Origin of the sequence: Desulfobacter hydrogenophilus, assembly GCF_004319545.1 — a bacterium.
Taxonomy (GTDB): Bacteria; Desulfobacterota; Desulfobacteria; order Desulfobacterales; family Desulfobacteraceae; genus Desulfobacter; species Desulfobacter hydrogenophilus.
On sequence record NZ_CP036313.1, the window covers coordinates 5,005,172 to 5,062,842 of the forward strand.

Below are 57,671 nucleotides of genomic sequence, written 5' to 3' on the forward strand. Positions count from 1 at the left end.
CCCTCTGCCCCCCCAAAAAGCACCCCAAAAGCACAAGCACCGAATCTGCCGGTCTATAAGGCGCCGGGCACCAGAGGTATTTCAGAGCAGGATCTTTCCCAATAAACTGCTTTATAAAAAAGATGAGCCTTTCCCCACCCTCCAGTGCACGGATCCGGGAAGAACACCTTCTTATTAATCATTGTCTGGACTTTTCTGCGGCGTATATGGGTGTCAAATATATTAGCCAGCATGCGGCTGACTATCCGTTCACTGTTACCCAACACACCCTGGATGCGCTGTTCTCTGTATTTGAAACCGCAAGGTTTAAAAAGGCCAAACAAGCCTTTTTTTTATATCATGAGGCCGCTTGCACCTTGGTGGACATGGGCAGGGAAATGGAGAACGATATTATCCGAACCATTGTGCCAAAACTGATGTCGCTTCTGATGAAAAGTTCAGGAAACCGGCTTCGTGCCCTAAGCCAGGCGCTTGGCCGGTTGGCAGACAATAGCCCGGCACAGCATAGTCTTTCTGTTCCCAACAACGTCATGCCGTTGAACATTGATCTTTCCCACCTTGCCGAAAAATTTACAGCCACAGGGGAAAGTTTGTCGGCCGATGCGCAATGGACCTGGAAGGGCAGAAGCCTGATTGTCCGGGCAGGAATAAAAATTCTGGGCGTAATCAAATTTGCCACAACCCAAGATAACATCACTGAAATACACCGGGAAGCGGTCTGGATGGAGTGGTTCTCCAAGAATTTTATAGAATCTGTAAACCATGTTCCAAAACCGATCTGTATCCAAGGCAGATACCTATTCAGCATCACGGATGAACTGCCCAAGGGTGGTCCCGAAACACTATACAGGTCTGTCTGCATCGTCTTCATCCCCTACCCGGGTTATTATGAATACCCCAATTTAAAAGGCGCGGATTGGAAACAAATTCAATCATCGTTTTTCAAATCGGCCCTTGCCTTGGGCAGACTGTCATCCCAGGGGGTTTTCCATACGGCGTTGATCCCTTTATTCCATAACCGGGTTCAGCAGGGCAGAAGAAACGACAATGGCAGATACTTGTGGGAACATGCCGGGCGTCTGGATCAGTGGTTGAACTCCAGCCGGTTCCCCAATTTTGCGGCATCCGGTTTGCGGGATTTTGAACACATTGCCTGCCAGGCAAAACCGTTAGACCTTGAACATTATACCGGAGAATACCTGCTCAGTTTTATTCTGGTGGCAGGTTCCTGCTTCAGGAACAAGGCACCGCACAGAAGGGGAACAGACAACACGCGCCCCTATGTGAACACCCGGGATCTTTTTTGTCCGGATCTGTTTGAATCGCTTTTGACAGGGGTGTGTGAACATTATTTCAAAGGCTTAACCCAATCTGAAACCTTTGATCCAACCCCATTTAATATCCCTGCGCTGGTTGAAATCCTCATTGAAAAAATGGGTTTTGATGAGCATATGCAAGAGACGTTAAGGGTACAGGATCAGTTAGCAATGGACGATGAGCAGTTTGAAAAATTCCTGACGGACCGAGGGCTTTCCAGTATACCGGCCAAAGGGAAAGAAGAGATTATACTTTTTACCGGTCCCCATCTTGGCGAATTCAATCAGTCCATCTCCATACCGGAACTCATTGCATTCCTTTTCAAATTTTCCGCAATCTGCGTATCGACCTATTTTTTAAAAAAAGGCTCATCTCACATATAATTTATCCCCGGGATGAATGACATGTCTCTTTGACAGCTTATTAAGTTTCTGCAATTTGTACAGGGATATATGATATTTTCGTGCAATGGCCGAAAGGCTTTCCCCGGATTTTACCACATGGTACTTCTTAGAAGATAACTGCTTTTTAACCAAAGTCTTGTAAAGGGGGGCAAACTTTCTCTGAAAATCCTTATGCTTTCCCTCGGGCACAAGGAGCGTGGTTGTGCCTTGCCCCAGAAAATATCCCCGGAGCTGGGGGTTATAATCCTTGACGGTTTTGAATGGAATTTCACAGGCCTTGGCAATCATGGATAAAGGCACAACATTTTCTGGAGAAAGTTTGATTTCAGAAAACGTAAAGACCGGATAAAGATCCTGGGGCTCAAGATGAAACCCATACTTTTCCGGATAGGACATAATCAACTTAACTGCAACCATTTTCAGGATATATCGCTGGGTCTCCAGGGGCAGATAAAGGGAAAAAAAATCCCGGGTATCCTGACGTTCCATGGCATTGCTCAGACCATACTCCCCCATGTTATATGCGGACATGGCCAGCAGATATGAGCCGAACCGAGAATAAAGATCGTTAAGATATCGACAGGCCGCCTGGGTGGCGCGAAACATATTCCGGCGTTCATCGACGTTTGAATCAATGCGCAATCCATATCTTTTACCTGTGCTTTTAATAAACTGCCAGTATCCAACCGCGCCTTTAGGGGATTCCCCATGGGACAAGAGCGCACTTTCCACAATGGGTAGATATTTCAAGTCCAGGGGAAGTTTTTCCTGCTTTAAAACGCTTTCGATGTGGGGAAACCACCGATGTGCCCTTTTGAGCCACAGCATCACCTGGGGGCGGTTCCATACAGCCAGCATCATCTCTTTTTCAAGCCGCTCCCTGACTTCGGGGTCTGTGAAAGGTATTTTTTCCCCACAAAGACGAATATCACCGGAAAAACGAACGGCTTCCACCAAGGTGGGAATGTGGGTCTTTACACTGGGTCGTTCGGATTTAGATGGTTCTGACTTTTCTTCTGCCGCCAGTGTTAAACTTGCGGCAAACATTACCAGACAAACTGTGAAAACAAGAGATCGTTTCATAATATCCGTGTGTTGTGTGGGGGTTAACGCCTTAGGGCCGCAGATTAAATAAATAATTATTATTGCATGTCATACTTTAAAAATCAAGAAGGGGAAATTGTATATTAGCATGTTAATACGGCAGCTTCAGAACAATGAAGTCGATGTTTTTTCAATGGATGTACCGGGTATTTTCAAATGCCAAGTAATATGCCATAATAGTCGATCTTAATTTTTAATGGGCCTTGAAGAAATGAGTTTAAAACGGTTAATATATTGATTTCATTTATAAAAGATTTGGCCCTTGAAGCAGGTATAATCTGCCTTGAAGGCCAAAAAAATTTAACATGTCATGACCTTGAATTCAAATCAGCAAAAGATATTGTCACCGACATAGACAAAAAAGTTGAAGCGTTTCTGGTTAAAGCCATCCTTACCCGGTATCCTGACCATGGTGTGCTCGGAGAAGAGTACGGGGCTGTCCAGTCAGAAAGCGGATTCAGGTGGATCATTGATCCCATAGACGGCACCACGTCTTTTGTTCATCGGCTGCCCTTTTACAGCATCAGCATTGCCCTTGAAAAAGAAGGAAAACTTGTGCTCGGTGTGGTCTATGCCCCGGCTATGGATCAGCTGTTTTATGCTGAAAAGGGCAAAGGCGCATTTATCGGTGACACCGCAATCCAAGTTTCTGAAACCAGGGGGCTTGACAATGCGGTCATGGCAACGGGCTTTGCGTGTCTGAGGGCCGGTATGAAAAACAACAATCTACCGATTTTTAACGAAATCGTACCAAAACTTCGGGACATCCGGCGCTTCGGATCTGCGGCGTTGGATCTTTGTTATACGGCCTTGGGCAGTCTGGACGGATTCTGGGAAATGAATCTCAATATTTATGATATTGCAGCAGGGACAGTTATTTTAAAGGAAGCAGGTGGTGTGGTCACCGATTTTACAGGCGGCGGACAATATCCGGAAAAAGGGTTTGCTGCGGCAAACAAGGGGTTGCACAATAAACTAATCCGTATTCTGACAAAATTTTGCCCATCAGCGTAAACTAAATATTTTATATACCCATGAAATTACTTTTTTCTTTTATATTCATTCTAAGCCTGACAGCTGGCGGCGCCTTCGGGTATTACAGTCATTACGACTGGATTGGGTATACCATTGCCTTGGCTGTCAGCGGGTTTATCGGTTCCAGTATCATTGCGATACTCTTTTCATATTTGTATCTTTTTCAAAAAGACAGCGTTGAACACGAACCCATGCCGCCGGAAAAAACAATCAATCACCAACAGGAAATTAAAAAAATAAAAAGATGAATATCCAGTGGTTTCCCGGCCATATGCTGGAGACAAAAAACCAGCTTAAAAGTGCCATTGCCAGGGTGGATGCCCTGCTTGAGGTGGTGGATGCAAGGTTACCTTTATCCAGTTCAAACCCCTTTTTAGAGCGAATTGCCACAGGCAAAAACCGAATAAAAATACTGAATAAGGCCGATATTGCCGACCCGGAGGCGACACAAGCCTGGCTTGAATATTTCAACCGGGACATGAAACTTCCGGCAGCAGCAATCTGTGGAACCTGTCTGCAAGACGCATCACGTGCCCTACAATCAATGGTGTCAATGGTAGACAGAAACAAAGCAAGGAAAACAAAAATCATGGTGGTGGGTATTCCCAACACCGGAAAATCAACAATTTTGAATACCCTGGCCGGTCGGAAGGTGGCAAAGACCGGTAATGTACCAGCCGTTACCCGGCACCAGCAGCGCACCAGCCTGAAAGACAATATTGATATTTACGATACCCCGGGTATCCTGTGGCCGGTGATTGAACCCAGGCAGCGCGGGCTTGCCTTAGCTGCCTCCGGGGCCATCAGTGATACAGCCGTTGATTACCATGAAATTGCCCATTTTGCCGCTCAACTTTTAATAGAAAGATACCCGGCCTGCCTTGTTGAGCGTTACCCCTTTTTAAAACCGTTTCCCGGGGAGCCCCAGGCCCTTATCGAATCGGTGGGGAAAGCCAGGGGATGCCTTAAAAAAGGCGGGTATGTTGATTTTCAAAAAGCATCACAACTTATTATCAGAGATCTTAGATCCGGCAGGCTTGGCCGGATCAGTTTTGAAACACCAAAGGATATAAACATAGACTATGACACTGATCAATAAACTTTGCCCCGGGCTTCGGGCTTTACTGGTTGTCGCAGCGGTTTTTTATTGTGCACCAATTTGTCATGCACAAATTACCGAACTGACGTTTCAAAAGGAACAATCCCAAAGGTGTATTGCCATTGTCAATGCCCTTGAACGGGATCATTTCACCGGAAAAAAACTGGATAGAAATATGTCCGTTCTGGTGTTTGACCGTTATATAAAATCCCTGGATCCCGGCAGGCATCTTCTGACCCAGGTAGATCTTGATGAATTTGCACCGTTAAAACAGCTGATGTATAAATACCTGAAAACGGGAAACCTTGGACCGGCATTTGAAATTTTCAACCTTTATCAGTTCCGCAGCGAACAGCGCCTTGAATATATTCTTAAACTAGCCAAATCCTGGCAAACCCAAATTGATTTTACCAAAAACGAAACTCTTGTCATTGATTATGAGCATAAACCCTTTATCCGAGACACGTCAGGCCTTAAACCCCTGTGGAAAAAAGAGCTGAAAAACCATATCATCAATTTGAAAATAGACAAGACGTCGGATGAAGAAATTTCCGAAACCTTGGAAAAAATTTACACCAACCGATTGTCCCACCTGTCCCAGACACAACCCCGGGATGTCTTCCAGATTTTTATGAATGCCGTCACCATGTCCTTTGATCCCCATTCCCAATATTTTGCCCCGCGCCTGTCCGAGGATTTTGATATTCAAATGAAACTGAGTTTAGAGGGTATTGGGGCGGTGCTGCAAAACGAATATGAATACACAAAGGTGGTCCGGCTTATTCCCAAAGGTCCGGCAGACAAATCCCAAAAACTTGCACCCGGGGACAAAATCATCGGCGTGGGCCAAGGTCGTGATGGAGAGATCAAGGACACCATTGGGCAGCGCATTGATGATGTGGTCAACCAAATTCGGGGGCCCAAGGATACCTTTGTGCGGTTAAAAATTATTCCTGCAAGAAAATCCAGTGTAACCGCCACCATCAGCATCAAACGCGACAAGGTAAAACTTGAGGAACAGTCCGCCCAGAAAAAGGTGGTGAATTTAACCTCAAACGGCCGGACCTATAAATTGGGCATCATTGAAATTCCCAATTTTTACATCGATTTTGATGCCTATCACAGAGGTGACCCGGATTACAAAAGCACGACGGCAGACGTGACAAAACTACTCAAGCAGTTAAAAAAAGAGAAAATTGACGGATTGATTGTTGATTTAAGGGACAATGGGGGTGGGTCACTCAAAGAAGCCAATGATCTGACAGGACTGTTCCTTAAATATGGCCCCACGGTACAGGTCAAAACAAAATTCAGGGTATCGCGCATATATGATGAAGATCCCAAAATTGTCTACACCGGGCCTCTTATGGTGCTCATCAACAGAATGAGCGCATCGGCCAGTGAAATTTTTGCAGGTGCCATCAAAGATTATCACCGGGGTCTTATTGTGGGCACCCAGAGTTTTGGCAAAGGCACGGTTCAGGAGCTCAAGCCCTTGGGGGATGGACGACTGAAGATGACCTCGGCTAAATTTTACCGGGTCTCTGGTCAAAGCACCCAACACAAAGGCGTTGAACCTGACATCTGGTTTCCCCAGATCTACAGGACCAAAGATACCGGTGAAAGCGCCCTTGACGGTGCCCTGCTCTGGGACCACATTGATGCCACCCGTTATTCAGCATATATATCTTTGCAGCCCATGATCAAACCGTTAGACGATGCCTATAAAAAAAGGGCTGACAAGTCTTTTGGCATTAAATATCTCACCCAGCGCATTCAATTGGCAGAATCATTGAGTGAACAAAAAAAACTCTCCCTGAATCTGGCGGAACGCCTCAAAACAGATACCGTTTTTAACCAAAAAGAGCTGGCCCTGGAAAACAATTACCGGAAACAGAAAGGGGAAAACCCTCTGACAACCCTGGATGACATTGACCCGGAAAAAGAAGAAATCAAAACAATCCTGACAGACCAGGCCAAATACATTGCTGCTGATTTTATTACGTTAAGCCATAAAACCGGATATAACTGGCAGTAGCATTCAGTTTTATCCCTAGGGCAATCTATATGGATAGAATCCAGTCAATTATTTTTTTGCCCAAACAAATATGAATGCATGGCCATGAACAAAAAACGCATACTACGCATTGCTTTTATTTTTGCGGCAACCGTGGCCGCATACGCAGTAGCTCTGTGCCTTGCCATTACCCCACTGATCAACTCTGAGAAGGTCAAAGCGCATCTGACCCGGGGTCTTCAAGACAAAACCGGTATTGAGGTTCGATTCAATCAGTTAGGATTTATCCTCACCCCCCTGCCAGCTCTGAGCATCACAGGTATATCGGCACAAATTGACCCAAGAAACCAACTTACAATCGACAAAGCGCTGGTGGAACTGAACCCCGCCCAGTTGCTCAAATTCAAGACGGCCGTTAGGCGCATTACCCTTCACTCCCCTGAACTAATGCTGAAAAAGGCGGTTGCCGAAAATAATAAATCCATAATGCCACCAGATTTTGCCGCAGCAGTACAAAACGGATTTGACAGATTGCTTGATCTACCCTTCGCAGATACGGATCACCTGGATATAATTGTTACCAATGCCCGGTCAAATTATTTTAACACCATGGACTGCTGGGTTCGCATGACAGGCCGAACACGCGCTGTGAATATCAAAGCGCAGATATCAGGGATTGGGCTGGAAATACATGATATTCCAAAACTTGACTCGGCACTCAAAGACCGAATAACTGGTCTTGATATCTCACACCTGTCAGTGGACTGCCGTCATGATGAAAACACCTTTCTTGCAGGCAATCTTAAAATCACATCCCTTCAGGTCAATCTTGACGCACCCAAGGACCACTGCATTGACGCAAGGGAATTTGACCTTAAATTTGACCTGTCAAAAGACAGGGCGACCGCACACCTATCGCCTTTGGAACTTGTTTATCCCAAAGGGCGTGTTGGAATAGATTTATCGCTTTTCCCCCGACAAGAAATATCAAGCATTGAGTTTACCGGGGAACAGATAAATATCGGCCAGGCAAGACAGGTGTGTCTGCCACTTTTAAATGGACTTGAAACATCTCAAATCCTGTTTGACATACTCAGGGCAGGAACCGCCCAAAAGATTACAGTCGGGTTTAAAAGCAATGACATAAATCATCTGTTCGACGCAGAAAACCTTTTTATAAAAGGCTGTGCAGAATCTACCACAGTTAAAATCCCCGATGTTCCTGTCATTGTTGAGAATGCTTCGGGTTGTGCAGAGATGAAAAACGGGGTATTGAGCATTCACCCTGAAGGTGGCCATGTGGGAAAAACAGTTATCACAGGTGGTGACCTTGATATTAATCTAATTCATGAACATACAGTCCCATTCTCAGGTAAATTCCCCCTGAAAGTCGATTTAGAAGATCTTCCGGCAATCCTGATCTCCCTGTTACCGGATACGGAACTTGCCCTGGAAATGTCAAAAATATCCAACCTGACCGGTCGAACGGATGCGATTCTTGAGCTGAATAACACCCAATCTCCCAAAGATATGGATGTCAAGGTCACAGCAACAAACATCCAGGCAAGCGGAAACTACCAACGCATGTCCCTGCCCATCCATATCGACGGTGGCTCTTTTCTTTTGGACAAACGTAAAGTTGTGCTGAAAAATATGTCAGGTGCCATAGGAAACAGCAGGGTATCAAACCTTAATGCCGGTATCGATACCAGGGATTCCGTTCCCCTGCATATAAAAAATATGGCCGCAAATATTATTCTGGAACAGGCAGCCTTCCTGGTTGATCTTTTCCCCGGCGCCAGGGAAAGGCTTGGCCCGGTTAAAAACTTTTCAGGAATCATGGTTATTAAAGACCTCAGGCTTGAAGGTCCCATGTTTTCGCCAAACCTGTGGCAGGTTCACATGACAGGTCAGGTAAACAAAGGGGCTGTTGTATTTCAAAACAAGACCAAAGGGATATCCAATCTACTCTGCACATTCAACGCAACCCCTTCATCAATAAATCTGTCTGAAATTGCCTGTACCATTAAACAAACTGCCTGGCTTGAAAAAAACATTTCCCCGAAATATACCCAAAGTATTGTCCTGCCCCTGACATTGACCCGGGGAGAGTTTGTGAAACAAACAGACACCTGTTTGTTTCAGGGACAGGTGCTCACGATATCAGGTACAAAGGTATCCTTCATGGCAGACGGTCCTGCCATGGACAAAATGATACCTTCAAAAGTGCAGATAGTCGATGGGGAACGAACCCATGCTGATGTGACTTTTTACAAAAAACCAGATATGCCGAAAATAAATTTTTCCGGGAAACTGGATAAAGCAACCCTGGAAAACATGCTTTATCCGGATTCATATCTTTACCGGAAACTTCGAGAGGTGACTGGCGAGAAGGCGTTAACTGTTTCAACGGATAAAAAAACAAACGACATCACCATAACTGCCGACGCGATCAATCTTGATCCCCTTTTGTCCCCGCAGAAAACATCTGCCCCCACCCGTCCCCTGCTAAAACAGAAACAGATTTTTCTCAATATCAACACACTAGGCTATGCCCAGCATGTATACCAAAAAGTTCAGGCCCAAATAACAGTTGATCACCCGGTCACTGATATAAATATTACCCATGCACTTTTTTGCAATCTTGACTTTTCAGGCCGAATAACCCTTAATCATGATAAGAAGAAGCCAGGGGTTTTAACCCACATTTTATTCAATACGGATCAGGCAAAAGAGGTGTCGCTTTCAATCGGTTGCCTGACAGGCAGTCAAAGTGTTATTGAAGGCAGGTATACACTAGGGGGGGAACTTTCCGGCGCTGCCCAGACCCTGTCCCAGGTAACGTCGAAACAAAACGGTCTTCTTAATTTCAAAGCCCAGTCCGGCCGTATATTTAAAGCCACGCTGCTTTCCAGGCTTTTATCAGTACTCAATATTTTAGGAGAGACCGACCTTCAACAGCAGGGATTTGGATTTAAGACATTTACGGCCAATGCAGAGGTAAAAGAGAGTGTGGTGCATATAAAAAAGTCCTTTATTGACGCAGACAATATGGCCATCATAGCCGAAGGATGGGCAGATCCGCTCAATGATGCCCTGGATATCACCTTTTTGGTGGCACCGTTTAAAACCATTGATACCATCATTAAATATATTCCGGTTGTAAATACGATTCTCAAAGGCCGTCTCGTCTCTTTTCCAGCCAGGGCCTATGGAAAACTATCAGATCCCACTGTGATTCCCCTCCATCCCTCTGCCGTGGGAAAGGGATTGCTCAATCTGCTGGGGGATCTGGTCACAACACCTGGGCGCCTGATTGAAGGGATGAAAGAAAATGAGAAATAATCCTGACATGTTTTCACAAAAATTTAACTTGCCCTATTCCGCTTTAACCATGGGTGGAAGGGTCAAAATGGACTGGCTGTTAAATATATTCCAGGATGCAGCCTCAGCCCAATGTCACGCCCAGGGGATTTCCGGGTATGACATGGCCAAAAAGGATCTTAAGTGGGTGGTGGCCCAATACCGGATACAAATTCACAAATCCATTGACTGGATGACGCCCCTGGTCGTTCAGACATGGCGGGGACCCTGGAAAAACCTCTACGAAATCAGAGAGTTCAGACTGGTGGTAGAACAGAAACACACGCGGGAAAAGCCAACACCCCTGGTAACCGCCTCAAGTATCTGGGTATTAATAAAGGCCGCAAACAACAAGCCGGTGAGGCTGGCCCCGAATATGCCGGCGTCTTTAATGACGTGCCCTGTGCAAGAACCTGCCAAACGAATCAAACCGAGTGCAGATCTTACCCATGTTGACCATGAATGCAGCTTTCCCGTTCACTTCCTTGATCTGGATCTTAACGAGCATGTGAATAACCCAGTGTATGTCAGATGGGCAGTGGAATCCTTACCAGACCCGCTAAATTTTGAATATACCCCGATGACCTGTGACGTAATTTATCAAAAAGAGGCCCTGCCCGGAGACACCGTGCAAAGCCGGATGTCAATTCACTTTGAAAATGACCTGCTGTTCACAGACCATGCTATTGTCCGGCACGCGTCAAAGGAAAATCTGGCCCGCCTGATGATCTCCTGGAAAAAAACAGCTCCCCAAAGCCTGTGTTATAAGGCAATCACGGGAAGACCTGATCTATCAACACCCAGGCGCACTCCTAACAAAACAGGATAGTAAGTTAACAACTTATTGGGACTTTTACATAAAAATTGACTGTTGAAAAAGCATACCGGAAGGCCTTGGGGTATCTGTCAAAAAGCCCGAAAACCATCCGCAGGATGAAAGAATATCTAACTGATAAAGGATATAACGCCAACATTATCGAGCAGGTTATTGTGCAGTTATCAAATTTTAATTACCTGGATGACAGAGCCTTTGCACGCCAGTTCATTGAAAGCCGAATCCGTTACAAACCCAAATCTATATTTGCCCTTGGATTTGAACTACGCAAAAAAGGCATTGACCCGGCACTTGCCAAAGAACTGTTGGCTGCATACAAAGACGAGGATCTGGCATTGAAAGCCATTGAGAATAGAAAGCAGTCCTGGGAGCGACTGAATGAAACTGAATGCAGAAAAAAGATGATGAACTATTTGCGTTACAGAGGCTTTGATTACAGCGTGTGTCAGGCTGTATGGCAGATATTTAAAAAAGAAACTTAAAGAAGTACTACCCATAGCTAAATATTTTTTTTCTCAATTTAACACTTTATTTACACAATTATTGTTAAATAAAGTTCACAATATTGGAAGAAATTTATATTTTTTGAATAAAAACAAGTTTGGAATTTCCTGATTTATTCGCGATTATCGCCGCTTAGGACTTAATACATAGGATGGGGCTACATACACCAATTATGGCACAGATATTGCATATTATTGCCTGGAGACAGAATAAGCAAAGGGGATTTTTAACACAAAAGATTAAGGATTTAGGCATGGTTGGGAGAAAAAGAACCATCGATCGTCGAAAAAACAAACGATACAAAGCGGCGGAAGGTGCCTATGCAGCCATCAGCCCTAATTCGAACAAGATTGGTCAAATCATCGACATCAGTATGGGCGGACTGTGTTTCAAATATATAAACCCTGAAAACAAATCAAAAGAACCTGTAAATCTCCCCATTCGCTTATTTTTTTTAGTGTTTTGTTAATTTTTACACACAATATATTGTGTTATAATACTCTTGCTCAGAAAAATTATGTCATATTTGGAATGCAAAATCATAATTTTTATATGCAAAAAACAAACCATATAAGAATTAAAAACTAAAATTATTCAGGATTGTCTTTTTTTAGGCAAATAATGACTCCCCATGATTATAAATTGGCTTTTCTGATTTCAAAATAAGCGAATGGGGAGGTAAATAGAAACCAAGAGTCTATTTTCTTAAGCAGTATGGGATATTATGTCGGCGATCTTCCCTTTCAGACCGTTGCCGACTATGAAATAACGGATGCACCGTCATTCAGTTCAATGAAAGTCAGAAAGCGCCATGTCAAATTTACTGATCTTACATTTAAACAGCTTTTTGATCTGGACTATTATCTAAAAAACAACGTATCAGAACCGATAAAACCGCTTCAAAGTCAAAAAAAATCCTGAATCGCCATTTATCGGCACCATGACAGCAGACTGATATCTATCTGAATATCAGTTAATAATATCTGTATTTATCCGTATCTCAGCGTTCTCTTTCCGGGCCGCCAGCCATTGAGAATAATAATCCTGTTGTTTTCGGGTTTCAAGTTGCAGTTTAACTTTGTCAAGATTATCGGCAATGGACGCTGCATCAGGTGCCTGTTTTTCCTTCAGGCCGATAAGGTAGAATTTTCCGGAAACTTCAAGAACTTGTTTATAGACAGAATTTTTTTCATCAAGGGTAAAAGCGGCTTGTGCAATGACCTCTGACCCCGTAATACCTGGAACAGCTTCGTTGCGGGTGAACATCTTACTGAATTCAACCTTAAGGTGGTTGTCACGGGCAAGTTTTACAAGACTTTCAGCACCATTGCCTGCTTTTTCAAGCATTAACTCAGCCGCTTTCTTCGCGGCCTGTTTTTGCAGGCCAGTCGTTAATGTAACAGCAATTTCATTTTTAACATCTTCGTATGCAAGCAGCATTGGGTCTATCTTCTCGAGCACATGCATCAGGTAATAATTATTTCCGATTTTTTTTACTTCACTGATCTCATTATCAACCAGGGAAAAGGCTGTGTTAGCGAACTCACCGGGATCTGAAATGCCCAGACCCTTAAGCTCCGCTCCCAAGGCAGTAAAAGCCGGCGTGTTTACAGACGGTTTCGCTGCAACCAAGGCAACCTGTTCAAAGGAATCACCGTCAAGCACCGCATCATAAGCATCCTCAGCCTTATTATATGCCAAATCCTGAAGCCGGCTTGAAGCCAGTTCCTTTTGAATCTGTACTTTAGCGATTTCAAAAGGCATCACGGTTTCAGGCGTTCTATCCGTCACCTTAATAATATGCCACCCGAAACGGGTCCTGACAGGCTGTGAGATATCGCCTGATTTCATGGAAAATGCAGCATCAGCAAAGGGTTTAACCATACTCGTTTTGTCGAACCGGCCCAGGTACCCACCGCCGGCCGCAGACGGTCCCTGGGAATAGGTTTTGGCAAGCGCTGAAAAATCTTCTGCGTTGACGGCTTTCTTATAAATGTTTAAAGCCTCTTCTTTGGCCTTGGCCACAACCTGCTCATCCGCGCTTTCATCCACTCTTATAAGGATATGACTGGCTTCAACCTGTTCCGGCGTGGTAAAACGTGGAGCGTTCTGATCATAAAAATCCCGAATCGAAGTCTCATCAATCTTAACCTGGTCCTCAAAATCCTCCGGCGCAAATACGAGGAATGCCACTTTGCGTTTGGGCTCAGACATATACAGCTCATGATGATCGTCATACTGGGCACGAATCTGATCTTCATCGGCAAAGACATCAGAAAATGTTTCCGGGTCAATCAGAACAGAGACAATACCGGCTTTTGTGTTGTTAAATGAATACCACGCTTGGGCCTCTTGATTTCCTACGGTTATACCATTGATAACCATGCGCTGGAGCTTGGTATTCCTGATGGTGTTGCGCTGCATCGCTTCAAAGGTTTCAGGTGTCATGGCGTTCTGTCCAAGCACCCGCTTGTACAAATCCATATTAAAGACACCGTCTTTCTGGAATGCCTTGGCTGACAGCAGATCTTGTTTAAGCTCCTCGTCTGAAACAACAATTTTTAATTTTTGGGCCTCAATTTCCAGAATTTTTTGATCAATCAGACTGTTCACTGCATACTGCTTAACATTCATCGACTTTATCAATTCGTCATCTAAGGAGGTCCCGAACTGCTGCTGAAGGCGTTGAATCATGCGCTGATAGGCATCTCGGTATTCCGCAAATGTGATGGCCTGGTCATTCACCGTGGCTACCTGATTGTGCTTGCCAGCGTTCATACTGCCAACGCCTAAAAATACAAATACAATAACAATGATGCCCAAAAAAAACTTTATGATCCAATTCCCCGTATTTTCCCGAAGGTAACGCAGCATTCGTGTATAACTCCTTGACCGTGTTTTTGTTAACTTAATATAGTGGCTATGGGATGGCCTTAATCTATTCGTGATTTTCTATAAAAAAGTATGTGTAACATACACAAATATTTCAATTTTTGTTGTGGGCTGAACCACGGTAAAAAACCGGATCAGGCCGTGGCTGTTTTATATGAAAAAATAAAATAATATCGCTTCACACCGCCTTGTGTCAATAACTATTCTAAACCTGCAATTTTAATCCATTTTGAAAAAAATATTTTTTTTTATGTTGACACGTCATGCTGTTTCTATTATACATCTACCCACTCTTTTGTGGGGCTGTAGCTCAGCTGGGAGAGCGCATGGCTGGCAGCCATGAGGTCAGGGGTTCGATCCCCCTCAGCTCCACCAATAGAAAAACAAGCCGCTGTTTGACAGTGGCTTTTTTTATTTATCCATTCTCCAATCTTTATTTCTTTACTTTTTTTTGATAGTTAGCGGCCCTATTGTAATGGGTCATCACACTGGTATTATTCATGATCGATATAGATCAGTTGGACAGCAAAACGGGCTGCCTTAAAAAAGGCAACCCGTTTTAAAAAGGAGGGAGATTTTTCGCCGGTTATAATTTATCAATAACGGTTTACACCGCATTCGCCGCAACAGCAAATCATCCAGCGCTGAGTAGTAAATTAACACCTGAACATAACCTGAACATGACACCAACATTATCAAACGGCAATTTTTCAGGTTCAAAAAGCCAAAACCATCATCATCAATCGAATTTGAGGCCAAGCGCCTTCAGGTCGCTGTCGATCTCACGACGGTTAAACACCTTGCCGGGCCGCCATTTCCCGTCGTTTTCAAGTGTGGGGATCACCCAATCATCACCGCCGTTAACTTCTATCACCTGCTGCACCACGTCATCGGGTGCTGATTCGATGTCAACATACTTAAAATCAATGTGCTTTTCTTCCAGATAGGATACGGTCTGTGTGCAATGGGGACACCATGCGGCCCCGTAAACGGTTAACATAAAAATTCTCCTCTAAATAGCTGAAACGGTACACACCGATTCATAGCGTGCACCGTATTCAAAATAATATTTGCTGTTAAATTTCTCTATTTTTCAAACCGGACCACAAATATCTGGGAGTTCCCCCGTCTAAAAAGCATGTGGGCGGTCTGTCCTTTCTCTATTTTACCCATTGTTCGGGTATAGTCACTTAAGCGGGTAATTTTTTTATGATTTATTTCCACCAGCAGATCCCCTGTTCTCACGCCGGACATTGCTGCCTGGGAGCCCGGATCAATCTGGGTCACCACAAGTCCTTTGATGGATGAGGGGTAGCCAAGCTGCCCGGCTAAATCCTCATTCAAAGATTTAAACATAAAGCCCAAGTCGTCAAAACTATTGAGTTCTTCTCCGAACTGAGAATCTTCTGAGTTATCCGGGCGTTCACCAAGTTTAACCGTAAACGTTTTATTTTTTCCTTGGCGAATCACCCCAATATCTACCTTGGAACCCACCCTTAAGTTGGCAATGGTCAAGGTCAGGTCCCTGGATGAGCTTATTTTCACACCCTCAACACTGACAATCACATCACCCTGGCGGATGCCGGCCTCGTATGCAGGATTATCCTCATATGCTTTTGCCACGTAAACACCTTCATCCGGATCCAGCGTATAGTATTCACTCATCTCCTTGCTTACATCCTGGATGGACACACCTAACCATCCTCTGGATACACGCTTGGAATCCTTAAGCTGATCGATAACACTGGTGGCCAGATCCGAAGGGATGGCAAAACCAATGCCCTGACCGGACTTAATAATAGCGGTATTGATGCCGACCACTTCACCGTCCATATTAAGCAAGGGGCCGCCGGAGTTACCCGGGTTAATGGACGCATCGGTCTGGATAAAATCATCATAGGGGCCCGAGCCGATGATCCTGCCCTTGGCAGAAACGATACCGGCGGTCACTGTCTGCTCAAGACCAAAGGGAGAGCCAATGGCCACGACCCAGGAACCAACCTGGGCATTCTTGGAGGAGCCGAATTTCAACGGTTTAAGATCTTTGGCATCAATCTTTATCAATGCAAGGTCTGTTACGGAATCTGCCCCGATGATCCGGGCATCATATTCCTTGTCATTATGAAGGATAACCTTAATCTGGTCCGCATCTTTAATCACATGGTTATTGGTTACAATGTATCCAGTTTTATCAATGATAAATCCTGATCCAAGGCTGCTTTCGGTACGATTTCTCGGCATCTGCCTAAAGGGACTGAAAAAGTCCTCTATCCCCGGCTGGTTGCCGAACGGGGATCCAAAAAAATGCCGAAAAACCCGGCCACCGCCCTTGATTGTCTTCACGGTCTGGATATTGACCACACCAGACTTTGCCTGTTGCGCCAGTTCTGAAAAATTTGCCGGCACCATCCGGCTCCATGCACCAGACAGCGCAGGAAAGGCCAAAAGGCCAAAAAGCATCAGACATATAGTGAAAATTGTAATTTTTTTATCCACCGATCTCATTTTTTTACCTCCTTTAAAAACTATATTAATATATTTCAAACGCATACGTTGTGAACATGGACAAAATATAAAACACAAAGATAATTTTTAAATGATCTGAAAATTACGATGCGGTAATACTACGATAAAAACACTGCCCCCATCTTCACCGGGTTGCACTGAGATTGTGCCTGCATGCTGCTCTATAATGGTTTTGGCAAGACTTAAACCAAGCCCTGTACCCGGCGTTGTCCGGGAAGATTCTTCCCGGAAAAACCGCTCAAAAATCTTTTGACAGTTTTGTGGATCAATGCCGGGCCCGGAATCTTTAACCTGAATTTCCACCAGTTCTTTGCCGCAAGCCCGCAACGTTAAATGGACAAGGCCTTTTTCAGGGGTATATTTGATGGCATTGTCAATCAGATTGGCAAAGGCACGCTGGAGCATGCCGGCATCCCCCTGTACCCACAACGCCTTGTCCACCTGCTGGGTAAAGGTAATCTGCTTATCTTCGGCCAGGGGCACAAACAGATCCCAGGCGTCAATGATCATGGCACTTAAATCCACAGGTGCGCACTCAAATTCAGCCTCCCCGGCCTCGGCCCGGGAGATGACCAGCATAGTGTTGATCATATCCAGCAAATGATCGGATTCCTCAATGGTGTTAGCCGCCATGGTCCGATAGGATTCGATATCCCCTGGGCTTTCCTGGATCAAGGCCAGTTCCGCAAATCCCCGGATACGGGTCAACGGACTTTTAAGATCATGGGCAATATTATCAGACATCTCCCGCATACTTTTCACCAGGGCTGAAATCCGATCCAGCATCCGGTTAAATGTCACAGCCAAAAGATCAAGCTCATCACGGCTGCCGGATTCCGGAACTCGTTCGTTCAGATTGGATCCGGTTATAGTGCTCGCTGTAGCCCTGATGGCCGCAACACCGTAAAGGGCCTCACGGGATAAAAACATGCCTGAAACAGCTGAAAATAAAATCACAAAACCCATGGAAATGGAAAATATTTTCTTAAAGCCCAACAAAAACCGGGAATACGCATTCATGGCAAGGCCGGTATGCAAAATAACATTGGAGGCCACAAAGGTATACATCATTCTGGCGGTCTGTTTCTGGCCTGCAATGTGAACCGTATTAAAGACAGTGACCCGGGACTTCATAAGTCGGTCCATCATTCCCTTGTTTATACGGACATCTTTCCAATAGGACATAGATGATGAGGCAAAAACCTCACCTGTGGGATAAAGCAGTCTGAAAAAAATCTGCTTTTCCCCGGCAGCCTGGGCCTCAATGACGGCCAGATTCTGGGCGCCCACAATCCCCCCCCGGCTGATGACCGTGCGAAAATATCCTGCCTTGTCCATAAGTTCCTGATCCACCTGATTCATAATCGTCTGGGTAGCAAGGAAATAAAACAGGCCGAAAGCCACACAGGATGAGATGGAAAAAATACCTGCATACCATACGGTCAGCCGAAAGGCGATACTCCTGAAAAAAACGGTACGGAAAAACTCAGGCATCGTCTGCCTTTAATACATAACCTGCGCCCCGGACCGTGTGAATAAGCTTACTTGAATAGCCCTTGTCAATCTTATCACGCAACCGGCAGATACGGGCTTCCACCACATTGGTCATGGGGTCGAAATTATAATTCCAGACATGTTCCATGATCATGGTCTTTGAAACCACTCGTTCCCGGTTGCGGAGCAGATATTCCAACAGGGAAAATTCCAGGGGCTGCAACTCAATAAAATCATCGCCTCTTTTGACCTGACGTTTAACGATATCCACACTTAAATCCGCATAGGACAGGGACACAGGCTCAATGCTGTTCCCGGCCCGCCGGATAAGGGCCTGGACCCGGGCCAGCAGTTCTGAAAAAGAAAAGGGTTTGGTCAGGTAGTCATCCGCTCCGGCCTCAAGGCCTTTGACCCTGTCCCCCACTCTGCCCCGGGCGCTAAGTACAATAATTGGGGTATTTTTACCACTGGCCCGCAATTTTTCTATCAGGGCAAATCCATCCATGCCCGGCAGCATGATGTCAATGATCAGGGTATCAAAGTCCGCACCTAAAGCCATATCAAGGCCGTCCGGGCCTGTACCAGCCACATCCACGGCAAACCCAGATGACTTTAACCCCTTTTCAACGAACTTGGCTATTTTTTCATCATCTTCAACCAAAAGAAGTCTCATGATATTGTCATCCTATTCTCCAATAATCTTTACCAGAACCCGTTTTTTTCTGCGACCGTCAAACTCACCGTAAAAAATCTGCTCCCAGGTGCCGAAATCAAGCTGTCCGTCGGTAACGGCCACCACCACTTCCCGGCCCATGATCTGGCGTTTCATATGCGCATCAGCATTGTCTTCACCCACATTATGCCGATACTGTTCCACTGGTGCGTGGGGTGCAAGTTTCTCAAGCCAGACATCATAATCATGGTGAAGCCCTGACTCATCATCATTTATAAATACGGAGGCGGTAATATGCATGGCATTGCACAAAAGCAGTCCGTTTTTAATACCGCTTTGGGCAAGGCAGGCTTCAATGTCAGGGGTAATATTAATAAATGCCCTGCGGCCGGGCACCTCAAACCAGAGCTCTTTTCTGTAATGCTTCATGAATTTATCCTTGGTACGTTAGTTTATTGTGTTCGTTTGAAAGATGGGTTAAAATCCATAATAGACAGCCTGTCAATGGAAATATTATTATACCCAGTTGAAATTAATCAATACCAGGGCTATTTTTTCACTGCTTTTTGATAACATGATTTTGTTGAGTTACTCAGAAACGTAAAAAATACGTTCTCCGATTTCCCTTGCCCCTTATCGCAGTTATTGGTAGGAAAAATTCATGTCGATAAAACAAAATATTATCAAGCTGGCCGCAAAAGCCACCGGTATCACTGAAAAGGATCTTGCAACTTTTTTCACCGAAGGCCGAGAGCAGGTGTACCTGCCCAATGAATGGATATTCCACGAATCAACGCCCCGAAGATGGGCCGGTATTATTCTTGAGGGGGGCGTTGAACTGGTGCGTGGACTGCATGGATCGTCACGCAAAGTTGGGTCCATGCTTGCAGGGTCCATGATCAGCGAAAGTGCTTTTCTGGGGGATGATTCACACGTCAATGGTGCGTTTACCCGAAACGGTGTGAAAATCTGGCAGGTATCACAGAAAACGATTGATGTATTTAGAGAAACTGAGCCTGATTTTTTTTACAGGATCGTTTCCCGGATTGCCGTCAGCATTAATCGACGAATGCGCATACTTAACGATAAAATTTTTGAAAACAAGAAAAGCGATGATGTAGTCACAAGCGGATTTCGCCTGGAACATGACTCCCTGGGAACACGTGACATTTCCAATGATGTATATTACGGCGTTCAGACCCAACGTGCCATGGAAAACTTTGCCATATCCGGCGTGCATATCAATAATTTTGAACACATGATCGAAGCGCTGGCCATGGTCAAAAAGGCTGCGGCCATGGCCAATCATGAATTGGGCAGGATTGACCAGGCCAAGATGGAAGCCATAGCCCAGGCCTGTGATGAAATTCTGTACGGCAAACTGCACGACCAGTTCACCGTTGACATGTTTCAGGGCGGTGCCGGAACCTCAACCAATATGAACGCCAACGAGGTAATTGCCAATCGCGGTCTGGAAGTCATGGGTTATAATAAAGGTGAGTATCAATATCTGCACCCCAATGATCATGTTAACTGCTCCCAATCCACCAATGACACCTATCCCACGGCAATAAAACTGGCAGTACTACTCTCTAAAAAAAATCTGGTGCGGGCAATGGAAGAACTGCGCAATTGCCTGGAAAGAAAAGCTGAAGAATTTAAAGACGTGCTGAAGATGGGACGCACCGAAAATCAGGACGCCGTCCCCATGACCCTGGGTCAGGAATTCAGCGCTTATGCGGTCATGATTGACAGCGCCATCAATTCCATCATCCAGGCAGCCGAAGCCTTTCGGGATGTGAATATGGGGGCAACAGCCATTGGTACCGGCATAAACAGTCCGCCAGGGTATGCCTCCCTGGTAGTAAAAAAGCTTACCCAAGTGAGTGGCTTTCAGTTGCGACGGGCCAAGAACCTGGTAGAGGCTACCCAGAATGCCGGTATTTTTGTCCACATGTCCGCCAATCTCAAACTTGCGGCCGTACAGATTTCAAAAATATGTAATGATCTTCGCTGGCTGTCTTCCGGCCCCCGCTGCGGTCTAAATGAAATTAATCTGCCCCCCATGCAGCCTGGCTCTTCCATTATGCCGGGCAAGGTGAATCCGGTTATCCCGGAATTGATGAACCAAATCTGTTATCAGGTCATGGGATACGATACGGTTGTATCCATGGCAGCAGAATCCAGTGAATTAGAGCTGTGTATGGGGGAGCCTATCATTGCGTTTGATCTGCTGCACGGCATGATGATCCTTAAAAATGGCTGCATCACACTGGTTGCACGTTGCATTAGCGGCATTGAAGCGAACCGGGATATGTGCCAAAGATATGTGCAGACCAGCATCGGACTGGTAACCGCATTGGTTCCGGTAATTGGTTATGAACAGTCCGCGTCCATTGCTAAGGAAGCGCTCAAAACGGGGGAAAGTGTATATAATCTGGTTCTGGAAAAAGGAGTGCTTACCAGAGCACAACTGGATGAAATGCTGCGCCCGGAAAATATGACCGACCCCAGGGAAATTTAAACGCCTGCAGCATAAATATTTGATAGCACCGGATAAAAGCCATCTTTTCACTCTTGACCAAAATAAGTCGAGACTTATATTGTATATAGCGACATAGAAGTCGTTTGATAAAATAAAGTGATTTTTGAATTTATATATTATGAGGTGATAAAATGACCTAAAATATAATTCGGGATTATGTGGAAAGCGATCAGAAAAAAGTTGAAGGGCATACGGTAGCCTCAAGATATACTTACCAATGAAGTTTTCATAAAACGGGGGTATAGAAATGAGCGTAAAAATTTCAAATTCAAAATTTGTATATAATGGTAAAGGTTATTTTCGTGGAGGTAGCGAAGATGTTAACTTTCTTTCTTTTGGAAAGAAGAAAACACCAATCAACAGACCTAACTATTTGAATGTTGCAGGAACTGTAAGGCCCCAAAATATTGAAAAAGTTAAAATCAAAATTACGGGACCTTATGACATACAATGGGAGAAATACTCTGATACTGAGGTGAATGTAGGGATAAAGTACCTGACTCTTGCTGGTGGAACATTTGGCTTTAGCCGTGAAGCAGCAAAAAAAGCTGATCTTAAATTAATGAAGATAACTATTGGAGAAAACCAACTCGAAAAGCTTCTCAATGAATATGCAAACAAAGCACGACGATCAATAGAAGAAGAAGGGAATGATGGACGAATTGCTAGCTCCGTATGGGTAGTAATGGAGGCGCAATTAGCCGAAATTATTTCTAACAGTAACTCGGTATCTGCCAGTGTACCTATCGCTAGTTCTGGATTTTCTATAGAGCTTGGGACGTCGGGATCTTCAACAACCAAATCTAAAATTAATGTTCCTGAAGGTACATCCTTTGCTTACATGCTACATAAGGTCAAGAAGTGGCGAAAAGAGAAAGGTGAGAAGTATGTCAAGGAGTTGGAAGACGACATGCAGGGGCTAAATTAACCTTGTACTCAATGATCAAGTTTTTTATAATATTTTGATATCATTAAACTTGATCATTGAGTTGTATCTTATTCAAACAGAACGGTGCTCAAACAAAAACAAGGGGGTAGGGGTTATTTCCGGACACTTCCCCTTTATTCTTTTAAGCGCCTCCCCCACACACAGGTGCAAACAACTTAATTACAGGTCGAATAGGCTTGTGCTGATATAACGTTCTCCCGTATCACATACTATAAAAACAATATTTTTTCCCGGATGCTTCAAACCTGTCTGAAAGGCCGCATGAAAGTTAGCACCAGATGAGATGCCGCAAAGAATTGCAGATGATTTGGCAAGGGCTCTGGCACCATTCACGGCATCTTCTCCTTTGACCGGAAAAACTTGGTCGACCAGTTCACGATTCAGGTTAGCCGGGACAAAACCTGCACCAATCCCCTGGATAACATGGGGACCGGCTTTCCCGCCGGAGAGTACAGGCGAATCAGCCGGTTCCACGGCAATGGACATAAAATCCGGATGTTTGCCCTTAATATATTCAGTTACCCCGGTTATAGTGCCACCAGTACCGACACCTGCCACAAAAATATCAACCCGACCCTGTAGCGCCTCCCAAATCTCAGGACCGGTGGTGGCCCTATGGGTAGCCGGATTGGCGGGATTTGAAAACTGGTCAGGCATGAAGGCATTCTCGTGGGTTGCCACCATCTCGGTCGCTTTGTCCACGGCGCCCTGCATGCCAAGATGCCCCGGAGTCAAAACCAGTTGTGCCCCTAAATGATGCAAAAGTTTTTGGCGTTCCAGGCTCATGGTTTCCGGCATGGTCAAAACAATCTTCAGGCCCTTTATACGTGACACAAACGCCAGAGCAATTCCGGTATTCCCTGAGGTAGGTTCCACGATCAATGTATCCGGTCCGATCTGTCCGCTTTTCAAACCTGCCTCAATCATAGCAAGACCGATCCGGTCTTTGACGCTGCCCAATGGATTGAAATACTCCAGTTTAGCATAAAGATGTGCCCCACACTCCCGGGAAAAGGTTTCCAGATAAACCAAGGGAGTATTACCGCAAGTCTGGGTAATATCGTTAATTGTTTTCAAAGCCCGTCTCCTTTGTTTGTTTTTTTAATAATCAGTCGGGGTTCTTCAATAAAAATTTTGGTGTCTACCGGAATAGAGCGTGTGAGCCATACGTTTCCGCCCACAACAGACCGTGCACCGATAACGGTATCCCCCCCGAGAACGGTGGCCCCTGAGTAGATAATCACATCATCTTCGATAGTGGGGTGCCGCTTGGTCCAGCGCAGCTTTTCTCCCGCCCCCCTGGGCAGGGACAACGCACCGATGGTGACATTCTGGTAGATGCGCACATTTTCACCGATCACGGATGTTTCTCCGATGACGACACCCGTTCCGTGGTCAATGACAAAACGCTCGCCAATGGTTGCACCCGGGTGAATATCAATACCGGTCAGACTGTGGGCCAGTTCCGACATAATCCTGGGAAGCTGCGGAATATCAAGCTGATGAAGGATCTTGGCGATCCGGTGAACCGTGATGGCATACAGCCCCGGATAGGAAAAAATAATTTCATCGTGGCTTTTAGCGGCCGGATCTCCGTCATAGGCAGCCCTGACATCGGCAGCCAATTTTTTTCGCAGAATAGGAATCTGTTCGATCACTGTGAACGCAGCCTCATTCCCCCGGCGTTCACATTTCGAACAGACCCTGTCAAATCTTAAACAGTCATGGCGCAATACATGAATGATCTGCCTGGAAAGGATATCGTAGAGCCGTGTGATTTCACGGCCCATGTGGTAGGTCTGGTTGACACTATCCATTTTTTCATTTGAAAAATATCCGGGGAACAGAATATTTCTTAATTTTTCAATCATATCCCTGACCGAGGTGGAAAAATGGATGGGTTCATTACCAATGTGGGCAAAGCACTCAGGGTCATCCAAGGTATGTATAATTCGATCAATAACCCCGGGAAGGGCAGCTCGTTGCTCATCCCGGGCCTGAGAGCCCACATAGCGACACAGCTCTTCTTTTTTATTTAACATACTCATTTTTCTTAACACCCCTGCATATCATCAAACATTTCCAAAAATACATCACAACGTCGGCACACTTCCATTTTTTTCTCCCAGGAATCATAAATGTTGCCCCCGCATTGGGTACCGTTAACAAACCAGCACAAATCCCCGGATTGGAATTCATAGGCCGGACAACGGATCTTCTGCTCTTCCGGGCATTTCAAAAGGTCCCAGCACTTTTTTCTCTTGCCGGTCCGCTGCAGGGTACGGGAGAGCAAAAAATAGACCTGTCGCTCCACATAGCCGGGAATTTTACGCCACCCCTGCTCATAGCTGTGTATTGCTTTAACAGATACCCCTAAAAGCTGGGCCATCTCTTTCTGGGTACGGTCTAAACGAGATCTGAGTCTTTTAAATTCATTGCTGACCATCGGTTTTTTCCATAAAATAATTGAATATCTTCAGTATAATATACCACAATGTGGTAACTGTCAAATATTCAAAAAATAGTTCATTTTTAAAACTGATGATCCCGTAGAAGGTCCAATCGATGCTTAAATAAAAAGCTTCGCCTACAAGGCATGGCGTTTGGTCAGGTGCCATAACGCGGTAGGTGAAAGACTTTTTACACCGCCATCAAGACTGCATATTTACAATCGCCCGCCCCTTGCTGCCTCGTGTGAGCATTTTGCCAATCCGCTGGTCCAGCTCATCGAGCGTAATCTCTTCCACAACCGTTTCAATTTGGGTAACCTGCCATTCCCTTGAAAGCTTGTCCCAGGCCTTTTGCCGAACCGCCATGGGGCAATTCTGGGAATCAATCCCCACCAAAGTGACACCACGGAGGATAAAGGGAAACACATTGATGGGCAGATCCGGAGACGCAATGTTTCCGCAGGTGGTCACCACGCCGTTGGCATTCATGGATTTGATGGTCGTGGTCAAGAGATCACCACCCACAACATCAACGCTTCCGGCCCACCTTGCAGCAAGCATTGGTCGGCCACTGGTATCCACGGCATCCTCAATGGAGATGATACGCTGGGCACCAATGGATTTGAGGTAATCGGACTGATCTGTTGCGCCGTTAACGGCAACCACAGTATAGCCCTGTTTGGCCAGAATCGGCACGGCAATGCTGCCGACACCGCCGGTCGCCCCAGATACCAGAATGTCACCGTGCTCCGGCAGCACACCATGGTTAACCAGTTGCAGTATGGACAAGGCAGCTGTAAATCCGGCCGTGCCGTAGCACATGGCCTGCCGCAAACTCAGGCCATCGGGTAAGGGGACCACCCAGCCGGCAGGAACACGAATATACTGGCCAAACCCACCGGCCGTATTCATCCCAAGATCATAACTGGTGACAATGACCTCATCACCGACTTGAAAGGTGGAATCCGTACTTTTTTCCACCACGCCTGCGGCATCAATTCCGGGTGTATGGGGATATTTTCTGGTAACGCCCCTGTTTCCGCTGGCCGAAAGTGCATCTTTATAGTTCAGTGAAGAATAATACACTCTAACAAGCACATCCCCTTCAGGCAAATCTTTTATTTGCCGCTGAACGATTGCACGGCGATATTGTTTATTCCCTGCTTCCGAAACCACCATGGCCTTAAATGATTTTTCCATCGTCATAAATCTCCTTTAATAAAGACATCGCCCACGGCGACATTCTATGATATACACACATCATCAATATATGCGGTAAGAGCCCCCATGGCCTGATTCAAATTAGACTTGGACTTATCCGCAGTATACATGACACAGGCGCCTAACAATCCGGAAAACACAACCTCAACCACCCCATCAATATCCACGCTGTCCTTCAGCATTCCGGCCAACCGTTCCTGTTCAAAAAAACGCCTGAGCATGAATTTAAACCTGGCAAAACCGTCACTCACCTCGGCGGCCAGATGAGGGCACTGGTCACTAAGTTCCACGGTTAGATTGATAAAAATGCATCCGCCCGGAAAATTAGTGCTGTCAGCCAGGTAATGGTCTTTATAGTTCACCAGAATATGTTTAATTTTATCCACAGGCCGCTCAATGGTTTCCACACCGGCCAGATTCCGTTCCCGCCAAATTTTACGAGCCTGGCGAAGCACCTCTAAGAACAATTGCTCTTTATTTTTAAAATGGTTGTAAAGGCCTCCCTTGGATGTACCCACTGCATCTATAATATCTGCCGTTGATGTAGCCATGAACCCTTTGGTTGAAAACTGACGTAATGCCTCAAATATAATTTTTTCTTTAAGCTTCATTTTATTTCCTTAACAAAAACATAAGGGAGACCGGTCGGTCTGTTTAAAGCATAACATAAACCAAAGTCCTGTATTTTTCAAGAAAGAAATATATAGATAAAGGTCGTCTTGACAAACATGCTTGGACAAATTATTCGTATGTGCAAGATACATGGGGAAGAACGTACATGGGAAAATTTTAGGATATTTTTGGGGTGCTTGTCAGCTATTACTGATTTTTAAATATTTTAAAATTTTGAGCCTTGACATAACCGCCATACTTTCCCTTTAAATACGCGCTGTAAATGAGAAGGTGAAAAGGCCATATTGCAAAATGTCCAAGAAACTTGAAAACCCGGATAACCCGGCGAAGAATTTCAAAATTGTGGTGGCCTATGACGGCACCAACTTTTTCGGGTGGCAGCGCCAAAAAGATAAACCCACCATCCAGGGTGAGCTTGAACGTATATTATCCATGATTCTAAACCAGGACATTAAAATTCATGGTTCCGGACGTACGGATGCAGGCGTTCATGCCCGGGCCCAGGTCGCACATTTCCATGCAAAAACCCGTCTTACCCCTGATATCATTCAAAAAGGGGTGAACAGCCTTGGGTCCGCTCCCATTGTGATTCATGACTGCCGGATTGCAGACCCTAATTTTCATGCCCAGTACCATGTTCGTTCCAAAGAGTACCGGTATTACATACTAAACAGGGAAATCCCCACGGCCATTGGCCGGAATTATTTATGGCATGTAAAGCCATTTTTGGATATTGACGTCATGAATCAGTGTTGTGAATACCTTGTAGGCGAACATGATTTTAAAGCCTTTGAGAACACGGGCAGTCCAAGGTCTTCCACCGTAAGAACAATTTTCAGTGCAAGCTGGACAAAAAAGCCGTGCGATCGGCTGGAATTTTGTATCTGTGCCACAGGCTTTTTAAAGAACATGGTCCGGAATATCGTAGGAACCCTAAAAGATGTCGGTACAGGACGGATTAATCCGGAAATGTTCAATAAAATACTCTATTCGTGTGAACGCCCCCTTGCCGGGGCAACCGCTCCTTCAAAGGGGCTGTTTCTGTACCAGGTCAATTATTAAGGGAGTTATTTTTCTAACTCCCGGATTCTGGCCACATGAAGATTATAATAGGCAATGATATCACGGCGGTAAAGCATACCGATAAATTTACCCGGATCATCTTCATCGACCACAGGCAGCGCATCAATGTTTTTCTTTGTAAGTTTAAGCAGTACCGTGTTTAAATCTTCGGACAAGGTGGTTGTAATCATGTTGGATACCATAATATCCTTCATGACAACCAGTTGTCCAAGGTCACTTGAGAAAAGGACCTCCCGGACATCTGTGGAGGAAAAAATACCGCATAAGTCCCCCTGGCCATTCATGACGGGAAAATATCTTTGTTTGGTGGTCTGAAATATCTTTTTAAATTGATTGAAGCTCATGTCCTGGTTCAGGCATCTGACGTCCTTGATCAAAATTTTAAGTTTTTCCACCTTTATGGTTTGAAGAATATCTATCATAAATTCTCCGGCATGCAACGGCGAATCAACTCGCGATTTTACCTGGTTTTCATAAATCGACCATTTTGTGGACAAAAGATAACACACCGAACAGACCAGAAGGCTTGGCAGTAGAAGATGATAGGAGTTGGTCATCTCGCTGACAAATATAATGGTGGATATGGGGGTATTGGAGACAGCCGTGAAAAATCCGGCCATACCAACAATCACGAAGGCGCCTGGCTGGGTGACAACCGTGGGCATAAACATGTGAAAAAACTGCCCCACTGCCCCGCCCATAGCGCCGCCGATGACAACCGAAGGCCCGAACACGCCGCCGGACCCGCCGGAGCCAATGGAAAATGACGTGGTAAAAATTTTTCCCAGGGCAAGGCCCAAAAGAACGGGAATGGCCAACTGATTAAAAATGGCCTGCTGGGCCATGCCGTATCCAAACGCCAGAGTATAGGGCATAAAAAAACCGATGACGCCGGTCAAAAGTCCGCCAATCGCAGGTTTAATATGGTTTGGGATTTTCAGTTTCCTAAACAGATTTGTCGTCCCGTAAAACACTTTAATATATAAAACGCCGGTGAAGACCAGAACCACGGCAAGAACAAGATAGGGACCAAGTTGCAGGGGATTATCAAATTTAAATGCCGGGGAATCAAAAAGCGATCCCCATCCAAAAAACAGACAAAAGGTGCAATAGGCCACCACAGAGGAGATACCTGCCGGAATAATGACCGAAGACTCAAATTCAGGATCACGGTAGAGCACTTCTGCGGCAAAGAGTGCGCCGGCCAGGGGCGCTCTGAAAATACTGCCCACACCGGCGCCAATGCCGGCGGCCATCATGATGCACCGCTCCCGTTCAGACAGGTTGAACCGGGTGGCCAGAAAAGAACCGAAGCCGCCTCCAATCTGGGCAATGGGCCCTTCCCTGCCTCCTGAACCGCCAGTGGTCAGCGTAATGGTGGAGGCAATGGTTTTGATAATTGGAATCCGTGACCGGATAATACCGCCCTTGTGATGGAAGGCGTCTATTGCGGCATCCGTGCCATGCCCCTCTGCCTCCGGGGCAAAGGTATAAACAAGCCATCCGGAAACAAGGCCACCCAATGCCGGTAAAAATAATAACACCCATCTGTTGAACGGTGTATTGGTGTGGGGCAGCAGCAGATGTTCGCCTGCAGGTCCTTGGGGCCTGTATCCGGCCATCATATCCATGAAATAATGCATGCCAAGGCCGCACAGGTAATGAAACAGAACCGCCCCAAGGCCCGACATGACGCCTATCAGAACAAAATAGAACACCCATTTGCCGGCATATTTGAGATCAACATTACTTTTTCTGCTTGAATTCATTTTTGTGCCCTGCATCGCTTGTCCCGGCAAAATCGTCACCTGCTGAAAATTAGGTCAGATAAGATTTTTACCACCGGGATTATCCGGATATTTTAAGTTTCCGGTTCAGGTTAACGCCAATATTACCTCCATATTTTTAAACAGGCTCTTAATCCAGTTCCGTTGTGATATCCCATAAAAAATTTATTTTCTTAAATCCTTAATCCCTGAAAGGATAATGTCAAATAAAGTTCTCACATCTTTTTCTTCCAGGCATGAAAAAGCTACCCGAAGATTGTCTTCTCCAATGGAAATTAAACCGGTACCATAATTGTCAAGCAAATGAAGTCTTAACGCTTCCGCATTAACACCCTTAACACGGATGCACAAAAAATATCCTGAATTAAATGGATAGGCGTCAAAGCCATCCGCATATTTGGGATCCTTAAGCACCTCTTTGATGGCCATGGCCCGGGATTTAAGCAGGTTAAACTTCTCCTTTTTACAGGATTCATAGTCTTTATCTTCCATGGATTTGACAAGAATGGTCTGACTTAAATGGGAACAGTTTGAAATACTACCCCGGATGCATCCGGCGGTCTTTTTTTCCAAGGCCTCATACACCCCTTCAAGGTTGGTATCTGCGGCAACCCCATACGTGGTGAAACCGGTTCTGAATCCCATGACATAATCTTCCTTGGTGGGCCCGTCGAGTTTAACGGCCAACAATCGGCTCGTTTTACCGGCAATTTTGGCAAACAAAGACTGTTTGGCTGTTTCCTCTTCGAAAAACAGTCCAAAATAAGCATCATCACAAGCGGCCACGATATTTGTACCCTTTTGTGCCACATCAATAAGAATGTCTACAACACGCGCCGCCTCTTCTTTGTTCAGGGTATACCCGGTTGGGTTGTGTGGAAAATTAAGCATGGTAACGACCTTGTCATTTTGTGCGGCCTGTTCCCTGATCACACGCTCAAAATCATCCAGGTTAAAATGGGTCATGGCGTCGTCATAGGATTTGTATGTAACAAACCGGGCACTGTTGCGGACACAGAAAATCATATTGTAGTTGCCCCACATCATATCCGGCATGACAATAACATCATTGGCATTTACCCACATGTCCGACAAGATGGAAACCCCATGGGTAATGCCGGATGTAACCACAGGCAGACTGATGTCAGTTCCCTCAAGTGAGGGATTTTTAACATACAGTTCTTTGCGCCATTTTTTGCGCAGCTCGGGCAACCCAAATGAAGACGCATAAGGTAGGTAATCATTCGGTTCAATCTGTGTAATATATTTTGTCACGGAAGAAAGACTTAAAACGCAACTGCCCTGCTTTGCGATACCGATGGTGGCGTTGATCTTGTCCGCCTTTACCTTTGCTTCAGCGCTCTGGGTTAAAATACCTTTCGGGTAAAACAGTTTTTTTCCCATGTCAGAGAGCATTTCATATACATGAGGAGCGGCCTGTTCAATGGTGTTATTCAATTCCTGGGCATTAGGATTCATGATTTAACCTGTAAATTTTTAGTATTATCCAATTCAATAAAATAAGGGCCATGGAAACAATAAAATCCACCATATGGTTTGTCTCTTTAACCGTCTTCTTTGTTGCATCAAAAGGCACAGATTTGAATATGCTCCCAATGATACGCCTTGAATACGGGTAAAAAGCATTCACCCTATTTGTGGATTTTAAAATTTCCATGGCCCTAAATTTACGCACCTGAAAAAAAGAAAACCCTGCAGCCAGACCTAAGGAAGTCCAAGGAAAACTGCAGAGTTTTTACGTGCATTGAATCGGTTGCGTTATCTTCGTTTGGATGCCTTGATGGGGTTAAGTTTCTGTTTTTGGGTTTCGGTGGCGGTTTTAATATGGGTGGCCATATTGCAGTTGCCGTTTTTCCACTTTAAAGACGGATCAGGTGCAGCAGTGCAGTAAACGCCGCTGGCAAATTCTGCACATCTTTGACATCCTTTGCATTCATCAATGATGGGCAGGCAACTGCCTTCGTTATAGCTGCAGCCCTGAGCAGTCATGAACACACAATCCTGGCCTTCTCTAACAGTTGTACAAATCATAATCGTCTTCCTGTTTCATTGTTATATTATTTAGTCATTAGGTATTTAATTTCAAAATAAAATAAAACCGGTTTTGATACAAACCGGGGATAAATAAACCGTAACCAACTATCATGATGCTCCTTTAATTGTCAACTAATTATTTTTAAACAAATATTTGTTCTATGGTATATTTAAGCTCTATCTCTTGTAGGCAAATCTTTTCTGATGTATAACGATGAAATCGTGAAATCCCATAACCTTAACCATATCCAGCCAAAGAAAACAAATGATCATAGACGATGCTGTTCAAGTTCTAAAAATGGAAGCCCAGTCCCTTCTGGACCTGATTGAAAAATTAAATTTGGATTTTCAAACCCTTGTCAATGCAATATTTAGTGCCAAAGGACGAGTCATTATTTCAGGAATCGGAAAATCGGGTTTAATTGGAAGAAAAATTGCCGCCACATTAAGCAGTACAGGTACCAATGCCATGTTTCTGCATCCGGTTGAAGCAGTTCACGGGGACCTTGGCATGGTCAGCCGAAATGATATATTCATTGCCATTTCAAATTCCGGTGAAACCGGAGAACTCAACCAGCTTTTACCCGTGATCCGGGAGGTGGGTTGCAAGATAGCAGGTTTTACTGGAAAGCCTAAATCCACCATGGCAGGGTTCTGCGATATGATCATAGATACCGGTGTAAAAAAAGAGGCCTGCCCCCTAAATATGGCACCGACCTGTTCAACCACAGCCCAACTGGCCATGGGCGATGCCCTGGCCGTGGCCCTGATAAAAAAGAAAAATTTTAAAAAGGCTGATTTCATGCGCTCTCATCCCGGAGGGGCATTAGGGCAGCGCCTGTCAGGAAAGGTCAGCGAGCTGATGCTTGAAAAATCAGGCGTGCCTTTTGTGCAAGCAGGTGCCACCATGGTCCAGGCCCTTGCCTGCATGGATGCGCACCGTCTGGGCGCTGTTTTTGTACTTGATTCGACAGATAAACTGATGGGAATACTTACGGACGGAGATGTCCGGCACTGGATTGCAAAAGGGGGCGGTACAGCAGATACCCTTCTTGTAGATGAGATAATGACCCGTGCCCCGAGACACCTATTCCCCGAATCTTATTTGTATGATGCCTTGAATTTAATGGAAAAATATGAAATTACGGTTTTGCCTATCCTTGGGGAGAACGGCTGTCTTAAAGGATTGCTGCATCTCCACGATATCCTGGGAAAGGGAACCTTTAAATTTAATGGAGGTAATCAATGAAAAATATGAACATCAACACCACCATTCCCGTTTTAGGCCCCGCCCGGATTCCATCCCCCCTGGCTTCCCAGGGGTTGGCCTATGCCGGTAAAGCCCGCTTCATGAAAGATGAATACAGAATCAGCGTTGATGTCAGGGTTGACCGTGTTTCAGGAGAAAACCAAGACGACATACTCAGTTTTGAGCAGGCCGGCCCCCGGGAAAAAATATATTTTGACCCCAGCAAACTCAAATGCGCGGTGGCCAACTGTGGGGGACTGTGCCCTGGACTGAACGACATTATCCGGTCGATAGTGCTTGAATTGTACCATGTATATGGCGTCAAAAATATTTTTGGTATCCGGTACGGGCTCCAGGGCTTTATTCCTAAATTCGGCCACGACCTTATCGACCTGACCCCCCAACGGGTATCAGGTATTCAGAATACCGGAGGATCTATGCTGGGCTCTTCCCGGGGGGGGCAGGATATCGGGGAAATTGTGGACTGCCTGGAACGTATTGGGGTGGGGGTGCTCTTCATGGTGGGGGGCGACGGGACCTTAATGGCCTCCAAGGCCATTGGAGATGAAATTCTAAACCGTGGGTTGAAGATTTCCGTGGTTGGCATTCCAAAAACCATTGATAATGATATTTTTCTGGTTTCCCGCTCCTTTGGCTTTGATTCGGCTGTAGACGTGGCCACCCTGGCAATCAAGGGGGCCCATAACGAAGCCGAAGCCTACCCCAACGGTATCGGCCTGATCAAGCTCATGGGCAGGCATTCCGGGTTTCTGGCAGCCACAGCCGCCCTTGCCCAACCTGATGCCAATTTCGTGCTCATCCCCGAAGAGGAAATCCTGCTGCATGGGGAAAACGGACTGTTGGCCGCGATAGAACGTCGCCTGGCCCTGAGAAAGCATGCGGTGATCATTGTCGCTGAAGGAGCCGGCCAAAATTTTTTTGAAAACAAGGATATTGAGCATGATGCATCGGGCAACGTAAAACTAAAGGACATTGGTCTATTTTTAAAAGCAGAAATCAGCGACTATTTTAAATCCAAAGAGATTCCTATCTCTTTGAAATACATTGATCCATCCTACATCATCCGCAGTCTGCCCGCCAATGCCAATGACTCAGTGTTCTGCGGACTTCTGGCAAGAGATGCCGTACATGCGGGCATGGCCGGAAAAACCAATCTGCTTATCAGCTTCTGGAATAATAATTATGTTCATGTACCCATGGATGCCTCGGCCGGACGACGCAAAAAATTAGATCCGTCAGGCAGGCTGTGGCAGTCGGTTCTTGAAACCACAGGCCAGAATTCACTATTTTATGCTTGAACAAAACCCGTATTTATCGATTAATTTCCATAAACTGATTATCCTTTATGGTAATCAGAAACAACGCCTTATGCGGGGTGCCGGTCTCGTCAAAACGTGTGCGTCCGGTGGCCCCGTCAAATATAAATTGTCCCTGTAAAACAGCCTTGAGTTGTTTTCCAGAATTAACGTCGTCGGCATTGGCTGCCGTAAACAAAATTTGGGTCGTATCATAGGCAATGGCCTCCAGAAAGCCGGGTCTCTCCTGGTATAAATCCTGGAATGTTTTGTCAAACCGTGCGGTTGCAGGATTGGCACTGCCGGAAAAATATCCATCGCAGATGATGGCGTTACTATTGTACCGTCGGGTCTCTTTTAAAAGGCTGTCCCTGTGCCACAGATTGGTCCCCAATAGGGTAAAGTGCTTGGCGTCATGGTATACAAGCTGAGGGAGTATAAGATTGATCCTGGACACTGAATCCGGTATAAACAGTGCCTGAAAATTTAAACCTGTATCCCTGATCAATTTTTTGATGGAATCTGAAAAATCAGTTTTGCTGCCGTCATATACCTGGGTCGCAGTTAATTGACCGTCAAACTGCTCAACCATCTGTCCGAACGCCTGCATATAACGATTTCCGTATTTGTCGTCCGGATATAAGACCGCCATCCTTCTCAGCCCCAACTCATGAAAGACATAGCTTCCCAGAGCTTGGACTTGCATTTCAGGGGTTATAAAATTGCTAAATATATAATCCCCATATTGAGGAAATTGTATTTTCTGGGTCAGAGCCATCATGGGAATACCAAGGGCTTGGGCTTTGTCAGCCGCTTGCCTTGAAACTAAGATAGGACCCAAAATGGAAAAAACATTGTTTTTTCCAAGCTGGTCCACACACTTAGCAGCTTGTGCAGAATCTGACATACTGTCCTTGACCTCGATGCTTAAATCCTTAATACCGGATTCAGAAAGCCTTGCCAAGGCAAGCTCTATACCTTTCATGGCCTGTTGTCCGTAAAGTTTATATTTCCCGGACATGGGCAGGATGACACCGATCTTTTTTTTATTAAAGGCCATGGTACCCATACCTGCCAAAAGTTCCTTAACCTGCTCGGTCTTTGGATGATCGGGATATTTTTCAAGAAATGCATTCAAAACATTTGCAGCGTTGGTAAAATCTTCTCGCTGGGCAAATGTGTAACCTGCCCAGTAGTCGAAAATATCCTGGGGAATGGAAAGATGTTTAATTCTCGAGAATTTTTGAATCTCTTCAGGCTCTATTTTTGATAAATTTTTTTCAATATCATCAAGAATAATTGTTTTGAAAACTGCATCATGACCGGCCCCAGGCCTTTGGGTGAGATTAAAGGCATGATTGTAGAGGAGCAGAGCATCCTGGACTACACCTTGATCACTTAAAATTCTGGCCTGATTGATAAGTTCCGGCACAGTTGCCTGCTGGGGTACAGTTTTGTGTATCGGCATCCGGGACAGCTTGGAAGAGGGAACTGGAATAGTATGCTTGGAACATCCGATAACAAAAGGAAGCGCAATTAAAATGCAAACAGACATTACAAATTTTATGTGTTTTGCGTAAGTCATAAAACTACCATTTGTGGGGTATTGTTGGTTAAAAGAGACAAATATTATCTCAAAAAATCTTTTGCCGTTTCAATAGCTTTTTTAATCTCTTTGGTATCAATCCAAATCAGATTCTTTTCCTTGTTAAACCAGGTGAACTGTCGCTTGGCATACCTGCGGGTATCTCGTTTAAGCAGACGGACCGCCTCTTCAAGGCTGACTTCTCCTTTTATATACATCCCCATATGCCGGTAGCCGATGGACTGCATGGATTTCAATTCCAGGGAATACCCTTGATTCACAAGACTTTTAACTTCATCAAGCAGCCCCTGGGCCATCATGATGTCCACCCGCTGATTGATCCGGTCATATAACAACTTTCGGTCCATGTGAAGGCCAAAGGTAAGGCTTTGGTATCGGTCTGATTTGAAATCGTGGGTCTGCCGGCACTTGGAAATGGGAATTCCAGTGGTTAGAAACACCTCAAGGGCCCTTACAATTCTAAATCCGTCATTGGGATGAATCTGTTCTGCTGCCTTTGGGTCACATTCTGCCAATTGCTCATGAAGTGCCCGCCCGCCCTTTTCTTCAAGGGTTTGATTCAGTTGATTAAGGGTTGTCGGACAAGCAGCTCTCCCTCTGAACAGGCCGTGGATTAAGGCCCTGATATAAAGCCCTGTTCCACCGGCGACCACAGGCACCCTGCCTCGTTTGGCAATGCCGGAAATGGCCTGATCCGCCAAAGTGGTAAATCTTTTCGCATCAAAATTATCCGCCGGATCAAGGAAGTCAACCAGGTGGTGTATGGCGAGCTGCCTCTCCCTTTCATCGGGCTTGGCGGTACCAACATCCATATATTTATAGATCTGCATGGAATCTGCACCAATGATCTCGCCATTCAGTTCCCGGGCCAGGGCAATGGCAAAGCCTGTTTTTCCGATGCCTGTGGGGCCGCAGATGGTAATAATTTTTGTCATACAAGAATAATTTTATTTTCCGATGTTCAATTATAAAGGGGTTCTGAGTTTTATAAAAAAGGCTATGTTAACGCCATAGTTCTTTTAATGTTCGTTGTGGACTGAGCCCGGGTGTTGATAGGCCAGGTCAGCCTACGGTCATTAGAGTAAATAGGGTTGACAATATTCAACGAAACATTTTATATCATGATTCTTAAAGAATGAGAATTAATTTAAGTTTTCACAGAAGCGATCTACCAGGAAAAAAACTTGTGTGCAAGGAGGGACCTGTTTTTACGCTTGAGCATATTCATTAGGCCCCGAAAAAGTAATAACCACGCAGGGTTCGGGCACTTCGTTTTTTTTACCGAACGTCGACTATTCTTTATTGACAAGGATACAATGCTGAGATAAGGTATGTCTCCAATTGTAATGGTGATTTTGATAGTGAAGACAGTTTGTCTTAAGATAGGTTAAACGAGCAGTTATAACAAACTTTTTTAGGAGGATTGATTAAATGGCAACACTTGAGTTTAACGGAAAAACATTCGAAATAGATGAAGACGGATTTCTTCTTGATTACAATATGTACAATGAAGAGTGGGTAGAGTACGTAAAAGGCCAGGAAGGCATCGACGAGATGACTGACGAACACTGGCAGCTCGTTAAAGTTCTCCAGGACTACTACGAAAAAAACGGTATTGCTCCCATGGTTCGTGTTCTTTCCAAGCTCACCAAGTTCAAATTGAAACACATTTATGAACTGTTCCCCTCCGGACCTGGTAAAGGTGCCTGCAAAATGGCTGGCCTTCCGAAACCGACCGGTTGTGTATAGTTAAAAATATTTTAAGTTTTTAACTTAAATTGATGAAGGCCCTGTTTAAACCAAACAGGGCCTTTATTTTTCGTAAATATTCGACCAGCACCCTATGTTTGCTTATTTTGTCACATAACATTAGTATGCTACGCAACCCCAAATAGACAAATCTAAGGCACTGGATCAAACATTTACAGAGTTAGTCAAATATTTATAAATTTGGAAACTTTCCACATAGATGATAGAAGACCAGACAAGCAAAAACATACTTAACCGAATCCAGGCCGATTTCCCCATTCATCCAAGACCCTACAAAATTTTGGCCGAAGAACTAGGCCTAAGTGAAGAGCAACTGATAAATGAAATCGAGCTTATGAAACAAAAAATAATTATCCGCAGGATCGGGGGGAACTTCAGCCCTGACCGTTTAGGGTTTTACTCCACCCTGTGCGCGGCCCGGGTGGACTCTGATAAAATTGAGCTGTTCACCACGACCGTTAATAATTTCAGCGGCGTTACCCATAATTATCAAAGAGATCATCAGTACAATATCTGGTTCACGTTTATCGCACCTTCAGTTCAAAAAATTAAAGAAAGCCTTGAAATCATTTCACAAAGAACCGGAGTGACCGAAATTCTCAATCTGCCGGCCACTCATGTATTTAAAATAGCGGCTAATTTTAAAGTCTGACCCATTACAGCCATGGGCTGACATGATCTTCTATCAGCACCCAGGCTCAGCCCACAACGAAAGTTAAAAAATCTGTATAGGTTACACAGACTTTCTTATAAGAATTTATCGCAGGTGTCATCATGCAAAACATTCGTGTGACCCTGGTCATCCAAAACTGCCCTGTGAACCGGTTTGCGCATAATTTTGCCCAGACGGTCAAACAGGTTTCTGCTGCAGCACTGCAAAATTGTGATTTTGTTGTGTTCCCTGAAATGAACCTGACAGGTTATGCCCCGGCAAATTTAAGCAATGCCGTTGCCCTTGATTCCGTATGGATAAATAAGCTGAACCGGCTTGCACAGAAACATAATATCGCCATCCTAACCGGGCTAGTTGAAAAAGCAGCTGCGGGAAAAATCTATGCCACGCATCTGGTGATCCGTCCGGATCAGCCGGTAGCCCGGTACAGAAAAATTCATTTATCTCCATTTGAGGCACCTTATTTCAGCTGTGGCGATGATGCAGATGTTTTTAAATTCAAAGGGGTATATTTCGGAATCCAGCTTTGTTACGATGCACATTTTCCGGAGTTATCCACGGCCATGGCATTAAAAAGAGCGGATATTATTTTTTTCCCCCATGCGTCTCCAAGGGGAACGCCTGGGGAAAAAAGCGCATCCTGGAAGCGTCATCTAACGGCCCGGGCATTTGATAATGCAGTATTTGTGGCAGCGGTTAATCAGGTCGGAGAAAATAATGCAGGACTTGATTTCCCCGGAATTTCCATGATGATTGGTCCAGATGGATTTCTGGCAGGTGAAAACATTGCATACGAAAACAAAATAAAGACCCATGTGCTGGACATGTCCTTACTTGAACATATCCGCACCCACAAGATGAGATATTTTCTGCCCAACCGACGTGGCAATCTCATTGATGAATAAGCTTTTGAAACAACAAGTTCCGGATAACGTCATTTTGTTTTTATTCTTTACTGTTTTTTAATTTTTGCACGCCGGCCAAATCTTTGACAAGGGCGTTGCGATTCTGGATATAGGCGTTACGCATGGCTGTGTAAGGATCTATTGAGGCTTCTTTAAACGCTTCATACTCTCCGACATGAAATGATGTCCAGCTAACTTTTTCAAGCCCCCAGCCTCCCCAGTATAATTCCCAGGGCTGTGCATAATTGATGGGATTGATAAGCCAATCCCCCGCCCTGCCCACGATACCCCTCAAGGAACTGGGCCCAAGAACGGGCAGCACCAAATAAAGTCCGTTACCAATGCCGTATGATCCAAGGGTCTGGCCAAAATCTTCATCCTGAAGCCGGATGCCCACATATTTCTGTGCAAAATTATTTAATCCACCAAAACCAAGGGTTGTATTGATGAAAAAAGCGGAGAATTCCATGCCTGCGGCTTCACCCTTGCCCTGGAGCAGGTCGTTGATAAACCGGATGGGGAAAAACAGGTTGTTAAAAAAATTTTTAACCCCTTTACGGGCAAAGGTGGGAATTACCCGGGCATACCCCTTTGCTATAGGCTTCAACCCATACAGATAAATTTTATCGTTAAAAACAAATACGGCACGGTTGAATCCTTCAAGAGGATCTGCGACTATGGCATGGGTGTTTTGATCTACCTGGAAAATATCTGCTTCAAATCCATCATCCAGGCCAGGGTCTGTATCTAAGCCTGAGGTAGATGCTGCTTGTCCGGTTTGATTGGCTGTGTTACCGGCAACGACCGGACCTGTAATCAGTGTCAGGATCATAACAATAAGAACCAGGTAAAATTTCATAGATATTTCTCCTGTGGTTTCCATCCGTTCATAACTCAATTATCATCTTTAAAGATAAATTTTCTAACCAGTGATTCAATATCCAGGGCAGATTCGGTATTATTAAACGTCTCTTTATCGTCAAGCATGATATCAGATCCACCTGGAGAAATGGAAATATATTTTTCGCCGATGATGCCTGCGGTTTTAATAGAGGCAATGCTGTCTTCGCTAAGTTGTATTCCTTGGTTAATCCTGAAAGCAACCTTTGCCTCCAAACGTTCCTTGTCCAACATAATCTCGGAAACATTGCCGATCTCCACACCGGCCATCTCAACGCCGGCACCGTTTTTCAAACCGCTCACAGAAGTAAAATATGCATACAGCGTATACCCCTTTGGGCTGAACAGCGGGACACCGCCAAGGACAACCGTAAGATACCCCGCGCACAGAAGGCCGATAATCACAAATGCACCTACATATAATTCCTTATTTATTGATTTCATGAACCTGTCCTCAATTTTTTTACGTATCAGGGCTCTTTCCCTGAGATAAATGCCTTCACTATGTCATTATCAGTCTGAAAAATCCCATCACTTTTTCCAAAATAGATAATCTTACCCTGGTCAAGCATGGCTACACGCTGTGATATGGTAAATATCTGTGGGATGTCATGGCTGACAATGACAGCGGTAAAGCCAAATTCTTTCTGGTATGTGGTAATCATGGCATGAACACTGTTTCTTCTCACTGGATCAAGCCCTGACGTGGGTTCGTCAAAAAGTACGGCAACAGGTTCGGTAATCAGAGCCCGGGCAAGGGCCACACGCTTTCTTATCCCTCCGGACAACTGGGCGGGATATTTATTTTCGTGTTTGCTGATCTCCAGTGCCTCCATTTTTTCCTTTACCCGCTGACGGATCTGATCCATGGGTATCTTTTTTTTCTCAGTTAACGGCAGGGCAATATTTTCCCACACCGTTAAGAAATCAAACAAGGCATTATCCTGGAACATATAGGAGATCTGCCTGTGAAACCTATGTTTTTGAATATTGTCCATTTGATCCGTGGGCATACCATCCACACAGACCTGACCTGAATCAGGCTGCATAAGTCCGATGATATGTTTGAGCAAAACTGATTTGCCCGTGCCGCTTTTGCCGATAACACAAGTCACCCGACCCTTTTCAATGGAAAGATTGACTCCGTCAAGCACATGATTGCCGGAAAAATTTTTGTGAATATCTATCAGTTCAATGAAAGGTTGATCCATGATTAAACCAGAAAAGAGGTGATGATGTAATCGGAAACCAGAATAAGGATACAGGAATTAACAACCGCATTGGTGGTGGCCAAGGATACGCTTTTGGCGCCCTGCCCTGTCTGGGCCCCTGAAATATGGGAAAAAAAACCCTTGTAGCAGCACATGGTAGAGACGATCACACCAAATACCAAGGCCTTGACAAATCCTCCCGTGACATCCGCAAGCTCAATGCTTCTGATCACTCTATCCATATATACATATCGGTTGACATCCAGCATCACGACACCGGACAGAAACCCCCCAAATATGCCTGTAACATCAAAAAGTGCTGTTAAAAGCGGAAAACTGATAATGGACGCTGAAAGGCGCGGTGAGAAGGTGAACCGCACCGGATGGATGTCCATGGTTTCAAGGGCGTCAATTTGTTCTGAAATCCGCATGACACCGATTTCCGCAGCCATGGCTGACCCGGCCCGGGCAGTAATCATGATGGCGGACAACACGGGCCCAAGTTCACGGATTAGAGTCATGGCAACGGCTGATCCAAGGGTCGCTTCAGAGCCGAAATCCACCAGGGTGTAGTATCCTTGAAGCCCTAATACCATGCCAGTAAACATGGCTGTTAAAACGATGACAAACATGGATTTGGCACCAATAAACCACACCTGTTCCATAATCTTGGAAATCTGAACAAAAGGTACAAAATTCCGCCAGATACCCTGAAAAAAAAAGATTGATATTCGGCCAATGGATCGGATGCCGTCCATGCAGGCTAAGCCTAATTTTTCAATACGCGATTTGAACATAATCTATATCTTATAGGCGTTCTTTTTTCAAAAGACAAGCGGTTTGAAGCGGATCCCCGGACTTGATGAACCCGATTTGGAATTCATGCCATCTAACAAAAAGGATTGACACGTGTTCATTATTTCAATACGTATTGTTCAAAGATTATACAAATTTTCATCCAGGACAAATGCCATGACCCAAAAAATAACCCTGAGTATACCGGACAGATTACATGAAAAACTCAATGAATGGAGAAGTTCTTTTAATCTTTCAAAAATGTTTCAGGACGCATTGAGTGACGCCATTGAAAGAAAAGAGGCTTTCAGTAAAAAACTGTGTGAAGAGTTTGACATGACCCAAATTATTAACCGGCTTCACCAGGAGAAGGAGCAGTGGCTTAAAAATTTCTACAATGCAGGCCGGAACCGGGGCTTTGGCTGGGCCCAGGGTGCCCATTACCAGGACCTTTTATACGTATTGGCTTGTAATGATACGTGTAATTCCGAACAAGAAATTGTCCGGCACAGTCGTTTTAAAGCATATTTCGCGGATCTTTACGATGCCCATGGCCTGACCCGCTACGCCCAAAAAAGTGGTGTTGACCATGAAAAAAAATTCCTGCAAGGCTGGTTTGACGGGGTCAACGCATTCTGGAACGAAGTTAGGGAGCACATTTAAATATGGAAAAATCTACTGAGATACTTGGCATTGATGTCGGATCCGTATCCGTTCATCTTGCAATCGTTGATATGAGCGGCAATCTTTTGCATAAAGCATCTGAATATCACCATGGCGATGTCAGGGCATGCCTGGCAAAAATGCTCGCCCATAAGGCCCTTTCATCCGTGACCCATGTGGCTAAAACGGCATCTACGCCGGCCGATATCAATGCAACGATCAGTGTTGACGAACAGGTGGCTGTCATACGCAGCGCACGTCATGTCCATAAAAATTTTAGCGCTATTCTGCATGTGGGTGGAGAAAAATTTTTCCTAAGCCTGTTTGACAACAATGGCAATTATAGAGGCCAGCGGCAGAATTCAGGGTGCGCTGCAGGCACCGGTGCATTCCTGGATCAACAGGCCGGACGGATTGATCTGCAGGGATCAGAAAAAATTTCATCCATGGCCCTTGAAAACTGTGGACAGCGGCCGGACATAGCCACCCGGTGTGCGGTATTTGCAAAGACGGATCTGATCCATGCCCAGCAGCAGGGCTATAATCTTAAACAGATCTGTGACGGGCTTTGTTACGGGCTTGCCAGGAACATTGCCAACACCTTGTTCAAGCAGGATATCCCGGAAAAAGAGATCATATTCTGCGGCGGTGTAGCCAAAAATAATGCCGTTAAAAAGCATCTTGAATCCATTATCGGAAAACCCCTTGTCAAAGGTCAACATGCCCTGGTTTATGGGGCCATGGGCGCAGCATTGTGTCTTACTGATAAAATAATGAATTCCCATGAACCTGCCCGGTCATTTAATGATATCAGTAACTTTTTCCTGGAAAAAACAAAAACAAAAAAGGGGCTTAATCTGCCCCTTGACTTGACCCTGTCTGATTATCCTGACTTTTCATCCGTTACAACCCTTAATTTTGAATCCGTTGAAATTGAAATTTTCAAACCCATTGATAACGAATCAGCGGTGAAAGGTTTTCTAGGGCTTGATGTGGGTTCCACCAGTACCAAAAGTATCATTATCGACCAGGATGGTGAGTCTGTTGCCGGATTTTACACGCAGACCGCATCAAGACCGGTTGAAGCTGTCCAGCGCATATTTAAAGCCTGTGATCATCTCATGGCCGAAAAAAAGGTTGTTTTCCGGATACAGGGGTGTGGAACCACAGGTTCCGGCAGACGCATTTCCGGCAAAATCATTGGTGCGGACTTAGAACCCGATGAAATCACGGCCCATGCCACTGCAGCCGTGAATCTTCATCCGGATGTGGATACCATCATTGAAATCGGGGGCCAGGACGCCAAGTTTACCCTGGTAAAAAACGGCCAGGTTACTTCGTCAGTCATGAATGCAGTATGTGCGGCAGGTACCGGCAGCTTTATTGAGGAACAGGCCATGCGCCTTAACTGTCCGTTATCCGAGTATTCCCACAGGGCACAGGGCATTGCGGCACCGGTATCCAGTGATCGGTGTACCGTGTTCATGGAAAGGGACATCAATTATTTTTTTGCCGAGGGGTATGGAAAAAACGAGATTCTAGCATCTGTGCTTCATTCGGTACGGGACAACTACCTGACCAAGGTCGCAAATATTGCCCAAATCGGTGACCGGGTCGTTTTCCAGGGCGCTACGGCCCGGAACAAGGCCCTTGTGGCAGCCTTTGAGCAAAAATTAAATAAACCCATCCATGTATCCAGATATTGCCACCTCACCGGCGCCCTTGGCATTGCCCTGATGGCCAGACAGATGAAGGCACAAGGCGAACTTCCTGAATCCTGTTTCAAAGGATTTAATCTGTGGCAAGAACATATTCCGGTGCGTCAGGAGGTTTGCCGACTTTGCACCAACCATTGCAAGATCACCATTGCCGAAGTAAAAGGAGAAACCCTTGCCTATGGTTTTTTGTGCGGCAGGGATTACCAGACGAAAAAACGGGTAAGCTCTTCCGGTCGTTATGATCTTTTAGGGCTTAGAAAAGAGGTTCGTCACAAAACGCTTCCTGGACCACCCGTTGTTAAAGGCAATGGAAAACAGATAACCATCGGCCTGCCCAATGCCCTTCATATGGTCCAGGACCTTGATTTCTGGCAGCTTTTTTTCAAGGAACTTGGATTACAGGTGGTGACCAGCCGCAAGTGCACCGAGCCTGTCAAGCAGGGTAAACAGATTGCCGGGGCCGAATTCTGTGCGCCGGTCCTCGCGCTGCACGGCCATGTGCAATTTCTTGAGGATAAATGCGATTATATTTTTCTGCCCTTTTATTTTGAAGACAAAACCAGTGAAAAAGGATTTCGCCGCCACCATTGCTACTATACCCAGTTTGCACCGGCAATTTTAAGCCGGCTGGCAAAACCGGGAAAAATACTGTCGCCTATGGTCAGATATCTGTATACAAGCTTTTATACAAAAAAGCAGCTATATGACACATTTAAAAAAATCGGGGCGAATCTCTCCTTTTTTGACATATCATCTGCCTGGGATCGGGCGCTGTCTGTCCAAAAAGACATGGAGAGCGCCCTTACCGGGCTATGGGCGTCCCAAGGATCTGCCGATAGAGCCAACGTGCTGTTGCTTGGCCGCCCATATACGGTTTTATCTTCTACCATGAACAATAATATCCCAGACATTTTTGCCACTATGGGCATCAAAACATTTTTTAATGACATGATTGATATAGAAGGCATTGATTATTCGCCCATTGAACCATTGCTCAAGCAGATTCACTGGAAACATGCGGCCCAAAATCTAAAAGCAGCCTTCGTTGCCGCCACAACCCCAAACCTGTATCCGGTTTACATCTCATCTTTCAGATGTGCACCGGATGCGTTTGCCGTGGATTACTTTAAGGAAATCATGGCATCTGCAAACAAGCCCTACCTGGTACTGGAGCTGGATGAACACGACTCCAGTGTGGGATATGAAACCCGTATTGAAGCGGCTGTCAGGGCGTTTGAAAATCACAGGCGAAAAGATCAGCCTCCCCAAACCACAGATGCCTCTTTATTTACCCCGAAATTTGATAAAAGCATTGACCAAAAAACAGTCATTTTCCCCAACTGGGATGCCATCACAGGTCACCTCATTGTTAATATAATAAAAAATGAGGGGTACAATGCCATATTGATGGAAGAAAATCAGGATACACTTAAAAAAGCCCTTTTGACAAATACCGGCCAGTGCCTGCCCTTAAATGCCGTGGCCGCGGGATTTATCCATACCGTTGAAAAAAAAGGGCTTTCTCCAGAAAACACGGTTTTATGGCTGAATCAGTCGGATATTGCGTGCAATATAAAAATGTACCCCTACCATATCCAGAAAATTTTGACCCGCCATGGAAACGGTTTTGAAAAAGCCAGGGTCTATTTGGGGGAACTGTCTCTTTTTGACTTAGGGATCAAGGCGTCAACCAACACCTATTTTGCCTATATGTTTGGCGGCCTTTTCAGGAGCATCGGCTGTAGAATCAGGCCCTATGAGATAAACAAGGGGCAGACCAATGCGGCGTTATGCACCGCCGGTTCCATCATGGGAACGGCATTTCTCACGGGAGGATCAAAGGAAAAAGCCCTAAAAGAGATCATGCCCATGTTTGAACAGATCCCTGTAAAAAAAGAAACGCGACCCAAGGTGGGAATATTCGGGGATCTGTATGTCAGAGACAACCGAATAATGAATCAAAATCTGATCCAGTTCATTGAGGACAATGGTGGGGAGGTTGTTACCACGCCTTATTATCAGTATGTTCAGATCATCGCCAATGCCTATTTTAAAAAATGGTTCAAAGAGGGCAAATACTTAAGTCTGATTTCAAACAAGGCCCTTCTGGCAGCTGTAAAAACAATAGAAAAAAAATATTATCCATTTTTTGCACCATTTTTCAATGAAACCGAACTCAAGGTGAATACGTCCTATGAACATATCCTTGAAACCTACGGCATGCTGCCCGAACATACCGGAGAGTCAATGGATAACCTGCTCAAGATCCACTACATTGTCAATGAGCATCCGAATTTAGCCCTTCTAGTTGCTGTCAATCCGGCATTTTGCTGTCCGGGCCTTATCACCGAGGCCATGGCATCACAGATTGAAAAAAAGGTAGGGGTTCCGATTATTAATATTACCTATGATCTGTCCGGAGGAAACAAAAATAAGGCGGTGGTGCCTTTTCTGAAATATTTGAGAACACCTACCTATTCCCAGAGCCGGAAGGCCTCTGTCTGACGCTTGGTTGGCAAGTACTCTTTGATTTCAGGATATCTTTCTATAAAGTCATTCTGAAATTCAATGCGTTTAACATTGAACCGGTTGTGGGAGTCAACAGCCCTGCGGTAACGCAGATAATATTCATCATAATTTTTTAGATGAATTGTACTTTCCGCCTTGGTTATGGCGTCAAAATTTTGGTCACAGAAGCGCAGCAGGGTTTCAAAATTATCCAAATAATTTTCAAGGCTTTTAAAATGCGCGATCACGATGCGGTTGTTATAGAATCTTTTGATTTCATACACCCATTGCAGATCCTTTCGGGTAACAAAATCCCTATGCTTTTCCACAAACTCAACCATTTGTTTGATGGCGGCTTGGTTATCATGCATGTTATGACGAAGTTCTCCTATAAATATAATGGTTTGCTCAAGCTTTTCCACCTTTGACTGAACCTTGGACTGCTGCTCAAGTTTAACTAAATAATTGTCCAGATTCTGGGTGGTCTGTTTGAGAATTTCACTGTAACGGATAAGCTGCCGGGTAACAGGCGGTAAATGAACATATCTATATTTTGTCTTCATTTTGGAATAGATAAAAATTTCGCTGGCAATTACGAAGGAAAAACAGACCAAAAAAATCATTAACAGGGTCAGTCTTTGACCTTTTCTGGATTTAAATATGAAATACGGCGTGGTGACAGGTGATGTAAATACAATGGCAGCCCACCATTTAGGAAGACTTCGACGGTTGCATTCCAATAACATCCAGCCTGATAAAATAAATACAAAAGAGAAATAAATATAATACACGCGTTAAATTTCCTATGGGTTAATTTTTCCTATGGGCCTCAACGGAATAACCAACACCGTCAGACTGCAATGTAACAGCACCCATCAAATCCGTTCGAAAAACAGACATCCTGTTTCGCCGATACCGCTGTAAAACCGTCCGGCAGGGGAAATTATGTCTGTTCATATAACCGCATGATATTATTACGCCTGACGGGCTTACTTTATCAAGGAAAAGTTCACTTGAACTGGAACAGCTGCCATGGTGAGGTGCCATCAGGATATTTGATTTAAGGCTAAAATTATTTGTATGCACAAGCTCTCTCTCCCTTTTTTCTTCGATATCGCCAGGAAAGAGGATGGAAAAGGATAAAAAATCGAGCCGAGTGACAAGACTGTTGTTATTACGGTTATCAGCTAAATGTTGAGGTTTCCCACCAAGAATACTTATATTGACCTGATCCCATGAAAACCGGCAGGGAGCAGAGCCTATAATATTGCTTTTAATACCTTTTTTTTCAGCGGTATACATCAAATTTTTAAAAACAACAGATGAGGAAATATCATGATTTTTTATCCATTGTCTGACTCTGAAATTTTCAAAAATAAAACACAGGCCATTCATGTGATCACTGTCCGGATGTGTCAGAATTACAGCATCAAGTTCCAGAATCCAATTTTTCCACAAAAAGGGCCCCACAATATACCGGCCGGTGTCAAAACTGGAACGACCGCCAAATCCGCCCGCATCAATAAGCAGGGTTTTTCCGTCAGGTGCAATGATAACGGCTGCATTGCCCTGCCCTACATCCAGGGTGTGCACCACAAGTTTCCCCGGATAAAATCTTTTTAACATCCCCTGGCCTGTGGATATGATACCGGCCACAATCAGAAGAAAAGTCAGGTATATTGCCCTCTTGTTCTTTTCCATAATTGCAAATCCAAAACAAAGTATCAATGCGTAATAGATGACAATTTCAATTGGCCGGGGCGTGACGACCCTGGCCCAGGTCCAGTCAAACCCTGCAATCCAATGAATGACCTGAAGGCAATATGAAAGAATGTGGATATCTAACGTTAAAAGAAGGTGGGCAAGGCCAGGCCAAAAATCCATAGACACAAGTCCTGCCAAGCCCAAAGGAAGACACAAAAATCCAATGATAGGAATCATGACAAAATTGGTCCCTACCTGGGCCATGGGAAACATATTAAAATAAAATGCTGTTACAGGGGCTGCGCCAATCCCTGCAAAGACTGTTGTCAAAATCGTTAAACCGATTCTTTTGATCCATTTATTTTCAGGCAAGCTCAAGGTTCGTCCCAAAAAAATAAAGCCTGTGATAATAAAAAAGACACAGGCAAACGAGAGTTGAAAAGAGATGGAAAACAAGGCACCGGGATCAATAAGAAGAATTAGACTTGCCGCAAAGTAAAGGGTATTTAAAGGATCTTTCTCCTTTTCCATGAGAAAAGACGTTAAAAAGACTGCTGCCATGATCAACGCCCTTTGGGTGGATGGTGAGAACCCGACAAAAAAGGCATAGGCAGTCAAAGGTAAAAGCGTGAGCAAACCTGCTGTTTTTTTTGCACGGCCTGTTATGACATAAGACGGTTGCCGGTTTAATATGCAGATAAAAATAGAAAAAAAACCGAATCCCACAAGGGACATATGCAACCCTGAAACAGCTAAAATGTGTGAAAGACCTGCTTTGGAAAAATTATCACGGGTCTTTTCATGAATCATCTCTTTTTGTCCGGTAACCAGAGCGGTGAGCACAGCTCTGGCCTGGTTGAGAAAAAAATCAGGCTGACGTTCATCTTTACTTTTGGCGGCGTTGGCAACATTGTTTGAAAAACGATCTCGGATCCTTTGCAAAAATCGCATAACACAGGCAAAAGAGCTGGTGTCAACCCGGCCTGTTTGCACAATGGTGCGAGAATTTGCGTAAACGCTGCCGGTTATGCCTTTAAGACGCATCCTGAATTTATAATCATATCCCCCGGGGTTGGAAAAATTTCGTATGGCTCTAATTTTTGATGTAACAATAATGTGTTCGCCAAAAAGCAAAGGATGTACAGCTTGTTTTGAAAAATCATGATACACGGTTAAAATTAATTCCCCAACACCTGTGTCGGCGTTGATACGAGTACAATTTACAGTGTATCTTGTTTTATTTTGATATTTTTTAGGAAAAGAATTAATTATACCTGAAATCCGGTGGGGTTTACCATTGCAAAACCTGACGACATGATGATCAGAATAATCGGGCGCGCAGATGCCTGCCATGCGAAACATTATCAAACCAAAGGCAGCTAGGCATGCTATGAAAATAAATTTATCCGGTTTGTATAAAATAAAAACAATTGCGGCAGGTAGACACGCCGCAATAAAAAAGATCCAGAGCGAAACCGGTGTCCAGCTACCTGCAATGGCACCGGTTACACAGGCCAGGAGGACAAAGAACATTGGCGCAAGTGTTAGCTTCTGCCTCATGTTCACCTATTCTCCTTAGATAGTGTTTGGACACTATTCATAAATTATGTCAGGATGAGAGTCTTTTTATATCCGCTCCCAGACCTTCAAATTTCTTTTCAATGGTTTCATAACCCCGGTCCATATGATAAACACGGCTGATAACAGTGGTTCCTTTTGCAATTAAGCCTGCAATCACAAGGGAAGCACTGGCACGAAGGTCCGATGCCATAACAGGTGCGCCCTGAAGATGAGACACCCCCCGGACGTTGGCGATATTCCCGCCGGAAATTTTGATATCAGCACCCATGCGCAGCAATTCATTGGCGTGGATAAACCGATTCTCAAAGATGGATTCATGAATCATGCTGTTGCCCTGGGCAATAGTCATCAATGCCATAAACTGGGCCTGCATATCAGTGGGGAACCCAGGGTACGGCAGGGTTTTTAAGTCAATATTTTTGATAACTTTGCTGCCTTTGATATGTATCCTGTCCTCAAAGGTATCAACGATCGCCCCTGTGGCCTTAAGTTTACTGATAACACCGCCTAAATGATCCGGCACGCAGTCTCGAATCACCACATCTCCCATGGTCGCTGCGGCAGCCGCCAGAAAAGTTCCGGTTTCAATCCGGTCCGGTATCACACGGCAAGTTGCACCATGAAGGCGACTCACCCCGTCAATGGTGATAATGGTTGTACCGGCACCACGGATGTTTGCCCCCATCTTATTTAATGCGTCAGCCAGACATATAATTTCAGGCTCCCTTGCTGCATTCCTCAGCTTGGTTTGACCCTTGGCTAAAACGGCTGCCATCATAAGGTTTTCCGTACCGGTCACCGTGGGGATGTCAAAATAGACCTCATTTCCGGTCAACCCACCTTCAGCCGTTGCTTCAATGTATCCGCCGGCAATTGAAATGGTAGCACCCAGCGCTTCAAGACCTGAAAGATGCATATTAACAGGACGAGCACCAATGGCGCACCCTCCTGGCATGGAAACCTTGGCCCGACCAAACCTTGCCACAAGTGGACCTAATACTAGAATAGAAGCCCGCATCTTTCGAACCAATTCATACTCGGCTTCTATCTTATTGATCCCGGATCCATCAACAATAAATGTGTGACCTTCAAAGTCACAGGATGCCCCAAGATCTTCAAGAAGCATAAATATTGAAGAAATGTCCATTAGGCGGGGTACATTTTCAAAGGTGGAGACCCCATCCACAAGGATACTTGATGCAATTAATGGCAGCGCAGCATTTTTGGCTCCGCTGATAAAAACCTCCCCTTTTAACTGTCGGCCCCCGTTAATTTGTATTTTATCCATTAAATAATTTCATTCCTGACTTAAAAGTAGGATTAATCGTTGATTAAAAGTGCTGACAATACCCCATATTACCATCTTAAATATTTATAAATATTGGCGTCTTTTAGCATATAATCTTTAATTTTAAAATATGTTTTGCCGTAAACTGTTTTATTTTCCCCAAACTTTAGGAATTTATGTAAAAACTTTTTTGATACTCTTACAGGAAACTTTAGATTAAAAATAGAGGACGACAAAATTTCTTCTTTGCATTTTCACAAAAAAAAAACGGGGTTTCATTTGAGTAAAAACTCCCTTGAAACCCCGCCTCTATAAAATGGTACCGAAGAGAGGACTTGAACCTCCACGCCTCGCGGCACTAGATCCTAAGTCTAGCGTGTCTACCAGTTCCACCACTTCGGCAAAGCAAAAAATTTTAATCAACTTTTATACTTGAATTTCAGACAAAATGTCAAGTCTAAAATATAAAAAGATACAAGCTAAATTAAAAAGGCCCTGATAATCTTTATGATAATCAGGGCCTTTTAAAAAAGAACCGGCGGCGTTCTACTCTCCCACACAGTCTCCCATGCAGTACCATCGACGCTAAAGAGCTTAACTTCCGTGTTCGAGATGGGTACGGGTGTGGCCTCTTCGCCATCGCCACCGGTTACACTGGTCGGACCTGGAACTTCAGAAAGTTTTATTCTCGTCATGTCCCGGGGGTCCAAATATGTAATCTGCTGTAGTAAATCAATATCTAATATTGCTATGCCGTAGTCGGATGAAATTTTAATGAAATTCAAGGCGCAAACAAAAGTTTTAAATAAGCTGTAGTCAACTACTGCGTTTTAAAACTTTTGTGCCGCAACAAAAAATTTCGCAAAATATGCTTTAACATCAAAGAATCTAAATTTATTCGTGGAAAAAAGTGGCTAAGCCTCACGACCTATTAGTACTGGTAAGCTCAACATGTTGCCATGCTTACACACCCAGCCTATCAACCTTGTAGTCTTCAAGGGGTCTTCAGTACTTACGTATGGGATATCTAATCTTGAAGTTGGCTTCCCGCTTAGATGCTTTCAGCGGTTATCCATACCCAACTTAGCTACCCAGCAATGCCGCTGGCGCGACAACTGGAACACCATTGGTTGGTCCAATCCGGTCCTCTCGTACTAGGATCAGATCTCCTCAAATATCCTGCGCCCACGAAAGATAGGGACCAAACTGTCTCACGACGTTTTAAACCCAGCTCACGTACCACTTTAATTGGCGAACAGCCAAACCCTTGGGACCTGCTCCAGCCCCAGGATGTGATGAGCCGACATCGAGGTGCCAAACCGCCCCGTCGATGTGAACTCTTGGGGGCGATAAGCCTGTTATCCCCGGCGTACCTTTTATCCGTTGAGCGACGGCCCTTCCATTCAGAACCGCCGGATCACTAAGACCTACTTTCGTACCTGCTCGAGATGTCTCTCTCGCAGTCAAGCTCCCTTATGCCCTTGCACTCTACGGCTGGTTTCCAATCAGCCTGAGGGAACCTTCGCGCGCCTCCGTTACTCTTTGGGAGGCGACCGCCCCAGTCAAACTACCCACCAGACACTGTCCCAGTTCCGGGTTACGGAACGTGGTTAGAACACTGAAACATGAAGGGTGGTATTTCAAGGGTAACTCCACACACACTGGCGCGCATGCTTCAAAGTCTCCCACCTATCCTGCACATCATATCCCAAAATCCAATGTCAAGCTGTAGTAAAGGTGCCGGGGTCTTTCCGTCTTTTCGCGGGTAGACGGTATCTTCACCGCCACTGCAATTTCGCTGAGTCCCTGGTTGAGACAGTGTGGAAGTCGTTACGCCATTCGTGCAGGTCGGAACTTACCCGACAAGGAATTTCGCTACCTTAGGACCGTTATAGTTACGGCCGCCGTTTACCGGGGCTTCAGTTCAGTGCTTCGCATAAATGCTAACAAATCCCCTTAACCTTCCGGCACCGGGCAGGCGTCAGACCCTATACCTCGTCTTGCGACTTTGCAGAGTCCTATGTTTTTAGTAAACAGTCGCTACCACCAATTCTCTGCGGCCCCCAATTGCTTTGTAAAGTATAATACTAACAATCAGGGGCATACCTTCTCCCGAAGTTACGGTATCATTTTGCCGAGTTCCTTAACCAGGGTTCTCTCAAGCGCCTTGGGATACTCTCCCCACCTACCTGTGTCGGTTTACGGTACGATCACCTGTTATCTCGATAGAGGCTTTTCTTGGCAGCATGGGTGCAGTCACTTTATGGGATAAATCCCTCGACATCGCTTCTCGGCCTTAGAATTCCGGATTTGCCTGAAATTCCAGCCTACAAGCTTGAACCGCCTATTCCAACAGACGGATGACTTGCCCTCCTGCGTCCCCCCATTTCTCAAACGATAACAAGGTGGTACAGAAATATTAATCTGTTTTCCATCGACTACGCCTTTCGGCCTCGCCTTAGGGATCGACTAACCCTGAGAAGATTAGCTTTACTCAGGAAACCTTGGGTTTTCGGCGAGCGGGCCTCTCACCCGCTTTATCGCTACTCATGTCAGCATGGGCACTTGTGTAATCTCCACACAACCTCGCGGTTGCGATTCTGCGACGACACAACGCTCTCCTACCAATGAAATAAATTTCATTCCGCAGCTTCGGTACTATGCTTTAGCCCCGATACATTTTCGGCGCAGATCCACTCGACCAGTGAGCTATTACGCTTTCTTTAAAGGATGGCTGCTTCTAAGCCAACCTCCTGGTTGTCTGGGCATTCCCACATCCTTCTCCACTTAGCATAGATTTGGGGACCTTAGCTGGCGGTCTGGGTTGTTTCCCTCTCGTCCGCGGAACTTAGCTCCCGCGGGCTGACTCCCGTATTCTGACTTTTTGGTATTCGAAGTTTGATTAGGTTTGGTAATCTGGTGAGACCCCTAGCCCATTCAGTGCTCTACCTCCAAAAAGAAACATACGAGGCTATACCTAAATATATTTCGGAGAGAACCAGCTATCTCCAGGTTTGTTTGGCCTTTCACCCCTATCCACACCTCATCCGAACAGTTTTTAACCTGTGACGGTTCGGGCCTCCACGAGATTTTACTCCCGCTTCACCCTGGACATGGATAGATCACCTGGTTTCGGGTCTACTCAATGCAACTTGCGCCCTGTTCAGACTCGCTTTCGCTACGGCTACACCTATCGGCTTAACCTTGCCACATTAAGTAACTCGCTGACTCATTATGCAAAAGGCACGCGGTCACACTCGAAAGTGCTCCCACAGCTTGTAAGCAAACGGTTTCAGGTACTATTTCACTCCCCTAACAGGGGTACTTTTCACCTTTCCCTCACGGTACTGGTACGCTATCGGTTGTCAAGTCGTATTTAGCCTTATGTGATGGTCCACACAAATTCCCACAGAATTTCTCGTGTTCCGCAGTACTTGGGAATACAAAAATAAGAGAGATTATTTTCGCTTACAGGACTATCACCTGCTATGGTTAAGCTTTCCAGCTTATTCAGCTAATAATTTCTTTTGTAACTTATTGGATCCTGCCGAAACAGATCCGATCTGTATCCCGCGACCCCGTTAACGCAACGCTTTCGGGCTTGACACGTTAACGGTTTGGGCTGGTCCCCGTTCGCTCGCCGCTACTTAGGGAATCGTTATTACTTTCTACTCCTGGGGGTACTAAGATGTTTCAGTTCTCCCCGTTAGCCTCCTTAACCTATGTATTCAGTTAAGGATGACACGGTATTAACCGTGTCGGGTTGCCCCATTCAGAAATCCCCGGATCAAAGGAAGTTAGGCTCCTAACCGAGGCTTATCGCAGCTTACCACGTCTTTCTTCTTCACTTGACACCAAGGCATCCGCCGTTTGCTCTTAGTAGCTTAGCCACTATTCCACAAATAAGTTTAAACGCTTTGATGTTTTTGAAAATTTTGTGAACTTCTTCGTTGCTTCACGTCAATTTTAAAACAGCGTAGTCTACTACGCTTTATTTAAAATTGCCGATCGCGCCTTGAATTTCAGCAAAATTTTCTTCAACATAGCATGGAGTGATTGATTTTCGTCTTTCACACCATTTTATATTTAGTTGATTGGGGTATCCTATGATACCTGATCAACAACGCTATTGATATTTACTACAACAAATTGTCAAAGAACAAAGAGAGTGCGGTTACTTAATTTCACCGGGTTGATCTCTCAAAATTGGTCAGTGAATCCAAAAAAAGCTTTATGTATTTCTTTCCTTTGAAAGGAGGTGATCCAGCCGCTGATTCCTCAACGGCTACCTTGTTACGACTTCACCCCAGTTATCGACCATACCTTAGGCGCCTGCCCCTATAAATAGTTAGCCCAGCGACGTCGGGTATAATCAACTTCCATGGTGTGACGGGCGGTGTGTACAAGGCCCGGGAACATATTCACCGCGGCATGCTGATCCGCGATTACTAGCGATTCCAACTTCATGGGGTCGAGTTGCAGACCCCAATCCGGACTGAGATAGGCTTTTGGGATTCGCTTCCCTTTGCAGAGTCGCTGCCCTTTGTACCTACCATTGTAGCACGTGTGTAGCCCTGGGTATAAGGGCCATGAGGACTTGACGTCATCCCCACCTTCCTCCCCGTTGACCGGGGCAGTCTCGCCAGAGTTCCCACCATTATGTGCTGGCAACTGACGATAAGGGTTGCGCTCGTTGCTGGACTTAACCAAACATCTCACGACACGAGCTGACGACAGCCATGCAGCACCTGTCTCTGTGCTCCCGAAGGCACTATTGCAATTACACAATATTCACAGGATGTCAAACCCAGGTAAGGTTCTTCGCGTTGCGTCGAATTAAACCACATGCTCCACCGCTTGTGCGGGCCCCCGTCAATTCCTTTGAGTTTTAGTCTTGCGACCGTACTTCCCAGGCGGTACACTTAATGCGTTAGCTTAGGCACAGCAGATTTTAATATCCGCCACACCGAGTGTACAACGTTTACTGCGTGGACTACCGGGGTATCTAATCCCGTTCGCTACCCACGCCTTCGCGCCTCAGCGTCAATATCGGTCCAGAGAGATGCCTTCGCCATCGGTGTTCCTCCTGATATCTACGAATTTCACCTCTACACCAGGAATTCCTCTCTCCTCTCCCGTATTCAAGTCTTGCTGTTTCAAGTGCACTTCCGGGGTTGAGCCCCGAGCTTTCACACCTGACGGACAAGACCGCCTGCGCGCCCTTTACGCCCAATAATTCCGAATAACGCTTGCGCCCCCCGTGTTACCGCGGCTGCTGGCACGGAGTTAGCCGGCGCTTCCTCCACTGGTACCGTCAATAGCAACTACTATTAATAGAAGCTAATTTCTTCCCAGTTGACAGAGCTTTACGACCCAAAGGCCTTCTTCACTCACGCGGCGTTGCTGCGTCAGGGTTGCCCCCATTGCGCAAAATTCCTCACTGCTGCCTCCCGTAGGAGTCTGGACCGTGTTCCAGTTCCAGTGTGGCTGATCATCCTCTCAGACCAGCTAACCATCGCTGCCTTGGTAGGCCTTTACCCCACCAACAAGCTAATGGTCCGCAGACTCATCCCCAAACAATTGCTTTCAAGAAGAGGCAATCTTTCATCAATCCACTTGTGTAAATCGACTTTATCCGGTATTAGCTACCCTTTCGAATAGTTATTCCAGGTTTGAAGGCAGATTATCTACGTGTTACTCACCCGTGCGCCACTCTACTCAGGATTGCAAGCAATCCTTTTCTCGTTCGACTTGCATGTGTTAAGCACGCCGCCAGCGTTCATTCTGAGCCAGGATCA

General features: G+C 45.2%; 44 protein-coding genes, 2 tRNA genes and 3 rRNA genes (2 of these 49 running past the window's edge). 21 read left to right on the forward strand and 28 right to left on the reverse strand.

Annotation, left to right across the window (positions count from 1 at the left end; translation table 11 throughout):
- Both EYB58_RS22270 and EYB58_RS22275 read left to right on the forward strand, forming a co-directional pair.
- Positions 1-105, forward strand: partial view of a hypothetical protein gene (locus tag EYB58_RS22270; protein WP_111955591.1) — the 3' end only. It extends 873 nt beyond the left edge of the window; the window shows 105 of its 978 coding nt (coding positions 874-978); its start codon lies off the left edge, out of view; its stop codon occupies positions 103-105.
- A gap of 17 nt (positions 106-122) precedes the next feature.
- On the forward strand, positions 123-1,700 hold the full coding sequence (locus EYB58_RS22275) for a SidJ-related pseudokinase (RefSeq protein ID WP_242637485.1): 1,578 nt from the start codon (positions 123-125) through the stop codon (positions 1,698-1,700).
- Here the strand turns inward: EYB58_RS22275 and EYB58_RS22280 are convergent.
- Positions 1,686-2,804 (reverse strand): lytic transglycosylase domain-containing protein, encoded by a 1,119-nt coding sequence (locus EYB58_RS22280; RefSeq protein WP_111955593.1) that lies wholly within the window; start codon positions 2,802-2,804, stop codon positions 1,686-1,688. The two genes, EYB58_RS22275 and EYB58_RS22280, sit on opposite strands and share 15 nt — an antisense overlap.
- Positions 2,805-3,059: 255 nt before the next feature.
- Between EYB58_RS22280 and EYB58_RS22285 the strand changes: the two genes are divergently transcribed.
- From EYB58_RS22285 to EYB58_RS24340, 8 genes are all read left to right on the forward strand, one after another.
- Complete coding sequence (locus tag EYB58_RS22285; protein ID WP_111955595.1) at positions 3,060-3,839, forward strand: inositol monophosphatase family protein; 780 nt, start codon at positions 3,060-3,062, stop codon at positions 3,837-3,839.
- 20 nt (positions 3,840-3,859) lie between these two features.
- Positions 3,860-4,108 carry a hypothetical protein gene (locus tag EYB58_RS22290; protein WP_111955597.1) on the forward strand — a complete coding sequence of 83 codons (249 nt, stop codon included), beginning with the start codon at positions 3,860-3,862 and terminating at the stop codon, positions 4,106-4,108.
- On the forward strand, positions 4,105-4,959 hold the full coding sequence (ylqF, locus tag EYB58_RS22295; RefSeq protein WP_111955599.1) for a ribosome biogenesis GTPase YlqF: 855 nt from the start codon (positions 4,105-4,107) through the stop codon (positions 4,957-4,959). Before EYB58_RS22290 ends, ylqF begins: the two co-directional genes overlap by 4 nt.
- Positions 4,943-6,997, forward strand: coding sequence for a carboxy terminal-processing peptidase (locus EYB58_RS22300; RefSeq protein ID WP_111955601.1), 2,055 nt, complete (start codon positions 4,943-4,945; stop codon positions 6,995-6,997). Before ylqF ends, EYB58_RS22300 begins: the two co-directional genes overlap by 17 nt.
- An 84-nt stretch (positions 6,998-7,081) precedes the next feature.
- Positions 7,082-10,321 carry an AsmA-like C-terminal region-containing protein gene (locus tag EYB58_RS22305; protein ID WP_111955677.1) on the forward strand — a complete coding sequence of 1,080 codons (3,240 nt, stop codon included), beginning with the start codon at positions 7,082-7,084 and terminating at the stop codon, positions 10,319-10,321.
- On the forward strand, positions 10,311-11,168 hold the full coding sequence (locus tag EYB58_RS22310; protein ID WP_111955603.1) for an acyl-[acyl-carrier-protein] thioesterase: 858 nt from the start codon (positions 10,311-10,313) through the stop codon (positions 11,166-11,168). Before EYB58_RS22305 ends, EYB58_RS22310 begins: the two co-directional genes overlap by 11 nt.
- A 35-nt stretch (positions 11,169-11,203) precedes the next feature.
- Positions 11,204-11,656: a regulatory protein RecX gene (locus tag EYB58_RS22315; RefSeq protein ID WP_111955605.1), complete on the forward strand. Its 453-nt coding sequence runs from the start codon at positions 11,204-11,206 to the stop codon at positions 11,654-11,656.
- A 194-nt stretch (positions 11,657-11,850) separates the two neighbouring features.
- The gene (locus EYB58_RS24340) at positions 11,851-12,147 is read left to right on the forward strand and encodes a hypothetical protein (protein WP_242637487.1); all 297 of its coding nucleotides are present in this window, start codon (positions 11,851-11,853) and stop codon (positions 12,145-12,147) included.
- 500 nt (positions 12,148-12,647) lie between these two features.
- On the opposite strand, the gene EYB58_RS22330 is transcribed toward EYB58_RS24340, so the two are convergent.
- Complete coding sequence (locus EYB58_RS22330) at positions 12,648-14,552, reverse strand: peptidylprolyl isomerase (protein ID WP_111955607.1); 1,905 nt, start codon at positions 14,550-14,552, stop codon at positions 12,648-12,650.
- A gap of 317 nt (positions 14,553-14,869) precedes the next feature.
- On the opposite strand from EYB58_RS22330, the gene EYB58_RS22335 reads away from it, so the two are divergent.
- A tRNA-Ala gene (locus tag EYB58_RS22335) sits at positions 14,870-14,945 on the forward strand.
- 364 nt (positions 14,946-15,309) lie between these two features.
- Here EYB58_RS22335 and EYB58_RS22340 read toward each other — a convergent pair.
- The 5 genes from EYB58_RS22340 to EYB58_RS22360 all read right to left on the reverse strand — a co-directional run bounded on the left by EYB58_RS22340 (position 15,310) and on the right by EYB58_RS22360 (position 19,692).
- Positions 15,310-15,570 carry a glutaredoxin family protein gene (locus EYB58_RS22340; RefSeq protein ID WP_111955609.1) on the reverse strand — a complete coding sequence of 87 codons (261 nt, stop codon included), beginning with the start codon at positions 15,568-15,570 and terminating at the stop codon, positions 15,310-15,312.
- A gap of 86 nt (positions 15,571-15,656) precedes the next feature.
- The gene (locus EYB58_RS22345; protein WP_111955611.1) at positions 15,657-17,075 is read right to left on the reverse strand and encodes a Do family serine endopeptidase; all 1,419 of its coding nucleotides are present in this window, start codon (positions 17,073-17,075) and stop codon (positions 15,657-15,659) included.
- A gap of 87 nt (positions 17,076-17,162) precedes the next feature.
- The gene (locus tag EYB58_RS22350; RefSeq protein WP_111955613.1) at positions 17,163-18,590 is read right to left on the reverse strand and encodes a sensor histidine kinase; all 1,428 of its coding nucleotides are present in this window, start codon (positions 18,588-18,590) and stop codon (positions 17,163-17,165) included.
- Positions 18,583-19,263, reverse strand: coding sequence for a response regulator (locus EYB58_RS22355; RefSeq protein ID WP_111955615.1), 681 nt, complete (start codon positions 19,261-19,263; stop codon positions 18,583-18,585). Before EYB58_RS22355 ends, EYB58_RS22350 begins: the two co-directional genes overlap by 8 nt.
- Positions 19,264-19,275: 12 nt before the next feature.
- Positions 19,276-19,692, reverse strand: coding sequence for a secondary thiamine-phosphate synthase enzyme YjbQ (locus EYB58_RS22360; RefSeq protein WP_111955617.1), 417 nt, complete (start codon positions 19,690-19,692; stop codon positions 19,276-19,278).
- A gap of 232 nt (positions 19,693-19,924) precedes the next feature.
- Between EYB58_RS22360 and aspA the strand changes: the two genes are divergently transcribed.
- Both aspA and EYB58_RS22370 read left to right on the forward strand, forming a co-directional pair.
- Complete coding sequence (gene aspA, locus EYB58_RS22365; RefSeq protein ID WP_111955619.1) at positions 19,925-21,787, forward strand: aspartate ammonia-lyase; 1,863 nt, start codon at positions 19,925-19,927, stop codon at positions 21,785-21,787.
- Between the two features lie 268 nt (positions 21,788-22,055).
- Positions 22,056-22,736 (forward strand): hypothetical protein, encoded by a 681-nt coding sequence (locus EYB58_RS22370; RefSeq protein WP_111955621.1) that lies wholly within the window; start codon positions 22,056-22,058, stop codon positions 22,734-22,736.
- Between the two features lie 180 nt (positions 22,737-22,916).
- Here the strand turns inward: EYB58_RS22370 and cysK are convergent, their stop codons facing one another.
- From cysK to EYB58_RS22395, 5 genes are all read right to left on the reverse strand, one after another.
- Complete coding sequence (gene cysK, locus EYB58_RS22375) at positions 22,917-23,834, reverse strand: cysteine synthase A (protein WP_111955623.1); 918 nt, start codon at positions 23,832-23,834, stop codon at positions 22,917-22,919.
- Complete coding sequence (locus EYB58_RS22380) at positions 23,831-24,805, reverse strand: serine O-acetyltransferase (RefSeq protein WP_111955625.1); 975 nt, start codon at positions 24,803-24,805, stop codon at positions 23,831-23,833. The genes cysK and EYB58_RS22380 overlap by 4 nt, the downstream gene beginning before the upstream one ends.
- 5 nt (positions 24,806-24,810) lie before the next feature.
- A complete protein-coding gene (locus tag EYB58_RS22385) occupies positions 24,811-25,203 on the reverse strand; it encodes a helix-turn-helix domain-containing protein (RefSeq protein ID WP_111955627.1) in 393 nt (130 codons plus the stop codon).
- A gap of 205 nt (positions 25,204-25,408) precedes the next feature.
- Positions 25,409-26,407 (reverse strand): YhdH/YhfP family quinone oxidoreductase, encoded by a 999-nt coding sequence (locus EYB58_RS22390; protein ID WP_111955631.1) that lies wholly within the window; start codon positions 26,405-26,407, stop codon positions 25,409-25,411.
- A gap of 44 nt (positions 26,408-26,451) precedes the next feature.
- Positions 26,452-27,039: a TetR/AcrR family transcriptional regulator gene (locus EYB58_RS22395; protein ID WP_111955633.1), complete on the reverse strand. Its 588-nt coding sequence runs from the start codon at positions 27,037-27,039 to the stop codon at positions 26,452-26,454.
- 313 nt (positions 27,040-27,352) lie between these two features.
- On the opposite strand from EYB58_RS22395, the gene truA reads away from it, so the two are divergent.
- On the forward strand, positions 27,353-28,123 hold the full coding sequence (gene truA / locus EYB58_RS22400; protein ID WP_111955635.1) for a tRNA pseudouridine(38-40) synthase TruA: 771 nt from the start codon (positions 27,353-27,355) through the stop codon (positions 28,121-28,123).
- A 5-nt stretch (positions 28,124-28,128) separates the two neighbouring features.
- Here the strand turns inward: truA and EYB58_RS22405 are convergent, their stop codons facing one another.
- The 3 genes from EYB58_RS22405 to EYB58_RS22415 form a co-directional block, all read right to left on the reverse strand.
- A complete protein-coding gene (locus EYB58_RS22405; RefSeq protein WP_111955679.1) occupies positions 28,129-29,913 on the reverse strand; it encodes a chloride channel protein in 1,785 nt (594 codons plus the stop codon).
- Positions 29,914-30,096: 183 nt separating this feature from the next.
- The gene (locus tag EYB58_RS22410) at positions 30,097-31,410 is read right to left on the reverse strand and encodes an aminotransferase class I/II-fold pyridoxal phosphate-dependent enzyme (RefSeq protein ID WP_111955637.1); all 1,314 of its coding nucleotides are present in this window, start codon (positions 31,408-31,410) and stop codon (positions 30,097-30,099) included.
- 300 nt (positions 31,411-31,710) lie between these two features.
- Positions 31,711-31,983 (reverse strand): PxxKW family cysteine-rich protein, encoded by a 273-nt coding sequence (locus tag EYB58_RS22415; protein ID WP_111955641.1) that lies wholly within the window; start codon positions 31,981-31,983, stop codon positions 31,711-31,713.
- A gap of 268 nt (positions 31,984-32,251) precedes the next feature.
- Between EYB58_RS22415 and EYB58_RS22420 the strand changes: the two genes are divergently transcribed.
- Together EYB58_RS22420 and EYB58_RS22425 are read left to right on the forward strand one after the other, a co-directional pair.
- Positions 32,252-33,235 (forward strand): KpsF/GutQ family sugar-phosphate isomerase, encoded by a 984-nt coding sequence (locus EYB58_RS22420; RefSeq protein WP_111955643.1) that lies wholly within the window; start codon positions 32,252-32,254, stop codon positions 33,233-33,235.
- The gene (locus tag EYB58_RS22425) at positions 33,232-34,554 is read left to right on the forward strand and encodes an ATP-dependent 6-phosphofructokinase (protein WP_111955645.1); all 1,323 of its coding nucleotides are present in this window, start codon (positions 33,232-33,234) and stop codon (positions 34,552-34,554) included. Before EYB58_RS22420 ends, EYB58_RS22425 begins: the two co-directional genes overlap by 4 nt.
- 13 nt (positions 34,555-34,567) lie before the next feature.
- Here EYB58_RS22425 and EYB58_RS22430 read toward each other — a convergent pair whose 3' ends face one another.
- Both EYB58_RS22430 and miaA read right to left on the reverse strand, forming a co-directional pair.
- Complete coding sequence (locus EYB58_RS22430; protein WP_242637488.1) at positions 34,568-36,019, reverse strand: penicillin-binding protein activator; 1,452 nt, start codon at positions 36,017-36,019, stop codon at positions 34,568-34,570.
- Positions 36,020-36,180: 161 nt separating this feature from the next.
- A complete protein-coding gene (gene miaA, locus EYB58_RS22435; RefSeq protein ID WP_111955649.1) occupies positions 36,181-37,092 on the reverse strand; it encodes a tRNA (adenosine(37)-N6)-dimethylallyltransferase MiaA in 912 nt (303 codons plus the stop codon).
- A 496-nt stretch (positions 37,093-37,588) separates the two neighbouring features.
- On the opposite strand from miaA, the gene EYB58_RS22440 reads away from it, so the two are divergent.
- The 3 genes from EYB58_RS22440 to EYB58_RS22450 all read left to right on the forward strand — a co-directional run bounded on the left by EYB58_RS22440 (position 37,589) and on the right by EYB58_RS22450 (position 39,505).
- Complete coding sequence (locus EYB58_RS22440; RefSeq protein WP_020585863.1) at positions 37,589-37,906, forward strand: TusE/DsrC/DsvC family sulfur relay protein; 318 nt, start codon at positions 37,589-37,591, stop codon at positions 37,904-37,906.
- A 220-nt stretch (positions 37,907-38,126) separates the two neighbouring features.
- Positions 38,127-38,579 carry a siroheme decarboxylase subunit alpha gene (gene ahbA / locus EYB58_RS22445; protein ID WP_111955651.1) on the forward strand — a complete coding sequence of 151 codons (453 nt, stop codon included), beginning with the start codon at positions 38,127-38,129 and terminating at the stop codon, positions 38,577-38,579.
- A 122-nt stretch (positions 38,580-38,701) separates the two neighbouring features.
- The gene (locus EYB58_RS22450) at positions 38,702-39,505 is read left to right on the forward strand and encodes a nitrilase-related carbon-nitrogen hydrolase (RefSeq protein ID WP_111955653.1); all 804 of its coding nucleotides are present in this window, start codon (positions 38,702-38,704) and stop codon (positions 39,503-39,505) included.
- 40 nt (positions 39,506-39,545) lie between these two features.
- On the opposite strand, the gene EYB58_RS22455 is transcribed toward EYB58_RS22450, so the two are convergent.
- The 4 genes from EYB58_RS22455 to EYB58_RS22470 are packed head-to-tail and all read right to left on the reverse strand — an operon-like array spanning position 39,546 to position 42,413.
- Complete coding sequence (locus EYB58_RS22455) at positions 39,546-40,364, reverse strand: MlaA family lipoprotein (RefSeq protein ID WP_111955655.1); 819 nt, start codon at positions 40,362-40,364, stop codon at positions 39,546-39,548.
- Positions 40,365-40,399: 35 nt separating this feature from the next.
- Entirely contained in the window at positions 40,400-40,849 is a 450-nt protein-coding gene (gene mlaD, locus EYB58_RS22460; protein ID WP_111955657.1) for an outer membrane lipid asymmetry maintenance protein MlaD, read from the reverse strand.
- A 26-nt stretch (positions 40,850-40,875) separates the two neighbouring features.
- A complete protein-coding gene (locus tag EYB58_RS22465) occupies positions 40,876-41,616 on the reverse strand; it encodes an ABC transporter ATP-binding protein (RefSeq protein WP_111955659.1) in 741 nt (246 codons plus the stop codon).
- Between the two features lie 2 nt (positions 41,617-41,618).
- On the reverse strand, positions 41,619-42,413 hold the full coding sequence (locus EYB58_RS22470) for an MlaE family ABC transporter permease (RefSeq protein ID WP_111955661.1): 795 nt from the start codon (positions 42,411-42,413) through the stop codon (positions 41,619-41,621).
- A gap of 175 nt (positions 42,414-42,588) precedes the next feature.
- Between EYB58_RS22470 and EYB58_RS22475 the strand changes: the two genes are divergently transcribed.
- Complete coding sequence (locus EYB58_RS22475) at positions 42,589-43,074, forward strand: hypothetical protein (RefSeq protein ID WP_131072135.1); 486 nt, start codon at positions 42,589-42,591, stop codon at positions 43,072-43,074.
- A 2-nt stretch (positions 43,075-43,076) separates the two neighbouring features.
- Positions 43,077-47,297: an acyl-CoA dehydratase activase gene (locus tag EYB58_RS22480; RefSeq protein WP_111955665.1), complete on the forward strand. Its 4,221-nt coding sequence runs from the start codon at positions 43,077-43,079 to the stop codon at positions 47,295-47,297.
- Here the strand turns inward: EYB58_RS22480 and EYB58_RS22485 are convergent.
- The 7 genes from EYB58_RS22485 to EYB58_RS22515 all read right to left on the reverse strand — a co-directional run.
- On the reverse strand, positions 47,267-48,046 hold the full coding sequence (locus tag EYB58_RS22485) for a hypothetical protein (protein WP_170299768.1): 780 nt from the start codon (positions 48,044-48,046) through the stop codon (positions 47,267-47,269). The two genes, EYB58_RS22480 and EYB58_RS22485, sit on opposite strands and share 31 nt — an antisense overlap.
- Positions 48,047-48,110: 64 nt before the next feature.
- A complete protein-coding gene (locus EYB58_RS22490; protein WP_242637489.1) occupies positions 48,111-50,564 on the reverse strand; it encodes a DNA internalization-related competence protein ComEC/Rec2 in 2,454 nt (817 codons plus the stop codon).
- Positions 50,565-50,613: 49 nt separating this feature from the next.
- The gene (gene murA / locus EYB58_RS22495; protein ID WP_111955669.1) at positions 50,614-51,873 is read right to left on the reverse strand and encodes a UDP-N-acetylglucosamine 1-carboxyvinyltransferase; all 1,260 of its coding nucleotides are present in this window, start codon (positions 51,871-51,873) and stop codon (positions 50,614-50,616) included.
- Positions 51,874-52,190: 317 nt separating this feature from the next.
- Positions 52,191-52,275: transfer RNA gene (locus EYB58_RS22500), tRNA-Leu, on the reverse strand.
- A gap of 131 nt (positions 52,276-52,406) precedes the next feature.
- Positions 52,407-52,523: ribosomal RNA gene (rrf, locus tag EYB58_RS22505) — 5S ribosomal RNA — on the reverse strand.
- Between the two features lie 260 nt (positions 52,524-52,783).
- Positions 52,784-55,763 (reverse strand): 23S ribosomal RNA (locus EYB58_RS22510).
- Between the two features lie 361 nt (positions 55,764-56,124).
- A 16S ribosomal RNA gene (locus tag EYB58_RS22515) occupies positions 56,125-57,671 on the reverse strand (it continues 13 nt past the right edge of the window).
- Together the 16S, 23S and 5S rRNA genes with 1 tRNA gene alongside form the textbook arrangement of a ribosomal RNA operon.

Coding starts and splice junctions, on each gene's coding strand:
- EYB58_RS22490 (WP_242637489.1), bottom strand. CDS start 50,564: ATGAGGCAGAAGCTAACACTTGCGCCAATGTTCTTTGTCCTCCTGGCC.
- EYB58_RS22305 (WP_111955677.1), top strand. CDS start 7,082: ATGAACAAAAAACGCATACTACGCATTGCTTTTATTTTTGCGGCAACC.
- truA (WP_111955635.1), top strand. CDS start 27,353: ATGTCCAAGAAACTTGAAAACCCGGATAACCCGGCGAAGAATTTCAAA.
- EYB58_RS22485 (WP_170299768.1), bottom strand. CDS start 48,046: ATGTTATTGGAATGCAACCGTCGAAGTCTTCCTAAATGGTGGGCTGCC.
- EYB58_RS22280 (WP_111955593.1), bottom strand. CDS start 2,804: ATGAAACGATCTCTTGTTTTCACAGTTTGTCTGGTAATGTTTGCCGCA.
- EYB58_RS22350 (WP_111955613.1), bottom strand. CDS start 18,590: ATGCCTGAGTTTTTCCGTACCGTTTTTTTCAGGAGTATCGCCTTTCGG.
- EYB58_RS22450 (WP_111955653.1), top strand. CDS start 38,702: ATGCAAAACATTCGTGTGACCCTGGTCATCCAAAACTGCCCTGTGAAC.
- EYB58_RS22425 (WP_111955645.1), top strand. CDS start 33,232: ATGAAAAATATGAACATCAACACCACCATTCCCGTTTTAGGCCCCGCC.
- EYB58_RS22480 (WP_111955665.1), top strand. CDS start 43,077: ATGGAAAAATCTACTGAGATACTTGGCATTGATGTCGGATCCGTATCC.
- EYB58_RS22345 (WP_111955611.1), bottom strand. CDS start 17,075: ATGAGATCGGTGGATAAAAAAATTACAATTTTCACTATATGTCTGATG.
- EYB58_RS22475 (WP_131072135.1), top strand. CDS start 42,589: ATGACCCAAAAAATAACCCTGAGTATACCGGACAGATTACATGAAAAA.
- EYB58_RS22290 (WP_111955597.1), top strand. CDS start 3,860: ATGAAATTACTTTTTTCTTTTATATTCATTCTAAGCCTGACAGCTGGC.
- EYB58_RS22355 (WP_111955615.1), bottom strand. CDS start 19,263: ATGAGACTTCTTTTGGTTGAAGATGATGAAAAAATAGCCAAGTTCGTT.
- EYB58_RS22430 (WP_242637488.1), bottom strand. CDS start 36,019: ATGCCGATACACAAAACTGTACCCCAGCAGGCAACTGTGCCGGAACTT.
- EYB58_RS22395 (WP_111955633.1), bottom strand. CDS start 27,039: ATGAAGCTTAAAGAAAAAATTATATTTGAGGCATTACGTCAGTTTTCA.
- mlaD (WP_111955657.1), bottom strand. CDS start 40,849: ATGAAATCAATAAATAAGGAATTATATGTAGGTGCATTTGTGATTATC.
- EYB58_RS22415 (WP_111955641.1), bottom strand. CDS start 31,983: ATGATTTGTACAACTGTTAGAGAAGGCCAGGATTGTGTGTTCATGACT.
- EYB58_RS22390 (WP_111955631.1), bottom strand. CDS start 26,407: ATGGAAAAATCATTTAAGGCCATGGTGGTTTCGGAAGCAGGGAATAAA.
- EYB58_RS22410 (WP_111955637.1), bottom strand. CDS start 31,410: ATGAATCCTAATGCCCAGGAATTGAATAACACCATTGAACAGGCCGCT.
- EYB58_RS22455 (WP_111955655.1), bottom strand. CDS start 40,364: ATGAAATTTTACCTGGTTCTTATTGTTATGATCCTGACACTGATTACA.
- EYB58_RS22440 (WP_020585863.1), top strand. CDS start 37,589: ATGGCAACACTTGAGTTTAACGGAAAAACATTCGAAATAGATGAAGAC.
- EYB58_RS22380 (WP_111955625.1), bottom strand. CDS start 24,805: ATGAGTATGTTAAATAAAAAAGAAGAGCTGTGTCGCTATGTGGGCTCT.
- murA (WP_111955669.1), bottom strand. CDS start 51,873: ATGGATAAAATACAAATTAACGGGGGCCGACAGTTAAAAGGGGAGGTT.
- EYB58_RS22330 (WP_111955607.1), bottom strand. CDS start 14,552: ATGCTGCGTTACCTTCGGGAAAATACGGGGAATTGGATCATAAAGTTT.
- EYB58_RS22465 (WP_111955659.1), bottom strand. CDS start 41,616: ATGGATCAACCTTTCATTGAACTGATAGATATTCACAAAAATTTTTCC.
- EYB58_RS22360 (WP_111955617.1), bottom strand. CDS start 19,692: ATGAAGCATTACAGAAAAGAGCTCTGGTTTGAGGTGCCCGGCCGCAGG.
- EYB58_RS22275 (WP_242637485.1), top strand. CDS start 123: ATGAGCCTTTCCCCACCCTCCAGTGCACGGATCCGGGAAGAACACCTT.
- aspA (WP_111955619.1), top strand. CDS start 19,925: ATGTCGATAAAACAAAATATTATCAAGCTGGCCGCAAAAGCCACCGGT.
- EYB58_RS22385 (WP_111955627.1), bottom strand. CDS start 25,203: ATGGTCAGCAATGAATTTAAAAGACTCAGATCTCGTTTAGACCGTACC.
- EYB58_RS24340 (WP_242637487.1), top strand. CDS start 11,851: ATGGCACAGATATTGCATATTATTGCCTGGAGACAGAATAAGCAAAGG.
- EYB58_RS22470 (WP_111955661.1), bottom strand. CDS start 42,413: ATGTTCAAATCGCGTATTGAAAAATTAGGCTTAGCCTGCATGGACGGC.
- EYB58_RS22340 (WP_111955609.1), bottom strand. CDS start 15,570: ATGTTAACCGTTTACGGGGCCGCATGGTGTCCCCATTGCACACAGACC.
- EYB58_RS22370 (WP_111955621.1), top strand. CDS start 22,056: ATGAGCGTAAAAATTTCAAATTCAAAATTTGTATATAATGGTAAAGGT.
- miaA (WP_111955649.1), bottom strand. CDS start 37,092: ATGACAAAAATTATTACCATCTGCGGCCCCACAGGCATCGGAAAAACA.
- ylqF (WP_111955599.1), top strand. CDS start 4,105: ATGAATATCCAGTGGTTTCCCGGCCATATGCTGGAGACAAAAAACCAG.
- EYB58_RS22300 (WP_111955601.1), top strand. CDS start 4,943: ATGACACTGATCAATAAACTTTGCCCCGGGCTTCGGGCTTTACTGGTT.
- EYB58_RS22310 (WP_111955603.1), top strand. CDS start 10,311: ATGAGAAATAATCCTGACATGTTTTCACAAAAATTTAACTTGCCCTAT.
- ahbA (WP_111955651.1), top strand. CDS start 38,127: ATGATAGAAGACCAGACAAGCAAAAACATACTTAACCGAATCCAGGCC.
- EYB58_RS22405 (WP_111955679.1), bottom strand. CDS start 29,913: ATGAATTCAAGCAGAAAAAGTAATGTTGATCTCAAATATGCCGGCAAA.
- EYB58_RS22420 (WP_111955643.1), top strand. CDS start 32,252: ATGATCATAGACGATGCTGTTCAAGTTCTAAAAATGGAAGCCCAGTCC.